Genomic DNA, 54,003 nt, shown 5'->3' on the forward strand with positions numbered 1-54,003 from the left:
GGCGCAGCAGGGTAGCTATGCATGGACGGGATAACCGCTGAAAGCATCTAAGCGGGAAGCCTCCCTCAAGATAAGATTTCATCGAGCCGTCGTAGACCACGACGTTGATAGGTCGGATGTGGAAGTGCGGTAACGCATGGAGCTAACCGATCCTAATTGCTCTGTTCGCGCTTAAACGGTTCTCACTCGAGAACCGCAGAGTCCCACCATCAACGACAGCCTTGAAAAACCTGTCGAAACATGGCGGTCGTTAAGCCAGCCAAGATATATCCAAACAGTTGTTTTGCTGACACATTTTCCAAGTAAAATGCGTCCGTAACAGTTGTTTTCCAGCGCATTTTTCAAGTAAAATGCGCATGTGCACGGACATCGATTTACCCAACAAAGCGCCAGCTCCATTGCTTGGTGACCATAGCGTCAGTGACCCACCCGATCCCATCCCGAACTCGGCCGTGAAACCTGTCTGCGCCGATGGTACTGTGGCTCAAGCCCCGGAAGAGTAGGGCGTCGCCAGGCATTGAAGCTCGCGCTCTGTTGCAAAAAAAACCCATTCGCAAACACGCTTCCATACAGAAGCGGCATATTGGCGCGGGGTGGAGCAGCCCGGTAGCTCGTCAGGCTCATAACCTGAAGGTCGTAGGTTCAAATCCTACCCCCGCAACCAACATCGATTTCAGCAATACCCGCCCTTCCAGGCGGGTTTTTTATTGCCCGCGCCATGCGCTCGCCCGCTCTCATGCCGGCAGGCCGATCATCGAGATCTGACGGCCATAGCCCGGTTCGCCCAGATGACAGGACCGGCGATAGCTGAAGAAGCGGTCTGGCTGGCCATATGTATCCTCGTCCAGCATCTCCACGCGCCCGACGCCGGCCACCGCCAAACGGGACGCGACATAACCTGCTATGTCGAACTGCAGATGGCCGGGCCGGCCTATCGAAAAGAAACGCACATTCTCCCCATCCGCTTCCTCGAAGGGGTGTGCGAAAGCTTCCGTCACCTCATAAGAAGACCGTCCGATGCATGGACCGATCGCGCAGGCCATCCGGTCGCGCCGTGCGCCCAGGCTTTCCATTGCTGTCAGCGTCGCATCGGTCACACCGCCAATCGCGCCCTTCCAGCCCGCATGAGCGGCTCCGACGACTCCGGCTTCAGCATCGGCAAACAGCACCGGCACGCAATCGGCCGTCAATATGCCAAGCAACAGGCCCGGCCGATCCGTAACCAGCGCATCCGCGTACGGTCGTTCTTCTTCGGCAAAGGCCTGCGTCACCGTCACCGCATCTGCCGAATGGATCTGCCGCACCGTTACAAGTTTGGCATCGGCCAGCACCGCATCGCGCGCCAGGTCGCGGTTGCGCAATATGGCGGCGCGATCGTCGTCCGACCCCAGCCCGACATTGAGCCCGGCGTAAAGGCCAGTCGACTCGCCGCCCTTCCGCCCGGCAAAACCGTGCGGCATAGTCCCGAGCATCCGCGCCTTGAGCAGTTCGACCACGCCGATCCTTTCCACTTTCATGTCATCGCCGCGCAACATACTTGCGCGCGCCGGATTAGGCGATAGTCTCCTCCTCCCATAAGCAAAAGGGGTGCGTCCGGTGGCGTGCCGGGCTAAGGGAATAGAGGTCTTCATGATATTCGGGCGCGTAAAGCCTCTCGACGCCATTTTGGCGACGGCGGAGAAGAAATCGCTGCATCGTTCGCTGGGGGCGTTCCAGCTGACCATGCTGGGCATCGGCGCCGTGATCGGCACCGGCATTTTCGTGCTGACGGCCGAAGCCGCGCAAAAGGCGGGACCGGGCATGATGCTGTCCTTCGTCATCGCCGGTTTCGTTTGCGCGGTCGCCGCGCTCTGCTATGCCGAAATGGCCGCCATGGTGCCCGTTTCGGGTTCCGCCTATACCTATAGCTATGCCGTGATGGGCGAACTCATCGCCTGGATGGTCGGCTGGGCACTGATCCTGGAATATGCGGTGGCCGCCGGCGCCGTGTCGGTGGGCTGGTCCGGCTATGTCGTCGGTCTCATCGAACATACGTTCCACCTTGACATACCCGATCTGCTGACGCGCGGGCCGTTCGATGGCGGCATGGTCAACCTGCCGGCGATGCTGATCGCGTCGCTCGTCACCTGGCTGCTGGTGATCGGCACCAAGGAGAGTGCCACGGTCAATGCCGTTCTGGTCGCGATCAAGGTGTCGGCGCTTACGCTCTTCATCATCCTGTCGCTGCCGGTGATGAACATGAAGGGCTTCACACCCTTCGCTCCGCTCGGCTTCTCGGGCATTTCAGCGGCCGCCGCTTCGATCTTCTTCGCCTATGTCGGCTTCGACGCGGTTTCGACCGCGGCGGAGGAAACGAAGAATCCCCAGCGCAACATGCCGATCGGCCTGATCGGCTCGCTGGGCATCTGCACCATCTTCTACATGCTGGTCGCCGCCGGCGTCATCGGCACGGTCGGCGCCCAGCCGGTCTATGGCCCGGCTGGCGAAGCGCTCGCACCCGGCTCGACCGCCCTATCGCAGCAGTGCGCCGCGCTCGCCGCTGCCGGCACCGAAGCCGTCACCTGCTCGAAGGAGGCGTTGGCCTGGACGCTGCGCGAAATCGGCTGGCCGCAGATCGGCAATCTGCTAGGCCTTGCCGCCGGCCTCGCGCTGCCGTCGGTCATCCTGATGATGATGTTCGGCCAGACCCGCATCTTCTTCGTCATGAGCCGCGACGGCCTGCTGCCCGCGATGTTCTCGAAGGTGCATCCGACCTACAGGACGCCGCACGTCATCACCATCCTGACCGGCATCTTCGTCGCTTTGTTCGCCGCCTTTTTCCCGGTCGGCATATTGGCGGACATTTCCAACTCGGGCACCCTTTTCGCCTTCGCAGCCGTGTCGATCGCGGTGATGGTGCTGCGCAGGACCGATGCGGGCCGCGCCCGTCCGTTCCGCACCCCGGCGGTGAACATCACGGCGCCGATCGCGATCGCTGGCTGCGCCTATCTCTTCTGGAGCCTGGGCGTCGAAACCAAGCTGATGTTCGTCGGTTGGGCGACTGTCGGTCTCGTTGTCTATTTCGCCTATAGCCGCAGTCGCAGCCATGTCGGCCGTGGCGTGGTGGATGTGGCGGAGGAAGCGCCGGGCATCCCGCCGCAGCCGGTGCCGCCGCTCCCCGGCGCCCACACGCCGGGCGGGCAGGACGCATGAACCACGAAGGGGGCGGGAAACCGCCCCTTTTTCATGTCCCGTTCGCTCAGTGGATCGCGTCGAAATCGGCCTCACGCAGCGCCCCATGATGGGGCCGGGTGAAGAGTTTGCCGCGCTCCGCCCAGATCAGGATCAGGAAGGCCAACGCGCCGCACACCAGAAGCCCTACTGTCAAAGGAAGCGTCGTGCCGTTAAAGGCCCGACCGACAATGCTGCCGAGCGCGCTCGACAGGGCCGTCGTCAGAAAAGCCTGGAAGGAGGAGGCGATACCCGCGCCCCTGGAAAAGGGCTCCATCGAAATGGCGCTGAAATTGGAGCCGGTGAAGGCGATGGTCAGCATCGTCATCGCCTGGAGCAGCATGAATGTGACGATCGTTTCCCGGCCCGCCAGGATCACAAGCAAATGGATCAGGGCGATAGCGATGAAGACCAGCAGCGCGCCCTGGCTTAACCGTCGCGCGCCGAAACGCGAGACGAGCCGGCTGTTGACCAGGCTGCCCACGCCCATCGATCCGGCGATCAAGGCAAAGGCGATCGGGAAAAAGGCCTGGGCCTGAAACACGTCGAAGAAGATCTGCTGGATCGACAGGATGAAGCCGATGAGACCGCCCATCACCACGCCGCTCGCCAGCATATAGCCGATCGAACTGCGCGTGCGCATGATCGTGCCGATGGTGCCGAGCAGGGCGCGCGGCGTGATTCGCATTCGGTTTTCGGGCTTCAGTGTTTCAGGCATACGCAGCGCCATCCATAGCAGGATCAGACCGGCCTGGATGGTGAGCGCCCAGAAGATCCAGCGCCACGGCGCAATCCACAATATGGCTTGGCCGAAGCTGGGCGCCATCACCGGGATCAGCATGAAGACTGCGAAGATCAGCGACATGACCCGCGCCATGGCGTCGCCTTTGAAGCGGTCGCGCACGATGCCGACGGTGACGACCCTGCTCGCCCCGGCGAAGAAACCCGCGCAGACCCGGCTGACCAGCAGCATGGCGAAGCTGGACGCCGCAGCGCAGGCGGCGGACGAGATGATGAACAGCAGCATCGAGCAGCCCAGCACCTGCTTGCGACCGAATCGGTCGGACAGCACACCGAACAGGAGCGATCCCATTCCCAGGCCGACAAAATAGAGGCTGATGATCAATTGCCGGTCGTTGGGATGCGGGATCGCAAGGTCATGGCTGATCGCCGGCAGCGCGGGCAGCATCGGATCGGTCGACAGCGCGTTCATCGCCATCAGGCAGGCGCACAGCAGCACGAACTCGCGGAAGCCGATATCCTTGGCAGGCTGATGAGTGGCAGGAGAGGTGGTTCGGGACATGCTGGGCCTATGCGGACTATGGCGTGGCGATACCAGCCCTTATCGCCTCGAAGCCAGCCATCGGGGGGGTGATGCCGTCGCGGCGGTCCGAGAAATACATCCCTACCACGATGTTAACCATTTTTTATCGCCTGCCGGGCCAAGCTGCATCCCATGAAAAACCAAAGGGTCATCCATTGAGTTAGTCGGGAACAGGGATCGATATCATGGGCAACGGCATCAAGAGCGCACAATTTCTGATGGAGGCCCGCCTGTCGCGGGCGGCGGGTGGATCGGCGGAAGACTGTTTTGACCTGGGCGTAGCCTATAGCTGCGGTATCGGCGACCTGCCGATCGACCTGGTCGAAGCGCATAAATGGTTCAATCTTGCCGCGCTGCGCGGCAGTGAGGAAGGCCAGTCCCTACGTGCCGAGATTGCCGGGGAAATGACCGCGCGCGAGATTGCCGAGGCCCAGCGCCAGGCCCGCGCCATCCTCGCCGCGACGCAGTTGCGCGCGGCCTGAGCTAACCGCCTTTCCGGAATGGCGTCCGCTCGGCCAGCCATTGCCGGTCGCGTTGCACATCGATTCGTTCGGCGGACAGAAAGTTGGCCACAGCGCGCCTGAAACCGGAATTGGGTATATAATGCGCCGACCAGGTCGGCTCGGGCGCATAGCCCCGCGCCAGCTTGTGCCCGCCCTGCGCCCCGGCCTCCACCCTGTGCAAGCCCCGCGCGATGGCGATGTCGATCGCCTGATAATAGCATAGCTCGAAATGCAAGTTGGGGACGTCTTCGGAGCATCCCCAATAGCGGCCGTAAAGCGTGTCCGCGCCGATCAGGTTGAGCGCGCCCGCGATCGGCCGTCCATCGCGCAGCGCCAGCATCAGCAGCACCCGATCCGCCATCGTCTCGCCCAGGATCGAGAAGAAGGCGCGGGTCAGATAGGGCCGTCCCCATTTGCGTGCGCCGGTGTCCTGATAGAAATCCCAGAAGATATCCCAATGCGCTTCGGTCAGGTCGCCGCCGGTAATGTGAATGATTTCCAACCCCTCCACCGCGCGCCGCCGCTCCTTGCGGATATTTTTGCGCTTCTCGCTGGAAAGGTCGGCGAGGAAATCTTCGAAACTGCCATAGGCATGGTTGGTCCAGTGGAACTGGCTGTCCTCGCGGATCAGCCAGCCCGCGGCTTCGAACAGCGGCACCTGCTTCGGATCGACAAAGGTCGCATGGGCCGAAGACAGGCCGTTGCGCTTCACCAGCGTCTCGATCCCCGCAATCAGTGCGGGTGCCGTATCGGTATCGCGCAGCAGCAACCGAGGACCGGGAACGGGAGAAAAGGGAGCGGCGATCTGGATCTTGGGATAATAGCGCCCGCCCGCCCGTTCCCAGGCGTCGGCCCAGCCATGGTCGAACACATATTCGCCCTGGCTGTGACTCTTGGCATAGAGCGGCGCGGCGGCGGCGATCCGCCCATCGGCATCGTCGATCACCAGGGGCAGGGGTTGCCAGCCGCTCGTTTCCCCCACGCTCCCCGATCGTTCCAGCGCTACCAAGAAATCCCAGCAGACGAAGGGATTGTCCGTTCCTGCGCAGGCGTTCCATTCCTCCCTGGGCAGGTCGGCCACGCCCGCCGCGATCCGCGCAACCACCTCAGTCACGCGGGCGCTCGAAGATGATCTGGTCGGCATGGCGCGCCGCGCGGGTGCGCTCTTCCGCGCTGCGCACGGTCCATGTCAGCACGGGCAGGCCCCGTCGGCGGGCATGGGTGGCAAAGGGAGATGGCAGGTCGCGAATGTCACAGGCCAGAAAATCGGGTTTTGCCAGCCAAAGTGCAAGGGCGCGCTCGATTCTCCCGCGCAACGGAGCCTTGCCCTGCTGCGTTACCACCAGTCCGCGCACCTGCCGGGGCTGATGACGCGCGAACCAGCGCATCGCGTGCGGGTTGAAGGACATGACGGCTACCGGCGCGGCCGACCGGCCAGTCAGTTCGCGGGCAACCGCGCTGCACAGGTCCGCGACATGGCGGCCGTCCGCCTTGATCTCGATGAGCAGTGGCACCGTATCGTCGCAGCGCGCCAACAATGAGGAAAGGCGAGGAATTTGGTCGCCATCCGGCAGAGCGATGCCGTCAAGCGCGACGCTTTCCAGCGCCGTGACCGCTTCGGCCCTCCCCGTCATCCGCGTCAGATCGGCGTCGTGAAAGACGAAGGCTACGCCGTCCCGGCTCGCTCGCACATCGCATTCGATCCCGAATCCGCCGGCGATGGCGGCGTCGAACGCCGCCATGCCATTTTCGCTCGCCCCCGGCCCATGCGGTCGGCCCCCGTGCAACCCACGGTGGGCGAAGGGGCAAGCCGTCAGAAAATCAGGCTTCCGGCCGGACGCGAGCAAATCGTCAGGCCTGCGGCCTGACAAGGACAACCGCGTCGATTTCGACCACCGCGCCCAGCGGCAGCGCCGGCACGCCCACGGCGCTGCGGGCATGTTTGCCGGCATCGCCGAAGACTTCGACCATCAGTTCGGATGCGCCATTGGCGACCTTGGGCTGGTCGGTGAAGGTCGGCGCGCTGGTGATGAAGGCGCCCAACTTCACGATCCGCTCGACCCGGTCGAGGCTGCCCAGCGCCGCTTTCATCTGCGCGATGAGGTTGAGGCCGCACATCCGTGCGGCGGCAATGCCATAATCCAGATCCCGGTCTTCGCCGAGGCGGCCGGTCATCAGCCCGTCGGGGGCCAGCGCGATCTGCCCGCTGATATGCAGAAGGCCGTTGGCCTCCACCGTCGGCACATAGGCGGCGACCGGCGCGGCGGCCTGAGGCAGAGTGATGCCGAGTTCGGCGAGGCGGGCGTCAATGCTCATGCTGTGGCTCCATCATGGGAAGAGTAGAGGGGGCGGGACCATCGGCCAGCCGCGCCGCGATCCAGTGCTCGGCCTGCGCCCAATCGTCGATCCGGGCATGGGCATGGGCGGCGGCGGGAACGCCGGGCGCTATTTCCGGCTCGCCGACCATGTGCAGCCGCCAGATGCCGGGCGCATGTTCCGCGGCCGACGCATGATGCTCGGCCAGATCGTCGATGAACAGGGCGACGCTCGGCTGCCGCTCGGCGAGGATGCGGGCGATCGGACGGCCCTTGCCGCCCTGATTCCATTGCACCGGGAGGTCGAGACCGTGGGCGGCCAGTTGCTCGACTCGCGCGCAATGATGCCGCTCGCCGATATTGGTCAGCACCATGACGTCGGCGATCCGCGACAGCCGCCCCAGTGCCGCCACCGCGCCGACGATCGGTGCCTGCCGGTGCATTTCCGTATCGAAAAACGCGACGAGGAGCGACCAGACCAGTTCGCGCTCCAGCACGATGCCGCTGTCCTTGTGCCGCAACGCCTCGCCGAAATGGCGGTCATACATGTCGAAATGCACGTCATGCGTCTCATCCAGCCACTGGCGGAAGGGCACGACCATGTGCAGCAGCACTTCGTCGCAGTCGGTGATGATCAAGGGGCGGGTCATCGGCTCAGGCTCTCCTGCGCCGCGATCAGCGCGGCGGGGCTGGTGTCGATCGCCGCGGCGCAGGCGATCAGGTCGGGCTCATGGTCCGCCAGAAAGCCAAGCACGGCGCCCAAAATGGCGGGATTGTCCACGCCCGCGCGCAATGCGTCCGCGTCCAGCCCGGTCAGCGCCAGCAGCCGGTCCGCCCGCGTCGCGTCGGCCAATGTCCATCCCAGCGCCAGCAATGCCAGCATGGCGGGATCTTTGCTGCTATCCGGCTTGCGATTCGGGCTGTCGGGTCGCATGATAAGCCTTTGGCGGGGAAGCGATCGGGGGCTCGCTTCACAGGTGAATTGCGGGTGACTGGTGGCAAAGCGCGTGCTCGTTGTCGAGGACAACGAACTCAATCTCAAACTTTTTTGCGATCTGCTGCGTGCCCATGGGCATGAAGTGCTCCCGTTGCGCGACGGCCGGGATGTGCTGGCCCAGGCGCGCGACTTCCTGCCCGACCTGGTCATCACCGACATTCATCTGCCCCATGTCAGTGGCTATGACCTCATTCTTTCACTGAAGGCCGACGAGCGGCTGTCATCCGTGCCGATCATGGCGGTCACCGCCTATGCCGGAAAGGGCGATGAGGAACGGATACGGGGCGCCGGCGCGGACGCCTATGTGTCGAAGCCGATCTCGGTTCTCCGCTTTATCGAACAGGTGAACGCGCTGCTGTAACAGACGCGAAAGTTTCGTCACAGGTTTGTCATTACGCTTTCATCGCAATGACTTCGTTTGGAAGGGGTGGCGTCATGTCGTTCTGCCACCCCCCTGCGCCAAGGCGCGGCGCCCTGCCGACAGCCTGATCACAGGGGTAGTAATCCATGTCTCACCTGACCGACGAGGCGCGCGCGCTCTATCGCGACGCGCAGCCCACCATCGAACTTGGCGACAATAGCCTGGAAGCGATCGTTGCCGCCAATCCCGCGCGCCGCACCGTTCTGAAAAACGGCCTGCTGGGCCTGTCGATCCTGCCCATGCTGGGTGCGCTCGCCGCCTGCGACGATGACGATGATTCGAGCAGCCCGACGCCGACCCCGACGCCGACCCCCACTCCGACGCCGACCGACAGCTATGCGGTCAACTTCGCAGCGGTCGCCGCCAACCAGAACGACACCGTCACCGTACCGACGGGCTACACCGTCGACGTGCTGCTCAAGGCGGGCGATTCGATCGAGGCTGGCACGCCCTATTCGGGCAGCTATCCGACCCCGGCGGATGCCGAAAAATGGGCCGGCGGCAATCATGACGGCATGGAATTTTTCGAACTGTCGGGCGTCGACGCCAACAGCGGCGGCCTGCTGGCGATCAATTTCGAATATCCCGACTTCAACATCCTGATGTCGGGCAGCTACAACGCTGCTACGGCGACCGCGGACCAGAAGGCGCTGGCGCTGTCGGCGGTCGGCATCGGCGTCGTCGAGATCGCTAAGGGCACCGACGGCAAATGGGCGGTCAAGGCCGGATCGCGCTTCAACAAGCGCTATACCGGCAACAGCAGCTACAAGGCGAGCGGCCCGGCGTCGGGCCTGCTGTCGGGCACGATCAAGGGTATGCTGAACAACTGCTCGTCTGGCCGTACCCCTTGGGGCACCTACCTCACCTGCGAGGAGTCGACCGACAATTATCTCGATCCGACCCAGCCGGACGAAAATTATGGCTGGGTGGTCGAAATCGACCCTTACCAGGAACTGGCCGCCCCCACCAAGCGCACCGCGCTCGGCCGCTTTGACCATGAAAACACCGCCTTTATGGCCAACAGCGACCGTCGCGTCGCCTTTTACATGGGCCATGACGGCACGCCGGGCTGCATCTACAAATTCGTGTGTGAACGGGCCTACAACGCCAGCAACCGCGCGGCGAACACCGACATGCTCGACCATGGCACGCTCTACGTCGCCCGCTTCAACGCGGACGGCACCGGCGAATGGCGGGCGATGGTGCATGGCCAGAATGGCCTGACCGTCGGCGCTTCCGATCCGGGCAATACCAGCCAGAGCACCACGCCGCTGACGCCGACCACGGTCGACTTCAACAATCAGGCCGAAGTGCTGGTGAACACCATCTCCGCCGCGCGGGTGGCCGGCGGCACGGTCATGGACCGTCCGGAATGGATCACGGTCGCGCCCGACAACAGCGCCATCTTCGTGACGCTGACCAACAACAGCGGCCGCCGCGTCACCGACGCCGCCAATCCGCGCGTCACCAACCTGCATGGTCACATCATCAAGTTCAAGGAAGACGGCAATTCGCCGCTCGCCATGAAGTTCACCTGGGAAATCTTCCTGCAGGCGGGCGATCCGAACCTCGCTCCAGGCGGCGCCAACCTGGTCGGCGATATCAAGGGCGACACCTTCTCCAGCCCTGACGGCATCCGCATCGACCCCAAGGGTCGCCTGTGGGTTCAGACCGACCATAGCGTGCCCGGCAATTCGGGCCTCTCCGGCACCACGATCGACCAGGCCTTCGGCCATAATGCGATGTTCTACATCGACCAGACCACCAAGCAGTCGAAGCGCTTCCTGGTCGGCCCGCTGGGCTGCGAGATCACCGGCCTTGCCTATACGCCGGACCTCAAGACCTTCTTCGTCAACATCCAGCATCCCACGGGCAACTGGCCGGTGTCGGGCCAGCAGCCGCGGTCCTCGACCATCGTCGTGCGCCGCACCGACGCTCAGCCGGTCGGAAACTGATGATGAAGTCCCCCCTCCCGCCTGCGGGAGGGGGGACAAGGGGCCATGCGCGCGCATGGCCTCTGCTTCGCAAAGGAAGCCGGCGACAGCAAAAGGCCCGTTCCTTGCGGGACGGGCCTTTTACTTGTTCCGAAAGCCGGATGATCAGGCGCGCGGGCGCACGGCCCGCAGCGGCTTACTTGATCTTGGCTTCCTTGAACTCGACATGCTTGCGCGCGACCGGGTCATATTTGCGGAAGCTCAGCTTCTCGGTCTTGGTGCGCGGGTTCTTCTTGGTGACGTAGAAGAAGCCAGTGTCAGCCGAGCTGACGAGGCGGATCTTGACAGTTGCCGGCTTGGCCATGGCCCTATTCCCTGGTCTTAAATAGCGTAAAAAATAAAGCGGCTCGCCATAGGTGAGTGGCGGACCGCCCGTTTCAGCGGTCGCCCATGGGCCAGATTCGGCTTCCTGTCAAGACTTGGCCCAGGCTTTACGCGCCTTTAACCCTCCTATGCCTAAGCTTCGCCTATCACGGAAAGGAGGGATTCTCCATGCGGCACGATCCGATTTCAGCCATTTTGACCGACCTTCTGCACAGGGTCGACGGGCTGGCGGGGCAGCGCGGCCATGTTTCCGTCCTGCGTCTGCATGACGAGGTCGACAAGATTCGTCATATCGCTCGCGCCTTCCATCTCGACGCCGTGGAAAATCTCGCGGGCACGCTCGAATCGGCCCTATCGCTCCATGGCCTTGGCCCAGTGGTCCTGTCCTATCTGGATTTGTTGCGGGATGCGATCGGCGCCGAAATGCCAGCCAGGGCGATTCTGCCGATGCGTCCATATACGGCGTCGGCCGCGACCGTCCCGTTCCGCGCCTGAGATCGCCCGGCGCCGATGGACGCCCTGCTGATCGCCCTGCTCGGTTGCCTGCTCGGCGAAATCGGCGACAAGAGCCAGTTGCTCGTTCTCGCGCTCGCCGCGCGTTACAATCGCGACGGCGCGGTGATCGCCGGGATCATCGTCGCCGCCATCGCCAATGCCGCCATCTCCGCCGCCGCGGGGGCATGGATCGGTCCGATGCTGGGCGCCGACGCGCGACTGCTCTTCCTGGCGCTCGCCATTCTCTTCCTCGGCGCAGGCCTGCTCTGGCGCGTCGCGCCGCCCGACCCGCTCGACGGCTGGCCGACCGGCGCCTTCCTCACCACCGCTCTTGGCCTCTTCATTCTGGGTTTCGGCGACGGCCCGCAATTTCTGATCCTGGGGATAGCCGTCCGCACCGCAGAGCCGGTGCTGGCGGGCATTGGCGGGGCGATCGGCATGATCGTCGCGCTGGTGCCTGTCGTGCTGCTCCGCGCCCGGCTGCTCGCGGTGCTGCCGCTGCGGGCGATCCGCTGGACCGGCGGCGCGCTGCTGCTCGTCACCGGCGCGATCATGGCGCTTTCCGCCACGGGCCTGCTCTGATCGAGCGCTTTCATCATCCTGATCGGGATTTCCGCCACGAAAAAATGGCACCATCTTGCCGCGCGACCATTATATGTCCGAAACCAGTTTCCCGAACAGGAGGACATTGCATGACTGCTCCCGATTTGAAGACCCCGACCGACCTCAAGAGCAACGCGACCAAGTCGGTCGCCGATGCGCTCAACGGTGCACTGGCGGACAGCTATGCCCTCTATCTCAAGACTAAGAATTTCCACTGGCATGTGTCCGGCCCGCATTTCCGCGACTATCATCTGATGTTCGACGAGCAGGCGACCGAGATTTTGGCCGTGACCGACCTGATCGCCGAGCGGGTGCGCAAGACCGGCAATGAGACGCTGCGATCGATCGGCGACATCGCCCGCCGCCAGACGGTCAAGGATAATGACGCCGATTTCGTCAACCCGGCTGACATGCTGAAGGAATTGCGCGACGATAATCTAGCGCTGGTCGAAACCTTCCGCGCGGTGAAGGCGGCGGCTACCGAAGCGGGCGACAATGCGACCGAAGGCATTGTCGACGACTGGACCGACCAGGCCGAACAGCGCGCCTGGTTCCTGTTCGAGGCGGCGCGCGGCGCCTGATTCGCGTTTTTGACCAAGGAAAAAGCCTGCCGGTGCAAACTGGTGAGCTTTTCCTTATGTCAAAACGTCCGTTCGTTTCGAGCGAAGTCGAGAAACATGAGGATTGTCCCAGCCGCTTCTCGACTAGGCTCGAAGCGAACGGGGCATGGGGCGATGAAGATCAATTCTCGCTGACGACCACAATCGCCACTATCTCCACCGCCTCGACCTTCCCGGCAAAATCGACCGTCTCGCCGACTTCCGCGTCCATCATCGCGCGGGCGAGAGGGGAGGAGAAGCTGATCCGTCCTTCATGCGGATCGGCCTCGTCATCGCCGACGATCGCGATCGTCCTTTCCTGCCTGTTCAGCCGGTAAGTCAGGCGCGTCCCGAAGGCGACCGCCTCGCCATCGGCCGCCGGTCGCAATTCCGCCGTCGCCAGCCGCGTGCGCCAGTAGCGCAGCTCGCGCTTGTGCTTCTTGGCCCTTTCCTCGTCCTGTCCGGTGGTATCGACGGATTCCAGCGCCTCGACCTTCTCGCGCGTCAGCCGCAATCCGCGCGCCGTCACCCAATTGGGACCGGGCGGGATCGGAAGCTTGAATTTCGGCTCCATATGCTCATCGTCGCTCTCGCGACGGAAGGCGACGCTCATTCGTCAAACTCGAAGGCCGGTGGCAAATCGAAGTCCGTTCCATCGAGATAGGTCAATTCGCCGCGCTTGTAGTAATCGCTCTCACGCAATTCGGTATGAACAACCTGCATGGCGAGTAAGAGTGCCTGAACCATGTCGATGCCATGAGCGTGTCTGCCCTTGGTTTTCTCCGGCCAGTCAATCTCATACCGACATTTATATTCGCCGGTTGGATTCTGAATAGGCTTGAAGAAGCGCACCATCATAGGCTGTCCAGCACATACCAATGCCCGTTCGACGAAAACCGTCGGCGCGCCGTCAGTCTTCATCGAACAGTCCGGCCAGCTGTTCCACCATCGTTCCGCCCAGTTGCTCGGCGTCCATGATGGTGACGGCGCGGCGATAATAGCGGGTGACGTCATGGCCGATGCCGATCGCCACCAGTTGCACCGGCGACCGGTTCTCGATCCAGTCGATCACCTGCCGCAAATGCCGCTCCAGATAGGTGCCGCTGTTCACCGACAGGGTGGAATCGTCCACCGGCGCGCCGTCGGAAATCACCATCAGGATGCGCCTTTCCTCCGGCCGCGCGATCAGCCGCGCGTGCGCCCAGAGCAGCGCTTCGCCATCGATATTCTCCTTGAGCAGCCCCTCGCGCATCATCAGGCCCAGATTCTTGCGCGCCCGGCGCCACGGATCGTCGGCCTTCTTGTAGACGATATGGCGCAGGTCGTTGAGCCGCCCCGGCATAGGCGGACGCCCGGCGGCGAGCCATTCCTCGCGCGCTTGCCCGCCCTTCCACGCCCGCGTGGTGAAGCCCAATATCTCGGTTTTCACCCCGCAGCGCTCCAGCGTGCGCGCCATGATGTCGGCGCTGATCGCGGCGATGCTGATCGGTCGCCCGCGCATCGATCCACTATTGTCGATCAGCAGCGTGACGACGGTATCGCGAAACTCGGTGTCCCGCTCGATCTTGTAGGACAGCGAGCGCGTCGGATCGATCACGATCCGCGCCAGCCGCGCCGCGTCGAGCAGCCCTTCCTCCTGGTCGAAGTCCCAACTGCGCGACTGCTGCGCCATCAGCCGTCGCTGCAAGCGGTTGGCGAGTTTGGTGACGGCACCCTGCAAGCTCACCAATTGCTGGTCGAGGAAGCCACGCAGCCGCACCAGCTCATCCTCGTCGCACAGCTCCTCGGGGCTGACGATCTCGTCATATTTGACGGTGTAGGGCTTGTAGTCGAAGCCGGGCGGCAGATCGGACATCGGCCGGTTGGGCCGGACCGGCATCATGCCTTCTTCGCCCATATCGCCCGCGCCTTCGTCGCTGTCGGCGTCGAACTCGTCGCTATAGTCGGTTTCGCCTTCCTCGGTCTCGCCGCCCTTGTCCTCGGCGCGCGCCTCGGCGTTCATGTCGCTGTCGCCGGCTTCGTCCTGGCCGCTGTCGCCTTCCTCCTGCTGCTCTTCCTCGTCCTCGCCCTCATCCTGCGATTCGGGTTCGTCGGTGTCGGGCGGCACATCGGCGTCGATCAGCTGGAGATGCTCCAGCATGGCGGTCGTCAGCTTCTGAAAGGCGCGCTGGTCGTCGATCGCCAGCGCCAGCGCATCCAGATCGCTCCCGGCCTTGTCCTCGATCCACTGGTCGACCATGGCGACGCCCGGCGCGGCGTCCTTGGGGATGGCCTGCCCCGTCAGCCGCTCGCGCACCTTGAGCGCCAGCGCGGTCGACAGCGGCACTTCGTCGGCGGATCGCGCCCGGCGGATCGCGTCGGACTTCAGCCGCAGGTCGAGCGCATGGTTGAGGTTGGCGCGCACCCCTTCCATCGCCCGCGCGCCGATCGCCTCGACCCGCGCCTGCTCGACCGCGTCGAACACGGCGCGCGCCACGGCTTCACCCGGCGCGGAACCGGCATGGACCTTGGCATTGTGATGGCGCAGCTTCAGTGCATAGGCGTCGGCGAAACCGCGCGCCAGCGCGACCTGATCGGCGGGCAAGGCGCGGCCGGGCGTGGGCACTTTGATCGCCTTGCCGGCGGCATGGGGCGTATCGGCGGAAAAGCCGACCTCCACTTCCGCATCTCGCGTGATCGCGCGCGCGGCGCCGGACAGCACATCCTTGAAGGCGTCGATGGGGGACCGCTCGCTCACGGCCGCTCCGGTTCGCCCACTTGGCGAACCGCGATCGTCTCGATCTGCGTCTCGACCTCGCTCATCAGCTTGTGGACCGGGCATTTGGCGGCGACAGCGATCAGCCTGTCATGCTGCTCGTCGGTCATCGGGCCGGTCAGCGCAATGCGTGTGGTCAGCCGGTAGACACCCTTGCGCTCTTCGCTGGCGTCGCGAACCACGCCGACATGGATATTCTCGACCGGGATACCGTTGCGCTGCGCATACCAGAGCATGGTCATGGCCTTGCACGCGCCCAGGGCGGAATCATACAGGTCGTGGGGGTCCGGTCCGGCATCATGGCCGTCGGGTGCCGACATATCGGCAACAATCTCATGGCCCCGGATGCTGATCCGGTGCGCGGTGCCGCCATTGGGGTCGATCCGTTCGACGACGATCATGCTTTGTCTCCCTGCCGTCGGTGCAGGGCGAACGTTCAGTTCGCCCGGCTCGCCACGCTTTCGGGAAGATCCTTCCCGAACACGCGCTGATAATATTCGGCGACCAGCGCCCGTTCCGCCTCATCGCACTTGTTGAGGAAGCTCAAACGGAAAGCGAAGCCGACATTCTTGAAGATCAGTGCATTCTGCGCCCAGCTGATCACGGTGCGGGGCGACATGACGGTCGAGATGTCGCCGTTGACGAAGCCCTGGCGGGTCAGTTCCGCCACCTTGATCATATTCTCGACTTCCTTGCGGCCGCCCTCATGGTCATATTCGCCCGACTTGGCCAGCACCACCTGCGCCTCGGTCGCGGCGGGGAGGTAGTTGAGCGCCACCACCAGGTTCCAGCGGTCCATCTGGCCCTGGTTGATCTGCTGTGTGCCATGATAAAGGCCGGTCGTGTCGCCCAGACCCACCGTGTTGGCGGTCGCGAACAGGCGGAAATGCGGGTTCGGCCGGATGACGCGATTTTGGTCGAGCAAGGTCATCTTGCCGTCCGTCTCCAGCACGCGCTGGATCACGAACATCACGTCCGGGCGGCCGGCGTCATATTCGTCGAACACCAGCGCGACTGGCCGCTGCAACGACCAGGGGAGCAGGCCTTCGCGGAATTCCGTCACCTGCTGCCCGTCCTTGAGGACGATGGCGTCGCGACCGACCAGATCGATACGGCTAATATGCGCGTCCAGGTTGATGCGGATGCACGGCCATTTCAGGCGCGCCGCCACCTGTTCGATATGGCTCGACTTGCCGGTGCCATGATAGCCCTGCACCATGACGCGGCGATTATGGGCGAAGCCCGCCAGGATCGCCAGCGTGGTGTCCGGGTCGAACACATAGGCGGGGTCGAGGTCGGGCACGCGCTCATCGGCCTGCGAAAAGGCGGGAATCCTCATGTCGACGTCGATGCCGAAGACTTCGCGTGCGTCCACCTCCCGGTCGGGCGCTTCCAGCAGCGTTTCGGATCGGGTGTCGGGCTGGACGTTCGAAATCTCGGTCATCGGGTCATCAACTTTCTGCGATTCATTCTCGCCCTAACCCAATAGCGAAGGGCGTGTCGATAGAGTGGGGCCTGTGCCTGCGACGATCAAGCCGCCCATTCCGCCAAATTGGCATCCTTGCCGATCAGCGCAAACCCACGGGCAGGCGCGCTGCTCCCATGAACGATCAACCCTTCCCGGATGCGCGCGACGTCAGGCGAAGGCCTCCGCCTTGCGCAAATGCGTATAAGCCTCGATCACGCCTTGCAACCTGCCTTCATGGCTGCGGTCGCCGCCATTATGGTCGGGGTGATAGCGGCGCAGCAATTCAGTGTAGCGGCTGCGCAAGGCCTTGCGGTCCGCATCGATCGGCAGTTCCATGATCGCCATCTGCCGGCGGTCCTCATGGGACAGGAACTTCCCGTCCTGTCGCATCTCATTGTCGGCCCGCGCCTTGGCGACCCGTTCCCTGAATTTCGCTCCGATTGCGTCAAGCGGATCGGCGAAATCGGCCCAGCGCGGTGGCGAGCTCGCAGCGTTGGAGGAGAAGGCGCGCGTCTCCCGTTCCCAGCCCGCATAGGGGCGCTGCGCGGCGGCGATTTCCTCCGGGCTCATGCCGGTGAAGAAATTATAACCCTGGTTGAAGGCGCGCACATGATCCAGGCACAGCCAGCGCCAGCGCGGGCCGTCCTGGTTCGACCGCTGGCCTTCCATCGGCGGCGCGCGGAACTCGCCCGGCTCCCGGCAGCCCGGAACAGCGCAGGGGCGGTCGCTTTCCACACGGCCATGGAAACGATTGAAACGTCGGGTCGAGAAAGGATCGCTGCTCAAGATCGTCCTGATGGAATGACTGACAAAGCAGCCTATATAGGGCGCATGACCACCGACCTCAAAGGCCCCGTTGCCATCGAAATCGAGGCGCGCCTGCGCGCCGCCCTGAACCCGGAGCATCTCGCCGTCATCGACGACAGCGAAAAGCATCGCGGCCATGCCGGCCATGACGGTTCGGGCGAGAGCCATTTCACGGTGGAGGTGGTGTCGGACCGCTTCACCGGCCAGAATCGCGTCGCGCGCCAGCGGCTGATCAACGCCGCGCTGGCCGACTTGCTGCGCGACAAGGTCCACGCCCTCGCGGTCAAGGCGCGCGCGCCCGGTGAAGCCTGATGACGCCCGACGATTTCATCATCCAGACGATCACGCCCACCACCCATGATCTGGGCGACTTCAAGGTGCATCGTTCGCTGCCGGTGAAGGGGCGCACAATGGTCGGCCCCTTCATCTTCTTCGATCAGGCCGGGCCGGCGCGGATCGCGCCGGGGCAGGGCATAGACGTGCGGCCGCACCCGCACATCAATCTCGCGACCGTCACCTATATGTATGAAGGCGCTTTCATGCACCGGGATTCGCTCGGTACCGAGCAGTTGATCGAGCCGGGCGCGGTCAATCTGATGACGGCGGGCAAGGGCATCGTCCATTCGGAGCGCTCGCCCGAGGAAGATCGCGCCAGGGCGTCCAAACTGTCCGCCATCCAGACCTGGCTGGCCTTGCCCGACCGGTTCGAGGAGATGGACCCGGCCTTCGAGCATGTCGGCGAAGGCGGCTTGCCGGTGATCGAGGACGGGGCGGCGCGCGCGCGCGTCATCATGGGATCGCTCTGGGGCGAAACCTCGCCCGTCACCACCTATGCCCAGACTATCTATGCCGATATCCAGCTGGCGCCCGGCGGCCGACTCGCCATCGATCCGTCGGCGGACGAGCGCGCGCTGTATGTTTCGGGCGGGGACGCCGCGCTCGACGGGGTGCTGCTCGCGCCGCAGACGCTCTACGTCCTGCGCCCCGGCACATCCGCCACCTTGATGAGCGTCGATGGCGGACGCATCGTGCTGTGCGGCGGGGAAGCCTTCACCTCGCCGCGCCATGTCTGGTGGAATTTCGTGTCCTCGACTCAGGATCGGTTGATGCAGGCGCGCGAGGATTGGGACGCCATGCGCTTCCCCCTCATTCCCGGCGACGATCAGGAATTTATTCCCATCCCGCAGGGGCGGCCCAAGACGGTCAGCTACCCCTGACCGATCGGGTTACTGCACGAAGGTCAGCGAAAGATTTTCGGCATTTTTCGGAATGTCGATCCGGCTTTCGTTGATCGAGGCTTCCTCGCCAGGCTTCAGCCGCGTCTTGTCGGCCTTGGTAGTCCAGCTGAACACCAGCCGGTTCTGCCGGTCGCGCAGCTGCACCAGCACGGGCGGCACGGGCAGCGCCTGGGCGCCGCTGTTCACGATCCGCGCGCCGAAGGCGAAATATTCCTCGCCCGTCGGCAGTTTGCGGCGCTCGGCCGGCTTGGACAGGTAGAAAAGCAGGTCGGGATCACCCTCTTCGGGAACGATGCCCATCGCCACCATCCAGCTCGGCGGCCCGAAATAATAGAGCGCCCCGCCCGCGGCGGCGACCATCAGGAAGAAACCGCCCGCCGCCCAGGTCCAGAGTTTGAGCATGTTGCGCCGCGGCTTGACCGGCACGGGCGCCGAAAAGGGGCTTTCCTCGGTCGGATCGGTCGGCGCGCCGGCATAGATGTCGTCGAAGCGATAATCGGGCGTCGCGATTTCCGCTTGAGGCACGGTTTCCGGCGCCACCGGTTCGGGAATCTCGCCGGATTGAACCGGGGCTTCCGGCTCCGGTTCAGGAACAGGGGCCTTGGACACCACCGGTTCCGGCGGCGGGGGAGGCGGCGGTGGTGCGGGCGCCTCGACAGGAGCGCTCACCGGTGCGGCCGCGACGGATACCTCTTCGCGTGCCGGCAGAGTGGTCGGTTCCTGGAACCAGCTATGCCTGCAGGCGGCGCAGCGGACCTGGCGGCCATTGGAGCCTACGGCGCTGTCGGGCACGACATAGCGGGTCGCGCAATTGGGGCACACCAGGATCATTTCGCTTCATAGGCATGGCAGGGACTCGCGCGCAAGCGGCAACAGCAGGGGCGCGACTCGCGTGATCGCGCGGCGCGGGCTTTACGGCGGCCCGCCGCCTGTGCCATGGCTGCGGCTTCGGGGAAGCAGGGAGCGCGCCAGCGCCACATCGCACAGATATGACGGCCATCGTCCAGTTCGAAAATGTCGGCCTGCGCTATGGTCTGGACAGCGAAACGCTGTCCGACGTCAGCTTTTCCCTTGCCGGCGGCGGCTTCTATTTCCTGACTGGCGCGTCGGGCGCGGGCAAGACGTCGCTGCTGAAACTGCTCTACCTCGCCCAGCGGCCCAGCCGCGGCGTCATCCGCCTGTTCGGGGAGGATGTCGTGACTCTGCCGCGCGACCGCCTGCCCGGTTTCCGCCGTCGCATCGGTGTCGTCTTTCAGGATTTCCGGCTGGTCCCGCATCTGTCCGCCTATGACAATATCGCCCTGCCGCTGCGCGTCGCGGGCATGGAGGAGGGCGAGATCGACGCCCCTGTCGTGGAAATGCTGAACTGGGTCGGCCTCGGCGATCGCGGTCAGGCGCGGCCCGCCACCCTGTCGGGCGGGGAACAGCAGCGCGTCGCCATCGCCCGCGCGGTGATCGGGCGGCCCGAAATATTGGTGGCGGACGAGCCGACCGGCAACGTCGATTCCGACATGGCGCGTCGCCTCATGACCCTGTTCGAGGCGCTCAACCGGCTGGGCACGACGATCGTCGTCGCCACCCACGACCTGCCGCTGATCGCGCAGGTCAAGGGCGCGCAGATGATGAAGCTGGACAAGGGGCGGCTCGCCGATCCCACCGGAACGCTCCGCTACCCGCCCAAGTCGCAGGTTCGGCCCTGATGGCGAACCGCGCCAATCGCAAGGCCGCCGCCGCGGCGCGCCATCGCCTGCTGCCCGAAGGCCGGGTGGCGGGACCGATGCCCTGGATCATCGCGATCATGATGTTCCTGACGATCCTGTCCGCCGCCGCCGGCCTCGGCCTCGGCGCGGCGGTCCGGTCGATGAGCGCCGACCTTGCCGGTCGCGCCAGCGTGCAGATCGTCGAAGCCAATATAGCGGCGCGCGATCGCCTCGCCGCCCGCACGCTGCAGGCGCTGCGCGGGGCGCAGGGCGTGCGCCGCGCCGATCCTGTCGATCCGGCCTTGCTCGCCGACCAGTTGCGTCCCTGGCTGGGCGACGCGGCCACCAGCGGCGACCTGCCCGTTCCCGCGCTGATCGACGTGATGCTGACGCCCGGCGACACGGATGCGAAGATCGGCCGGCTCCGCGCGCTGCTGGCCGGTCTGTCGCCCAAGCTGCGGATCGAACCGCACGCCGCCTTCCTGCTGCCGCTCGCGGGCCTGCTGAGCGCGCTGGGATGGCTGGCGGCCGGCGTGGTGGCGTTGATGACGCTCGCCACCGGCGCGGTCGTGGTGCTGGCGGCGCGCGGCGCGCATGACAGCCATCGCGGCACGATCGACGTGCTCCACCTGATGGGTTCGACCGATGTGCAGATCGCCCGCCTGTTCCAGCGACGCATCGGTCTCGACGCCTTCCTCGGCGCCGCGCTGGGCTTTGCCTTCGCCGTGCTCGTCATCATCCTGATCGGCCTGCGCCTGTCCGCGATGGGATCGGAATTGCTGGGCGCGGTCACGCTCGACACGCGGGGCTGGGTCATCCTCGCGGCGCTGCCGGTCCTGGGCGTGATTCTCGCCATGTTGACCGCGCGCTGGACGGTGCTGCGCACGCTGGGACGGTCGCTATGATCGTCCGTCTGTTCGCCGTCACCCTGCTCGCCTGGATGCTGGGCTTCGCCTGGTTCGCCATCTTCCTGCCGCAGCCGCTCGACGGACGGCAGACCGACGCCATCGTCGTGCTGACCGGAGGGGCGGGGCGGATCGACCGGGGCATCGCCCTGTTGCAGGAGGGCGCGGCCAAGCGGATGCTGATTTCCGGCGTCGACCGATCGGTTCGTCCGGCCGAACTGGCGGCGCAATATGACGCCCCGGAAAAGCTGTTCGCCTGCTGCATCACCCTGGGCCGGGAGGCGATCGATACCCGCTCCAATGCGATCGAGACGGCGCGCTGGCTGGAGCGGCGCGACTATAAGACGGTGCGCCTGATAACGACCGACTGGCATATGCGCCGGTCGGCGCTGGAACTGCGCCAGGCGCTCCCCGGCCGCGTCAGCCTGGTCTATGATGCGGTGCCCAGCCGTCCCAGCCTGACCGTGCTGATGCGCGAATATAATAAATATCTGCTGCGGCGTGTCGCCGCGCTGATCGGCATCTGACGGCCCATCCCCATGATCACCGCCATCCGCTCCCTCCTCTTCATGCTGGTGTTCTACAGCGGCAGCGCCCTGTTCGTGCTCTGGGCGTTGCTCATGGCATGGATGGCGCCGATATCCGTGCCAGGGGTCGCCACTGTCTGGAGCCGCTTCCATCGCGGCTGCGTCCGCTGGCTGCTGGGACAGAAGGTGGTGGTGGAGGGCGAACTGCCCCAAGGACCCTATCTCTACATCCTCAAGCATGAATCGATGTTCGAGACGATCGACCTGCTGTGCCTGTTCGACAAGCCCGCCATCGCCGCGAAACGGGAGCTGCTCGACATCCCGCTCTGGGGCGGGATCGCCCGGCGCTATGGCCTGATCCCGATCGAGCGCACGGCGGGCGCCAGCGCGCTGCGGGCGCTGCGCGCGTCGGCAAGGACGGCGGCGGCGGCGGGGCGCGCCGTCTGCCTCTTCCCCGAGGGCACGCGGGTCCCGCACGGCGAGTCCCCGCCGCTCAAGGCTGGCTTCGCCGGACTCTACAGCCTCCTCGGCCTGCCGGTGGTGCCGATCGCGGTGGACAGCGGCCGGGTTTCGCCGCGCGGCCGGTTCCTGAAGCGGGCGGGCATCATCACCTACAAGGTGGGAGAGATCGTCCCCACCGGCCTTGACCGCAAGGAGGCGGAGGCGCGGGTCCATGCCGCCATCAACGCCCTTAATCAGTGCGAGCGGCCAAAGTCGGGCTTCGCGTCGTCCTGACCCTGTTCGATGATCGACCGGCGGATCGCGCGGGTGCGGGTGAAAAGATTGAACAGCGCATCGCCGTCATTCCAGCGGATCGCCCGTTGCAGCGCGGACAGATCCTCCGAGAAGCGCTGGAGCATGTCCAGCACCGCATCCTTGTTCGCCAGGAATACGTCGCGCCACATGGTCGGGTCGGACGCGGCGATGCGGGTGAAGTCGCGGAAGCCGCCGGCCGAATATTTGATGACTTCGGACTGGGTTACATCCTCCAGATCGCTCGCCGTGCCGACGATGGTATAGGCGATCAGGTGGGGCAAATGGCTCGTCACCGCCAGCACCATGTCATGATGCGCCGGGTCCATCGTCTCGACATTGGCGCCGACGCGCCGCCACAGTTCGGCGACCCGCTCCACGGCGGCGGGATCGGCGTCGGCGGGCGGGGTGACGATCGACCAGCGGCCCCTGAACAGGGTCGCGAAGCCCGCTTCCGGGCCGCTATTCTCGGTCCCCGCCACCGGATGGGCGGGGATGATGGTCCGCCCCGGCAATGCGGCGCTAAGCTGCGCCAGCACGTCCGCCTTGCAGGAACCGACATCGCTGACGATCGCATCGGCGGGCAGATCCGCGGCGATCTCTGCCGCCGCCGCGCCCATGGCGCGCACGGGCACGCACAGCACGACCAGGTCGGCGTCGGTCACGGATGCGCCCGCCGTATCGGTGACGTCGTCGGCGAGGTCGATGCGCCGGGCGATGTCGCGCACCGCGGGATCGGCGTCATAGCCTGTGACCCGCACGGTCGGCATGTCCGCCCGGATCGCGCGGGCCAGCGAGGCGCCGATCAGCCCCAGGCCGATGATGGTGACACGGGCGAAAGGCAGCATCGGTTCAGGCCGCCTCCGCCATGGCGCGCAGCTTGGCCGCGACGGCGCGGGTCTGCGCCTCGGTGCCGATGGTGATGCGCAGCCCGTTGGGCAGGCCCTGGCCCGGTAGCCAGCGCGTGGCATAGCCTTCGTCCCACAGCCCCTTCATGGCCGCTTCGGCGGTCAGAGCGCCGTCGAACAGGATGAGCAGGAAGTTGGTCTTGCTCGGCACTGCCCGCAGGCCATGGTTGGAAAGCGACGCGACCTCGCCAGCCAGCCATTCGCGCCACTGCGCATTGTGCGCGCGACTGCGCTCGACCCAGTCCGTGTCGCCGATCGCCGCGACCGCCGCGGCCTGACCCGCCGTCGTCACATTGAACGGCGCGCGGATGCGGTGGAGGATGTCGATCACCTCGGGACTGGCATAGCCCCAGCCGATCCGTTCGGCGGCGAGGCCGTAAATCTTGGAGAAGGTGCGGGTGACGAAGATGTTGGAGGCGGTCTTCGCCAGCTCCAGCCCGCCATCATCCGCCCCCTCGTCCAGATATTCGGCATAGGCCTGGTCCAGCACGAACAGAATGTCGGGGCGCAGCCCGGCGTGCAGGCGCGCAATCTCTTCCCGGCTGGTCATGGTGCCGGTCGGGTTGTTGGGATTGGCGAGGAAGACCACCCTGGTCCGGTCCGTCACGGCCGCCAGCAGCGCGTCGACATCGGTCGCATAATCCCTGTCCGGCGCAACCACCGGGGTCGCGCCGACGCGGCGGGCGGCGATGTCGTAGACCGCGAAGCCGTAGCGGACATAGAGTATCTCGTCGCCCGGCCCGGCATAGGCGCTGGCGGCGATGTGCAGCAGCTCGTCCGACCCGGTGCCGTAGATGATCCGCGCGGGATCGAGGCCATGGGCCGCGCCGATCGCCGCGCGCAGCTTTTCCGCGCCCGGATCGGGATAGGTGGCGAGGTCGGTGGTGGCCGCGGCCAGCGCCGCGCGCGCCGCGTCCCCGGTGCCGAGCGGGTTTTCATTGGCGCTGAGCTTGATGAGCGGACGGCCGTCGTCGGTCGCCGCCTTGCCCGGCACATAAGGCGAAATGCCGAGGATCCAGTCCTTAGGCGCAGGTTTTGCAGCAATCTGTGTCATGGAGCGCGGCTTTAGCGGCTTCCGCGCCAAAGGCAAAGCGGTGGGACGTAGTCCAAGGGCTCTCCCGTTCGGCACAGGATCGCCGATCGGCAGGGTCACGGCTTCGAAGTTCACACCGTCGTCGCGTTTTCCGACGCATTTGTGCGGATTTTCGGTCATGACGCGCCATACACGCTTTCGCGACGCGCCGCTCGGGTCATGCCGACGCGCCATCCGGGTCACAGCCACGCGCCACCCACGCGCCACCCACGCGCCACCTGGGTTCCAGTGGGGTCACTGACGCAGGGCGGCGAGGGCGGCAGGGGAAGAGGCTGGCGGGGGCAAAGGGCGGGCTGGTCCATCTTGCAGGATAGAGCAGGGAAAATCCGAATAGGACAGGGGGTATGGCCCGGGTCAATCGGCATCGGGTGTTCGGTGTGTGTGTCCGGTTTCGGCCAGGAGCGGACCTTCATAGCAGGTTCAAACGAGTCACGTGCCTCGTTTGAAGGGTTGGGGTGGGGGCGTGCCTCATAAAGCAGCGCTGGTGGGATAGCCCCCACCCCCGGCTCCTCCCCTGAAGGGGAGGGGAGAATGAAAAGCCGTCAATCGCCTAACCACCCAAAACCCCACACCCCACGAAATGCGTCGGTAAAATCCACCTGCGACGGTGTGAACTTCGCCCTCGTGACCCTGTCGGCGCGCCTATTTCGCCTGCAACGCCGTCGCGCAGGCGGCCGGATCGACATCGGCGCCCGACGGCGATCGCGCGTCGACATGCGTGACCACCGGCTCCTTCCCGCGCGCCGGGGCGTAGAGATAGGCGTCGAGCACGCAGCGGCCATTGGCGAATTGCAGCTTGCGCACGGTCGTTTCGCGAATGTCGAGACGGGGCGTGCCGAACATCTGCGTCAGCTTGCGCGCGTCCGATCCCATCAGCGGTCCCTGCTTCATGAAGGCGCTGGCCGGCGGACCGGGCGGCGGCTGGATCTGCGCGCTGGGCGGCGGGACGATCGTGCCCGCGCCACAGGCGGCCAGCGGCAGGGCGAGGAGAGCGGAAACGCCCGAACGGAGGGTCTTCATGGCTTCGTCTTTCGTCCGAGCAGCATATGGACCGCCATAGCCGCGCTGAAGATCGGTGCAAGCAGGTTGGCGACCGGCACCAGGAAGATCAGCGCCGAAACGAGGCCCATAAGCCATCGGCTGCCCCGCGTGATCGGGGGCAGGGCGGGGTGACGCGGCTCCACCATATCGGCCATGTCGCGGCCGAGCAGATAGGCGTTCAAGGCCAGGAACAGGCCGATCGTCCCCACCCCCGTCACCAGCAGCAGCCCATAAGCGGGCAGCGCGACGAGGTTCCAGCCGATCGTCCGCACCAGCGAGGCGAGCGCAAAGCGCAGGCTGCGCGCCCAGCCCACCGGCCGGGCCGCGACCTGCGGATAATCGTCGCGCTCCACCGCCTCGATAATGTCATCGGCGAACAGGCCCATCACCGCCATCGCCGTCGCCCGGAACAGCAGCCATCCCGCCGCGATCATGATCAGCGCGGTGGCGGTCGCTTCGCCCAGCCCGCCTCCGCCCCAGCCCCAATGCAGGCGCAGCGCGTGAAATCCCGTCCAGAGCGCGGCGGCCAGCCCGGCGAACAGCAGCAATGTCAGGAGGAGCGTCTTGACCATCAGGCGCAGCGCCGCGCCATGGAAGATGGACGGAAAGGCGCGCATGGCAGCGGTCAGGATCATCATGCCGCTATCCTCTTGCGCAGGCGGAAGGTCAATCAGCGCCGTTGCATGGGGCCGCCCGGCCCGGTAAAGGCCGTGAAATTTTATGTCCACCACAAGACAAGGATATTGCGTGACCGCCACTGCAAATGTTCAGCCCCCGGCGCTTGATGTCGTCGCGATCGGCAACGCCATCGTCGACGTCCTCGCCCGCAGCGACGATGGCTTTCTGGCCGAACATGCGCTGACCAAGGGCGGGATGCAGCTGATCGACGCCGAAATGGCCGAGACGCTCTATGCCGACATGCCCCAGGCCAAGGAAATCAGCGGCGGATCGGCCGCCAACACGCTGGCGGGCCTCGCCGCGCTGGGCAAGAAGTGCGGCTTCATCGGCCAGGTCAATGACGACCAGCTGGGCGCGGTGTTCGCGCATGACGTGCGGGCGCTGGGCATCCGCTTCGACACGCCGGTCATGCATGGCGAAGTGCCGACCGCGCGCTGCCTGATCCTGGTGACGCCCGACGCGCAGCGGACGATGAACACCTTCCTGGGCGCGTCGCAGTTCCTGCCGGCGGAAGCGCTGGACCTCGACATGATCCGCTCGGCCGGCATCCTTTATCTCGAAGGCTATCTGTGGGACCCCGAGCAGCCGCGCGCGGCGATGCGGGCGGCGATCGACGCGGCACGCGGCGCGGGCCGCAAGGTCGCCTTCACCCTGTCGGACAATTTCGTGATCGACCGGCATCGCGCCGACTTCATCGACCTGATCGACAATGGCCAGATTGACATCCTCTTCTCCAACGAGGGGGAAATCCAGTCGCTGGCGCAGGTCGACGATTTCGAGAAGGCGCTGGCCCGCTTCGCCGACAAGGTGCCGGTGCTGGTGTCGACCCGCAGCGAAAAGGGCGCGGTGGCGATCGTCGACGGCGTGCGCCATGAAGCGCCCGCCGCGCCGGTGTCGCAGATCATCGACACGACCGGCGCGGGGGACCTGTTCGCCTCGGGCTTCCTCGCCGCCCATATCGACGGCCGCAGCGTCGAGGACGCGCTGGCGCTGGGCGCGGCGGCGGCGGCGGAAGTGATCTCGCACTGGGGCGCGCGGCCGGAGGAAGATCTGGGCCAGATCCGCGACAGGCTGTTCGCGTAAGGAAAGAAAAAAGGCCCGCCTCCCCGATGTGGGGCGGGCCTTTTTCTATGCCGGCTTCTGCTTGCGGAACAGGGCGCGGTCGTCGGACCCGAAGCCCCAGCGCCAGATGACCAGGCCATAGGCGCCCAATATCGCCCAGACCCCGACCGCCAGCTCGACCCATTCGAAACGCGGCGGCAGGGCGACGAACGCGGCGCCGACGATGCAGGCCACGCCCGCCGCGCTCAGCAGCGGCCAGCGCCAGGCGTTGACCGGCGCGCCCAGCAGCCGCGAAAGCAGCCGCGCCTTGACGAAGGCCCCTACGCCCAGCGCGAGGCAGAGCGCCAGCGCGGGCGCGGCGGCGATCCACATCACCGGCAGGTCCATGGCCCGCGCGGCGAGAATCAGGGCGAAGCTGAAAACCGCCTGCAACCCGATCATGATGAGCGAGATCATCAGATTGCGATGGCGGGCGATATAGACCAGCGCCGATTCGCTGACCACCGCCGTGGCCGCCACGACTTCGGCCAGCAGCAGGAAGGCGAGCGCGCCGGTCCCGCCGACGAAATGCGGCCCGACCAGCCCCATCACCGCTTCGCCGGGAATGCCGAGCGCCAGCGCGATGCCCGCCTGCGCGGCGATGATCCAGAAGCCGACCTGGCTGACCTGCGTCGCGATGGCGGCGAGATTATTTTCGGCAAGGTTGCGGGTGATGACCGGGCCGAGGATGGGGTCGAAGCTGGTCTTCAATTTCTGCGGCAGGGACGCGACCTGCTGCGCCACATAGTAAATGCCGATCACCGCCGGGCTGACGAACAGGCCCAATATCGCCATGTCGAGCCGGCGCGATCCCCATTCGACGCCATCGGCGGCGGCGAGCGGCAGGTTGCGGCGAGCGAGGCGCCAGAGCCGCCCGGCATCGGGCCGCCAGCCGCTGGGCAGGCCGTAATGGCGCAGCACCGGGATGATCGACGCGACCAGCGCGGCGATCATCGACACGGCATAGGACAAGATCAGGCCGTCGCGGGTCGAATAGAAGGCGAAGGCGAAGGCGCCGATGCTGATCGCCCATGGCTCGATGATCGATCGCGCCCGCACCGTCGCACCGACATCGAAGCGATAGGCGCAGGCGGCGAGCGCCACGTCCGATCCCGCCACCGCGATCACCACCAGCGCCAGCAGCCGGTCCAGCCCGTTGACGCCGCTGTTGGGAAACATGGCATGGGGAAAGGCGACGAGGATCGCCGATCCGGCCAGCGCGGCGAGCAATGTCACGACCATGGCGTCGGTGACGACATGATTGTGCGGCCGCTCGGTCTGGCTGAGCGCGCCGGCGAGGCCGCGCTTAAGGCCCAGCGTCGCGATCTGGGCGACGAATTCCACCACCAGCACGGCATAGGCGAAGCGCCCCAGCGCATCGGCGCCATACCAGCGGCCGGCGATGAACAGGAAGGGCAGGCGCGCGGCGAGGCGGAGCAGGAAGCCGAAAATATTGGTCCGCCCGCCCTTGGCGAGGGCGGCGATGTCATCCCGGTCCTGGGGCGGGGATGCGTCCGTCGCCAAAATCGCCTGATCTCCCTGCGTCATTCGTTGGTGTCGATTCTAGATGTTATGCGTCGCCGGCGCGACGGCTTATTCGGGGCGCAACGGGCGGGCGAGCAGCGCGTCGATGACCTGGCCGAGCGGCGCTGCATCGGTCAGCAGCGCGCAGACGGCTTCGACCACCGGCATTTCCACCCCCGCCGCCCGCGCGGCATCGCGCAGCACCGGCGCGGTATGCGCGCCTTCGGCCACGGTGCGGCGGTTGGACAGAAGGTCGGCGGCGCTCGCCCCTTCGCCCAGCCCCTTGCCCAGCGAGAAGTTGCGCGAATTGGTCGACGAGCAGGTGAGCACCAGGTCGCCCAGCCCCGACAGGCCGCCCAAAGTTTCCGCCCGCGCGCCGCGCGCCAGGCCGAAGCGGGTCATTTCGGCAAAGCCCCGGCTGATCAGCGCAGCGCGGGCGTTGAGGCCAAGCCCCGCCCCTTCCGCGACACCGCAGGCGATCGCCAGCACATTCTTGACCGCGCCGCCAATCTCCGCGCCAATCACGTCGTCGGACAGATAGGGGCGGAAGGACGGGCGCGCGATGCGGGCGGCGAGGCGCTGGCCCAGTTCCTTGTCCTCGCAGGCGAGGGTGATGGCGGTCGGCAGTCCCTTCGCCACCTCATGCGCGAAGGTCGGGCCGGACAGGACGGCGACGGGCGATGTCGGCTGCGCCTGCTGCGCCACTTGCGACATCAGCAGGCTGGTGCCCGCCTCGATCCCCTTGGAACAGAGCAGCAGCGGCACGCCGGCGGGCGCCTGCGCCACGACGCGGCGCAGATGCTGGGCGGGGCTGACCACCAGCAGCATATCGCATGTCCCCAGGTCCGCCATCGCGCCGGTCGCCCGGATCGACGGCGAAAGCGGGATGTTGGCGAGATAGAGCGGATTTTCATGGGCGTCGTTGATCGCATCCACCACCTCCGGCTCCAGCGCCCACAGCGCCACGTCCTGACCATCGCCGGCCAGCAATTGCGCCAGCGCCGTGCCCCAGGCACCCGCGCCGATGACTCCCGCCTTCATGCCTTCACGCCCTTCATGCCTTGACTCCGGCGCCGCGCGCCTTTTCCGCCGCCGGATCGAGCGGCCAGCGCGGCCGGGCGGGGACAGTGAGATCGTCGACCAGCCCCGCAGCATGGCGCTCCGCGCCCGCCCAGGCGATCATCGCCGCATTGTCGGTGCACAGCCACAGCGGCGGCGCGACGAAGGGCAGGTCATGGGCGGCGGCCAGCGATTCGAGCGCGGCCCGAATCGGCTGGTTCGCGGCGACGCCGCCCGCCACGACCAGCGCAGTGACGCCCGCGCTGTCGCCGAGCGCGCGGCGGGTGCGGTCGATCAGGCAGTCGATCACCGCCTGCTGGAAACTCGCAGCAATATCCTCGGTCGCATATTGTCCCGACTGGACGGCGCGCATCACCGCGCTCTTGAGGCCGGCGAAGGAGAAATGCGGCTCCGCCGTCCCGACCAGCGGACGCGGCAGCGGCACCGCCTTCGCGTTGCCCCGCGCCGCCGCTTTCTCCACCTGCGGACCGCCGGGATAGCCCAGGCCCAGCAGCTTCGCCGTCTTGTCAAAGGCTTCGCCCGCCGCATCGTCGATGGTGGTGGCGAGGCGGGCATAATCGCCCGGCCCCTTCACATGCAGCAGCTGGCAATGGCCGCCCGACACCAGCAGCAGCAGATAGGGGAATTGCAGGCTCCGGTCGGCCAGCCGCGGCGAAAGCGCATGGCCCTCCAGATGGTTGACCGCCACCAGCGGCTTGCCCGCCGCATGGGCAAGCGCCTTGCCGGTGACGAGGCCCACCATGACGCCGCCGATCAGGCCTGGCCCGGCGGTCGCGGCGATCACGTCGACATCGGCCAGCGTCATCTCCGCATCGGCCAGCGCCGCCTCGATCAGCGGGCTGAGCGCCTCCACATGGGCGCGGGCGGCGATTTCGGGCACGACCCCGCCATAGGGGCGGTGCGCCTCCTCCTGCGTCGCGAGGCGATGCGCCAAAATGCGGCCATCGGCCGTCACCAGCGCCGCCGCGGTTTCGTCGCAGCTCGATTCAAGGCCGAGAATGATGGTCATTGCCGCTTCCATCTAATGCCGCTGGTCATTAGAGCAAGCCGGATATGCTTTTCACCGACCGACCGTTGCGCCTGGGCACCAGGGGATCGCCGCTCGCGCTGGCGCAGGCGCGCATGACCGCGCAGGCGCTGATCGCCGCCCATGGCTGGGCCGAGGACGCGATCACGATCGTCCCCGTGCAGACCAGCGGCGACCGAATCCAGGACCGTGCGCTGGCCGATATCGGCGGCAAGGCGCTATGGACCAAGGAACTGGACCGGGCACTGGTCGCGGGCGAGATCGACTTTTCGGTCCATAGTATGAAGGATGTGGAGACGCTGCGGCCCGACGCCCTCCGCATCGTCGCCATGCTCCCGCGCGCCGACGTGCGCGACAGGCTGGTGGGGGCGAAAAGCTTCGACGCGCTACCGGCCGATCCGCTGGTGGGGACGAGTTCGCCGCGTCGGGGCGCGCAGGTGAAGCGGCTGCGCCCCGACGCGACCATCATCCTGTTCCGCGGCAATGTCGCGACGCGCCTCGCCAAGCTGGCGGCGGGCGAGGTTCATGCCACCTTGCTGGCGGCGGCGGGGCTGGACCGGCTGGACCAGGGCGATGTCGGGACGCCGGTCCCGATCGAGACGATGCTGCCCGCGCCGTCGCAGGGCGCGATCGGGATCGAGACGCTGGCCGGCAATGCGCCGGTGCTGAACGCGCTGAAAGCCATCAACGACCTGGACACTTATGACGCCGTCATGGCCGAGCGCGCGGTGCTGCGCGGGCTGGGCGGCACATGCCATTCGCCGATCGCGGCGCTGGCGCTGGTCGAGGGCGACAGCCTGTTCTTGCGCGCAGAGATCATCAGCCCCGACGGGACCGAGACGGTACGCGAGGAGGCGCGGCTGCCGCGCGGCGACGAAGCGGCGGCCGAGGCGGTCGGACGCACCCTGCTGCGCCGCGCCAGCCCCGCGCTGCGCGCCCTTTTCGAACCATGAGCCGCGTCCTCATCCTGCGGCCCGAGCCGGCGGCGGGCAGGACCGCCGCCGGGGCGCGGGATCTGGGGATGGACGCGCGGGTGCATCCGCTGTTCGCGCCGCAACCGATCGACTGGACGCCCCCTGCGCCCGAGAATTTCGATGCGCTGCTGCTGACCAGCGCCAATGGCGTGCATCTCGCCGGACCCGCGCTGCTCCATTATCGCGATCTGCCCGCTTATGCGGTGGGCGCGACGACCGCGCGGGCGCTGAAGGAGGCGGGCTTTCCCGACGTCGTGGCGGGATCGAGCGACGGCAGCGCGATTGCCGCCCGGATCGCGGCGGACGGACATGCCCACATCCTGCATCTGGCCGGCACGACGATCGCGCCGATGGAGACGGGGTCGCTCGATGTGACGCGCGTCACTGTCTACGGCATGACCGGGCTGCCGGCCGATCCCGCGCTGATCGCCGACGCCGTGCCGGGATCGATCCTGCTGGTTCATTCGCCCCGCGCCGGGGAAAGGCTGGCGGCGCAAATGCCCGAGGAACGGCGCGCCGGCCTGCATCTGGTCGCGATCAGTGTAGCGGCGCTGGCGGCGTGCGGCGCCGGCTGGGCCAGCGCACAGGCCCCCGCTTTGCCGCAGGATGACGAGATGCTGGCCCTCGCCCTGCGTTTGTGCGAAGGACAGGCGCAATGACAGACGAACGGGTCAGCATGAACGACGGTGGCGAGGGAACGAGCGCGATCGTGACGCCGCAGCCCGCGCGCCGGCGTGGCATCCTGCCGCTGCTGATCCTGGCATTGCTGGCCTTCGCCCTGGGGGTCGCGCTGACCGCCTGGGCCTGGCCGAAAATCCAGCGCCGATGGGGCGATCCGCAGGCCCAGCCCGCCGCGGTCCAGCCGCTGGCCGTCGGCGCCCTGCCCAGTGTCCCGACCCGTCCGCTGACCGCCGATGCGGCGCGGATGATCGACGGGCGCGTGGTGCAGCTGGAGGAGCGGCTGACCCGCATCACGGTCGAGGCGCAGGCGGCATCCGCCAATGCGGCGCGCGCCGAAGGGCTGCTGGTCGCCTTCGCCGCCCGCCGCGCGCTCGATAATGGCGCGCCGCTCGGCTATATCGAGGGGCAGTTGCGGCTGCGCTTCGGCCAGGCCCAGCCGCGCGCCGTCGCCACCATCATCAACGCCGCGCGCGAGCCGGTGACGCTGGCCGATCTGCGCGCGGGCCTCGCCGATATCGGCGATCAGGTGACGACGCCGCCGGGCGACGCCAGTTGGTGGGAGGCGCTGCGCCATGAAGCGCGCGAGGTGATCACCATCCGCAAGGCGTCCACCCCTTCGCCCCGGCCGCAAGCCGCCTATGAGCGCGCGCTCCGCTATCTGGACGGCGGCCGGGTGAGCGCATCGCTGGCCGAAGTGGAACATATGCCGGGCCGGTCCGTTGCCGAACGCTGGGTCCAGATGGCCCGCCGCTATATGGAGGCGCGCCGCGCGCTCGACCTGATCGAAACGGCGGCGATCCTGGAGCCGCGCACGCTGCGCAGCACCGAGGGCGAACCGGTCGCCCAGACGTCTCCGCTCGCGCCCTGAGCCCCAGGAAGCGGCTGTCACAAACGACGAACCGTTGGCCGCACAGGTCGAAACCGATGGACGTGCTGGGCGTTTGTCACGATAATGTCATCTTTTCCGCTCGGAAAACTCCAGGGCGGGTTCAAGGATCATCATCGTCGTGCCACCTTACGCCCAAGCCGTCAGCACATTCTGGAAGGACCGCCTCGCGCCCGGACCGCGCGCGCCCGTGCTTCCGCCGGTGCAGCAATTGCTGGGCAATTTGTCGGTGCCGTTCGATCTGGTGCGGACGAAGGCGCAGGCCGCCATGCTCGCCGCCCGGATTCGCGGCGACGGGCGGACGGTGCTGCTGATTCCCGGCCTGATGGCGTCGGAACAGCGCATGGGCTGGCTGCGCCGCATCCTGGCCGAGGCGGGCTATGACGCGCATGACTGGGGCATGGGGCGCAATTTCGGGCCGAAGCCCGACAGCCTGGAAAAGATCGACCGGCGCGTCGATGCGCTGCGGCGGCGGGGCGCTGGTCCCGTTACCCTGGTGGGCTGGAGCCTTGGCGGGCTTTACGCGCGCGAATATGCCAAGTTCGCAAAGGACAAAGTCGCCGGCGTCGTGACGATGGGCACGCCCTTCTCCGGCGATCCGCGCGCCAACCATGCCTGGCGGCTCTATCAGCTGGTGTCGGGCTTCCCCGTCGACCGACCGCCCTTCCCCTGCACCCGCGAGGAAAAGCCGCCGGTGCCGACGGTGGCGCTCTGGTCGCGGCGCGACGGCGTGATCCTGCCCGAATGCGCCAGGGGCCGCGCCGGCGAGCGCGACCGGGCGATCGAGGTCGACTGCACCCATATGGGCTTCGCCGCCTCGCCCGAAGGCATTGCGGCGGTGGGCAAGGCGCTGGAGGCGCTCCGCAACTGAGAAGGCCGGCTTCGATTGGTCTATGGCGGGGTTGGGGTGGAAAACGGACATTCCCCTCCCGCTTGCGGGAGGGGCAGCGAGACTTGGGCTGCGTAGCAGGCCATAGTCGCAGCGGGGTGGGCTATTGCCGCGTTGCGCTACGCCCACCCCCTAACCCCCTCCCGCCAGCGGGAGGGGGAACATGTCCGCTCCTGGCCGCTACCAGCCCTCAATATTGAAGCCGCGCCAGCGCCTGGTCCTTGCCGATCAACGGCAGCAGCAATCCCATGTCCGGGCCATGATCCAGACCTGTGAGCGCACGACGCAAAGGCTGGAACAATGTCTTGCCCTTGCGCCCCGTCTCTTCCTTCAATGCGCCGGTCAGCGTGCGCCAGATATCGGCATCGAACGCGGCGTCCGACAGGATGCGATGCGCGGCGGCCAGGAAATCGCGATCCTCTTCCAAGACCGCCGGCGCGTCGATCGGCCCGGTGACGATGCGCCACCAGTCGGCCGCCCCCGCCACCGTCTCCAGATTGGGGCGAAGGGTGAGCCAGGCGGCTTCGTCCATGCCTTGCGGCAGGCGGCCGGCGACCGCCGCATAGGGCAGAAGATGGACGATCTTCTGGTTGAGCGTCGCCAGTTCGCCTTCATCGAAGCGGGCGGGCGCGCGGCCGAAATGGGCGAAGTCGAAGCTGTCGATCAGGGGCTGCATGTCCACGAACGGCTCGATGGGCTGCGAACTGCCGAGGCGGGCGAGCAGCGCGGCGACGCTCATGGCTTCGAGGCCGATCTCGCGGAAATGGGCGACGCCCAGCGACCCCAGACGCTTGGACAGCTTGCCCTCGCTGCCGGTGAGCAGCGCTTCATGCGCGAATTGCGGTAGCGGCGCGCCCAATGCGGCGAACATCTGGATCTGGGTCGCGGTGTTGGACACATGATCCTCGCCGCGCAGGACATGGGTGACGCCCATGTCGATATCGTCGATCACCGAGGGGAGCATGTAGAGCCACGAACCGTCGGCGCGGCGGATCACCGGGTCGGACAGCAATTTCGGGTCGAAACGCTGCTCGCCCCGGATGAGGTCGGTCCACATGATCGGCTGGTCATGGTCGAGCCGGAAGCGCCAGTGCGGCGTGCGGCCTTCGGCTTCATAAGCGGCGATCTGGTCCGGGGTCAGCGCCAGCGCCGCGCGGTCATAGACCGGCGGCAGGCCGCGCCCCAGCAATATCTTGCGGCGCAGGTCCAGTTCCTGGCTGGTTTCATAGGCGGGATAGACATGGCCGGAAGCCTTCAGCGCCTCGAACCGCGCCTCATAGAGGGCGAAGCGGTCCGACTGCTTCGCCTCGCCGTCCCAGTGGAGGCCGAGCCATTGCAGGTCCGCCCTGATCGAGTCCGCATATTCGGGGCGCGATCGCTCCAGGTCGGTATCGTCCAGGCGCAGCAGGAACTGGCCGCCTGACTTGCGCGCCCACAGCCAGTTGTGGAGCGCGGCGCGGATATTGCCGACATGAAGATGGCCGGTCGGCGACGGGGCGAAGCGGGTGATGACGATCATAATACTCTTTTTCCGCCCCGGAACGGGGTGACATATGCCGCAATAAAGCGATGTAAGGCCATCGGACTTTATATCGTCCGAAAACCGTTGGTGATCGGATAGCGGCGGTCGCGGCCGAAATTGCGGATGCCCAGCTTAACGCCGGGCGGCGACTGGCGCCGCTTATATTCCGCGATGTAGAGCAGTCGCTCGATGCGGGCGACCGTCTCCTTCTCGAAGCCGCGCTCCACCAGCTTGTCGACCGATAATTCCTCCTCGACCAGCCCGTAGAGGATCGGGTCCAGCACTTCATAGGGCGGCAGGCTGTCGTCGTCGCGCTGATTGTCGCGCAGTTCCGCGCTGGGCGGCTTGGTGATGACCCGCTCGGGCATGACCGGACCTTCCGGACCGATCCCCGCCCCCAGCGACGGGACATGCGCGTTGCGCCAGCGGCACAGGTCGAAGACGGTGGTCTTATAGGCGTCCTTCAGCACCGAATAGCCGCCCGCCATGTCGCCATAGATGGTGGCGTAGCCGACCGACATCTCGCTCTTGTTGCCGGTGGTCAGCAGCATATGGCCGAACTTGTTGGACAGGGCCATCAGCGTGACGCCGCGGATGCGGGACTGGATATTCTCCTCGGTCAAATCGCGCTGGCGGCCTTCGAAAACGGGACCTAGCATCGTATCGAAGGCGGCGACGGCGGGTTCGATCGGGATGGTGTCGTAGCGGACGCCGAGCAGGCGCGCGCAGGCGACCGCATCGTCCAGGCTGTCCTGGCTGGTGAAGCGCGACGGCATCATCACGCACCACACCCGGTCCGGCCCCAGCGCATCGACGGCGACGGCGGCGGACAAGGCGGAATCGATGCCGCCCGACAGGCCCAGCACCACGCCGGGGAAGCGGTTGCGGTTCACATAGTCGCGCAGGCCCAGCACCATCGCATTGTAGATGTCGGCCGGGCGCGGATCGAGGTCATGGCGCTCGCCGGGCAGGCAAACCCACTGGCCGTCCCATTTCTCCCATGTGGTGAGCGTCAGCGCCTCTTCCCAGTCGGGCATCTGATGCGCGATGCCAAGATCGCCGTTCATCACGAAGGACGCGCCGTCGAACACCAGCTCGTCCTGCCCACCGACGCGGTTCAGGTAGATCAGCGGCAGGCCGGTCTCGCGCACGCGCGTCCCCGCGACGGCGTTGAGACGGCGGTCGTCCTTGTCGACCTCATAGGGGCTGCCATTGGGGCTGATCAGGATTTCCGCGCCCTCGGCTTTCAGATGCGCGGTGACGAAGGGGAACCAGATATCCTCGCAGATCGGCACGCCGATCTTCACGCCGCGAAATTCGATCGGCGCGGGCAGCGGGCCGGGGGCGAACAGCCGCTTTTCATCGAACGTGCCGTAATTGGGCAGCTCGCGCTTCTGCCGGATCGCGGTGACGGCGCCATTTTCCAGCAGGGCGACGACATTGAACAGCACGCCTTGCGATGCGACCACCGTGCCCACCAGCATCGCCGGGCCGCCACCGGCGGTTTCCTGCGCCAGCCGGTCGAGCTGGTAATTGGCCTGATCGACCAGCGCGGGTTTCAGCACGAGATCCTCGGGCGGATAGCCGATCAACTGCAATTCGGGATAGACGATCAGGTCCGCCCCCTTGGCCCGCGCGCGCCACTCCAGCATGGCGTCGGCATTGGCCTTCAGGTCGCCCACGGATTGGGTCATCTGCGCAAGCGCAATCACGAGTTTGTCGGTCATGTCCCGCGCCCTAGAGCATTTTCGCTGTTTGCGAAAATGCTCTGTTTTTCGATGCCGCATTTTCGAACCGAACGCGCGCTTCGAGAGCGTTCTGAAAATGCTTGGTCCATTTTAGCGGCGGGCGCAAAAGCGCCTTTCCACATCGGACATGCGCCGCTAAAGGGGCCGCGTCTCGCGCATCGTCATCAATTCGTCACGCCATCTAGTATCGGGGGTTTTGGCCATGAAGCTCATGACCGGCAATTCCAACAAGCCGCTCGCGGCCGCCATCGCCGACTATATCGAAATCCCCCTGACCGACGCCAGCGTCCGCCGTTTCGCGGACGAGGAAGTTTTCGTGGAAATTCATGAGAATGTCCGCGGCGAAGACGTGTTCGTGATCCAGTCGACGGCCTATCCGACCAACGACAATCTGATGGAATTGCTGATCATGATCGATGCGTTGAAGCGCGCGTCGGCCAAGCGAATCACCGCCGTCGTCCCCTATTTCGGCTATGCCCGTCAGGACCGGAAGCCCGGCCCGCGCACCCCTATTTCGGCCAAGCTGGTCGCCAACCTGATCACCACGGCGGGCGCCGACCGGGTGCTGTCGGTCGACCTGCACGCCGGGCAGATCCAGGGCTTCTTCGACATCCCGACCGATAATCTGTTCGGCGCGCCGGTGATGTCGGCCGATATCCAGGCCCGCTTCGGCGACAAGAATATCATGGTCGTATCGCCCGACGTCGGCGGCGTGGTGCGCGCCCGCGCGCTTGCCAAGCGGCTCGACAACGCCCCGCTCGCCATCGTCGACAAGCGCCGCGAGCGCGCCGGCGAATCGGAAGTGATGAACATCATCGGCGACGTGAAGGGCCGTTTCTGCATCCTGATCGACGATATCGTCGATTCGGCGGGCACGCTCTGCAACGCCGCCGCGGCGCTGAAGGCCGCGGGGGCCGAGGATGTGATCGCCTATGTCAGCCATGGCGTGCTGTCGGGCGGCGCGGTCGCGCGGGTCGAGGCGTCGGAACTGCTGGAGCTGGTCATCACCGATTCGATCCAGGGCACCGACGCGGTGAACGGCGCCCAGCGCATCCGCCACCTGCCGATCGCCCCCCTGCTGGGCGAGGCGATCAAGCGCATCGCCGACGAAAGCTCGGTGTCCAGCCTGTTCGACTGATCCGAATATGCTGGCGCGCCCGGCGCTCTGACGCCTCAATGCGCCGGGAATAGGATCAGCGGCAGGGCGAAGCCCAGCGCCAGGCCGGCGACGATGCGCTGGCCGCGCGATATGCCCAGCGGCAGGTCGCGCCAGATCATCGGACAGGCGAGCAGCGCGAAGACGATCAGGATGTTGGAGATCGTCACCGATCCGCCGATCGGCAGATCCTGCCGCAGCGCAAGGCCCGCAAGCAGGCAGATGAAGCTCAATATCCAGCCGACCAGCGCCATGACCGTTCCTTTCCAATCGGAGGCTAGAACGGCTGGGTTTCTAAAGGTTTAACTTATGGGAACCCACGGATCATAGCTGCCGAAGCTCCACACATTGCCCTCGGGATCGAGCGCGGTGTAGCCGCGCCCCGGATAGCCGTCATTATCCTTGGGCTCCTGCACCACCACCGCGCCTTCGTTGCGGGCGTGGAGGCAATGCGCGTCGGGATCGGGCACGACGATATAGACGCAGGCCGTGACGCCGCCCAGGTCGCGCGCGGTCGACCAGGTGTAGAGCGATTCGCCCTCCATATCCTTGACGCTGCCCAGCATGACCATGCCGCGGCCCTCTCCCGGCCCCAGCACCAGCTGCGCATGATGGATGATGCCGGGGTCCTGCTCATCGGGATAGACGGCATGGCGGGCAAAGCCGAAGGCGTCGCACAGAAAGTCGATGGCGGCGGGCGCATTGGCGTAGCGCAGGCACGGGATGATGGGAGAACCGGGCATCTTCCTCTCCTCTGGTCGGATTCGAGCTGCGACCAGTCTAGCGCAGTCGGTCCCCAACCGCTAGGCGGAGGGGCATGACGACCCGCGACGATCTGGCCCTTGCCAACCGCCTAGCCGATGCCGCTGGCGCGGCCATCCGCCCCTTTTTCCGCGCGCGCTACGATCTGGAGATCAAGGCGGACAAGTCGCCGGTGACGGAGGCCGACCGCGCCGCCGAGGCCGCGATCCGCGCGATCCTGGAAAAGGAATGTCCCGACGACGGCATCATCGGCGAGGAATATGGGTCGGTGCGGGAGGATGCCGAGCGGGTGTGGATATTGGACCCGATCGACGGGACGCGCAGCTTCATCGCCGGACGGCCGATCTTCGGCACGCTGATCGCGCTGACGCAAGGCGGCTGGCCGACCATCGGCATCATCGACCAGCCGATCGCGCTGGAACGCTGGGCCGGCATGGCGGGCCAGCCCACGACCTTCAACGGCCAGCCGGTGCGCACCCGCGCCTGCTTGAGCCTGGAGGGCGCGGGGATCGCCACCACCAGCCCGCATCTCTTCGCCGATGGCGACGTGCCGCATTATATGGCGCTGGTGGCGGCCGTGTCGGGCGGATCGCCGCGCCAGGGACCGGTCTATGGCGGGGACTGCTATAATTATGGCCTGCTGGCCTCCGGCTTCCTCGACATCGTCATCGAATCGGGGCTGCAAAGCTACGACTTCGCCGCCCTGGTGCCGGTGGTCGAGGGCGCGGGTGGGCTGATGTGCGACTGGAATGGCGAGCCGCTGACGGCACAGAGCGAAGGCCATGTGCTGGCGCTGGGCGATCCGGCGCGGCTGGAGGATGTGCTGGAGGCGATTCATGCCGCCGGGCATGATCACGACCATGGGCATGATCACGATCATTGATCGTCCAGGATCACGTCCCTGACAGCCGCCTCGAACAACATTGTCGCCGGATCGTCGAAGCAGACGAAGCGGATCAGGTCGAAGGCGTCCGGATCGCGCGCCAGCGCCGAGGCTACCGCCGCCGCGGCTATGCGCGCCGCCTGATCCTTCGGGAAACCATAGACGCCGGTCGAGATGGCCGGGAAGGCGATGCTGCGCAGGGCGTGGTGCCGCGCCAGATTCAGACAATGGGTGTAGCAGCCCGCGAGCAGGTCGCGCTCGCCCCGGCCACCATCCTTCCAGACCGGCCCCACCGTGTGGATGACATAGCGGGCGGGCAGGTCATAGCCGCGCGTGATCCGCGCCTCGCCGGTCGGGCAGCCGCCGATGGTGCGGCATTCGGCCAGCAGTTCCGGCCCGGCGGCGCGGTGGATCGCGCCGTCGACGCCGCCGCCGCCCAACAGGCTGTTGTTGGCGGCATTGACGATCGCATCGGTCGCGCAGCGGGTGATGTCGCCGGTCACGACCTCCCACCGCGTCGCGCCGACGATCATGGCGTCATCCTTTTAGCGGGCCGCCGATCGACCAGACATGGCCGAAGGGATCGACCAGCTGGCCGTAGCGCGCGCCCCAGAACTGGTTGTCAATCGGGAAGCGGATGCTGGCGCCCGCCTCCAGCGCCCGGTTCCACCATGTGTCGGCATCGTTGACCTCCAGATGGAGCGTCACGCAGGCCGGCGGTGCCACCGGCTCTCCCCCTGCCATTTCGTGGAAATGGTCGTTCAGCATCAACGGCCCGTCATTGATGATGAGGTGCGCGTGCATGATGCGTTCGCCGTCATCGGCGATATGCCGGGTCTGCTCGACCGCGCCGAACGCGGCCTTGTAGAAGTCGATCGCATCGGCCGCCTTGCCGTCACCGATGGTGAGATGCGCGGTGACGCCGGGCATGGTGAAAGGTGTCTCGCTCATGGCCCACTCTCCTTTCGAGTCGTAGTGCGCCCAGGATAAACCCCGCCGATGACGATCAGAAGATACTGGCAGAAGATATTGGCAGGAGATGCTGGTGGCATTTCCTGACCCGGCTCTCCTTCCCGCACGCGTTGGTTCCGAATCGCTTGCTTTTGCGGGCGCGCCCGACTATGGGCCGCCCTTCGCGATATTCGGAAGGACCGCCCGGCTAACTAGGGCTGCCGTGGCTGTCCGTAATCGTCGCGCTGCAAAAGGAGACGAAAATGCCCAAGATGAAGACCAAGAGCGGTGTGAAGAAGCGCTTCAAATTCACCGCCACCGGCAAGGTCAAGCACGGCGTCGCTGGCAAGCGTCACCGCCTGATCAGCCACAACGCCAAATATATTCGCCAGAACCGCGGCACCAGCGTGCTGTCGGATGCGGATGCCGGTCATGTGCGCCTGTGGGCGCCCTACGGCCTGAAGTAAGGGAGGTCTGACAAATGGCACGTGTCAAGCGTGGTACGACCACCAAGGCGAAGCATAAGCGGATTCTGGAACAGGCGAAGGGCTATTATGGCCGTCGCAAGAATACGATCCGTATCGCCCGTCAGGCTGTCGAAAAGGCCGGCCAGTACGCGTATCGCGACCGCAAGGTCAAGAAGCGCACCTTCCGTGGCCTGTGGATCCAGCGCATCAACGCCGGCGTCCGCGCCGAGGGCCTGACCTATTCGCAGTTCATGCACGGCCTGAAGCTGGCCGGCGTGGAGCTGGACCGCAAGGTTCTGGCCGACATTGCGATGCACGAAGGCGAGGCGTTTAGCGCCATCATCGCCCAGGCGAAGGCTGCGCTGCCCGCAGCCTGAGCGGACCGATCGTAGGATCGTCAAAGGGGCGCCGGGGCAGATGCTTCCGGCGCCCTTTTTGTTTTCCAACGCCCGTTCGTTTCGAGCCCTTCGACTGCCTGCTTGCAGCAGGCGCTCAGGATAAACTTCATCCGCTTTGCGGATGAAGTCGAGAAATGAGAAGGCTGCACTATCCGCTTCTCGACTTCGCTCGAAGCGAACGGAGGAAGGAAGCCCGACCAAAAGGCGCACACCATGTCGCTGCATCTCTGGTGGTTATATGTCACGGCGGTTTTCCTGATCTCGGCCACGCCGGGGCCGAACATGCTGCATGTGATGACGCAGAGCATCGCCCATGGCCCGCGCAAGGCGCTGGCGACGATGGCGGGCCTGATGAGCGCGGTGCTGCTCTGCCTGATCGCCTCCGCGCTCGGCCTCGGCGCGCTGCTGAAAGCCTCGCCGCGCCTGTTCGACGTGCTGCGCTATGCCGGCGTCGCCTATCTCGTCTGGCTGGGGATCAAGGCGTGGCGCGCGCCCGTGGGCGGCGGCGCGGCGCAGGCGACGGGCGGCCGCTCGACCCGCGCTCTTTATGGCGCCGGCCTGCTGACCGGCCTCGCCAATCCCAAGCTGATCATCTTCGCCGCGGCGCTTTTCCCCCAGTTCATCGACCTGGAGCGCCCCTTCTGGTTGCAGCTTGCGATCCTGATCGTCAGCTTCGTGGCGATCGAGAGCTTCTGGTATGGCGTCTACGCGCTGGGCGGCCTGCGCCTCGCCCGCTGGCTGGCGCCCGCTAACCGGCGGAAGCTGTTCAATCGCGGCACCGGCCTGCTGTTCATCGGCTTCGGCGGGGCGTTGCTGGGCGCGCGGGCGTAATTGCATCTTCGTCATTCCCGCGAAGGCGGGAATCCATCTCCGGACCTCCTCATGCAACGCGACTTCGATCCGACAGTCTACATGCTGGCCAGTCACAGGAACGGCACGCTCTACATCGGCGTCACATCAAACCTCGTCCAGCGCCTTTATCAGCACCGTTCGGACTTGATCGAAGGCTTCACCAGCGACTACGGGGTCAAGCGACTGGTCTGGTTCGAAAGTGGCGGCTCCATGGAGGAGGCAATCCAGCGTGAGAAGCAGATCAAGAAGTGGAACAGGCAATGGAAGATCAACCTGATCGAGCGGACCAATCCGGATTGGCACGATCTGGCGATCGATTTCGGGTTTGAGCCATTGGAGAGTCGGCGCATCGACTGAGCGTCAGGATGATTGGATAGCGCGGGAGATGGATTCCCGCCTTCGCGGGAATGACAGTGGATGACCGAAATTAGCGCATTGAAAGCCGGCCTGATCGCCGACATCGCCGCCGCCGACACGCTCGACGCGCTGGAAGGCCTGCGCGTGGGGGCGCTGGGCAAGAACGGGGTCGTGACCGGCCTCCTCAAGACCCTTGGCCCCATGTCGCCTGAGGATCGGCTGGAGAAAGGCCCGCCGATCCAGGATCTGCGTGAGAGCGTGACCGCCGCGCTGGCCGACAAGAAGGCCGCGCTGGATCAGGCCGCGCTCGACGCCCGGCTCGCCTCGGAAAGGGTCGACATGACCCTGCCCGCCGATCTGGGGCCGCAGGGCAGCGTCCATCCCGTGTCCCAGGTGATGGACGAACTCGCCGAAATCTTCGCGGACCTCGGCTTCTCGGTCGCCACCGGGCCGGAGATCGAAGACGACTGGCATAATTTCACCGCGCTCAACATTCCCGAGACGCACCCGGCGCGCGCGATGCACGACACCTTCTATTTCCCCGATGAAGAGGGGCAGAAGAAGATGCTGCTGCGCACCCATACCTCGCCAGTGCAAATCCGCACGATGATGAATCAGGCGCCGCCGATCCGCATCATCGCGCCCGGCCGCGTCTATCGCAGCGACAGCGACGCGACTCACACGCCGATGTTCCACCAGATCGAAGGGCTGGTGATCGACAAGGGCATCACCCTTGGCCATTTGAAGTGGACGCTCGAAACCTTCCTCAAGGCCTTTTTCGAGCGCGAGGATATCGTCCTGCGCCTGCGCCCCAGCTATTTCCCCTTCACTGAACCCTCGGTCGAGGTCGATGTCGGCTACACCCTCACCAATGGCCAGCGCGTCATCGGCGGCGACGGCGACGCGCCCGGCGGCGGCTGGCTGGAAGTGCTGGGCAGCGGCATGGTCAACCGCCGCGTGATCGAGGCGTGCGGCCTCGACCCCGACGAATGGCAGGGCTTCGCCTTCGGCACCGGAGTCGATCGCCTCGCCATGCTCAAATATGGGATGAACGATTTGCGCGCTTTCTTCGACGGCGACCTGCGCTGGCTCAGACATTATGGCTTCTCGGCGCTCGACGTGCCCACGCTGAGCGGAGGAGTCGGCGCATGAAGTTCACCCTGAGCTGGCTCAAGACGCATCTCGACACCGATGCCGACCTTGCGACGATCCTCAAGACGCTGAACGCCATCGGGCTGGAGGTCGAAGGCGTCGAGAACCCGGCCGAAAAGCTGGGCGCGTTCAGAATCGCGAAGGTGTTGACGGCGGAGCGCCATCCCCAGGCCGACAAGTTGCAGGTGCTGACCGTCGACCATGGCGACGGAAACCCGTTGCAGGTCGTCTGCGGCGCGCCCAATGCGCGCGCGGGCCTGGTGGGCGTGTTCGGCGTCGAGGGCGCGGTCGTGCCGGTCAATGGCATGGTCCTGAAAAAGACCGCGATCCGCGGCGTCGAATCCAACGGCATGATGTGCAGCTTCCGCGAACTGGAACTGGGCGAGGATCATGACGGCATCATCGACCTTCCCGAAGATGCGCCGGTGGGGCAGGTCTATGCCGATTATGCCGGCCTCAACGATCCCGTCATCGACGTATCGATCACCCCCAACCGGCAGGACTGCATGGGTGTGCGCGGCATCGCGCGCGATCTGACGGCGGCGGGCCTGGGCAGGCTCAACGCGATCATCGTGCCGACCATCGAGGGCGTCGGCCCAGGCCCGGACGTGCGCACGGACGACGCCGATGGTTGTCCGGCCTTCTTCGCCCGCACCGTGCGCGGCGTGACCAATGGCGCGTCGCCCGAATGGATGGCCCGCCGCCTGAAGGCGATCGGCCAGAAGCCGATCAGCGCGCTGGTCGACATCACCAATTACATCATGATCGATCTCGGCCGGCCGCTCCACGTCTATGACATGGCGACCCTCAAGGGCGGCCTCGTCGCGCGGAAGGGCAAGCCCGGCGAGCAGGTGCTGGCGCTCAACGGCAAGAGCTACACCGTCGATCCGACGATGACCGTCATCGCCGACGATGAGGCAGTGCACGATATCGGCGGCATCATGGGCGGCGAGCATTCGGGCGCGCAGGACGGCACCACCGACGTGCTGATCGAATGCGCCTATTTCACGCCGGAACGGATCGCGGTGACGGGGCAGAAGCTGGCGCTGACCAGCGACGCGCGCGGCCGGTTCGAACGCGGGGTCGACCCCGCCTTCCTCGACGACGGCCTGTCGATCGCGACCGATCTGGTGGTAAAGCTGTGCGGCGGAACGCCCAGCGCGGCGACCCGCGCCGGCACACCGCCCGTCACGCCGAAGACGGTTGCCTATGCGCCCGACCAGTGCCTGGCGCTGGCCGGCGTGGACGTGCCCGCCGACGAGCAGAAGCGCATCCTTGAAAGCCTGGGCTTCGCCGTCAGCGGGGAAGCGGCCGGCGTCGAATATCAGGATGGTATGCCCGTCACCACGCCCGCCAGCTGGACCGTCACCGTCCCGTCCTGGCGTCGCGACGTCGATAGCTGGCCCGACATCGTCGAGGAAGTGGTGCGCATCGTCGGCCTCGACCATGTGCCCTCCACCCCGCTGCCGCGCGTACCGGGCGTCGCCCGCCCGACCGCCACGACCGAGCAGCTGGTCGAGCGCCGCGTGCGCCGCACCGCCGCCGCGCGCGGCCTTGCCGAAGCGATCAACTGGTCCTTCCTTTCGGAGAAGGAAGCCGCCGCCGTCGGCGGTGGCGAATGGACGCTCGCTAATCCGATCTCCGAGGATCTGAAGGTCATGCGCCCCTCGCTGCTGCCCGGCCTGTTGTCGGCGACCAAGCGCAATGTCGATCGCAGCGCCACGACGGTCCGGCTGTTCGAGCTGGGCCGCCGCTATTTCAGGCAGGGCGAGCGGGCGACCGTCGGCTTCGTGCTCGCGGGCGAGAAGACCGCGCGCGGCTGGCAGACGGGCAAGGCGCAGGCCTTCGACGCCTTCGACGCCAAGGCCGAGCTGATCGCGCTGCTCGCCGCCGCCGGCGCGCCGGTCGGCAATCTCCAGAGCTTCGGTGAGGCATCGGCCGCCTATCATCCCGGCCAGTCGGGCACGCTGCGGCTGGGTCCGAAAGTGGTGCTGGCCGAATATGGCGTGCTGCACCCGTCGCTGGCGAAGCAGTTCGGCCTCATGGGCACGGTGGTCGCGGGCGAGATTTTCCTCGATGCGATTCCGGGCAAGCGCAAGAGCGGCTTCATGCGCGCGCCCTATGCGCCGCCGGCCTTGCAGGCGGTGAAGCGCGACTTCGCCTTCGTGGTGCCGGAAACGGTCGAGGCCGATGCGCTGGTCCGTGCGGTCAGGGGTGCGGACAAGAAGGCCATCGTCGACGCCCGCCTGTTCGACCTGTTCGTCGGGCCGGGCGTGGAGGACGGCATGAAGTCGCTCGCGATCGAAGTGACCTTGCAGCCGGGCGAGAAGAGTTTCAGCCAGGAAGAACTGGAGGCGATCAGCGCCGCGGTGGTCAAGGCCGCGCAGAAGCTGGGCGGTGCCTTGCGGGGGTAGGCCCTGACGCCATCATGCCGATCTACCTCGTCATTGCGAGCGTAGCGAAGCAATCCATCCGCGCATCCATGGATTGCTTCGCTGCGCTCGCAATGACGGAATGGTGCGCCTCCTATCATTCCGTTTCAAGCGGGAAGGCAGAGGGACGCAAACGGCATCCGTTCCCTTATTTCTTCTCCCCGTCCTTCTCCGCCTCCGCCGGCTTTGGCGGCGCGGGGGGCGGAGCGATCGGCGCGATCTTGCAGCCCTTGGCGCTCGCCAGCCCGCGCAGATAGCCGCGCCGCGCTATCCCCGCCGTCACCGCCGCCTGCAACCGGCGCTCGGCCGGGGCCGCGCCGCTGATCTCGCGCACCAGGCCGCGGAACGGGATCAGCGAATTAACGATGGTTTTGCCCACGGCCTCGGCGATCTTGCCGGTGCGATTCTCATTGGCTTGCCTGCCGACGGTGAAATCCTCCCCCAGCACGGCGTTGAGTTCGCCCAGCCCGGCATTCAGCCCCTTGCACGTCCGGCTGGCGGGCGCGGCATAGGGATTTTCCACGGCTTTGGTCAGCACGGCCGGAATCTCGTCCTTGTCCAGACCCACGTCGCGACCCGGCTGGGTCGCGATCCGCCCGGCCTTATCCAGCGTGTCGTCCTTCTTTTCCTGTTCCTGCGCGATGGCCGTGCCAGACAACAGCAGCGACAGGGTAATAGCGGTGATGATCGGTTTCATTCGGGTCCTCCCTTCCCCCAAACCAGCGGAGCGGCCCGCCGGTTCCCCACCCGAAACGATGCTGACGCAAGACTCCGCCGCGCCACGCCGCTATGGGGTGTCTCTACCCGCAGGAGGCCCGCTTGTCCGACACCCGTATCGCCATCGCTTCGTCCGCTCTGTCCGCCGAAATCGAGCCGCTGGGGGCCGAACTCTGGTCGCTGAAGGATGCGCAGGGCCACGAACTGATGACCGATGCCGATCCGCGCTGGTGGACCGGCCATGCGCCCCTGCTGTTCCCCTTCGTCGGCCGGTCTCGGGGCGACGTCTATCGCTACGACGCGGGGGACTATCCGATGGCGCAACATGGCTTCGCGCGTCGCAGCGGGTTTGCACTGGTCGAGCGCGGCAACGACAGGGCGCTGTTCCGGCTGGAGGCGGACACCGAAACGCGCGCCGCCTATCCGTTCGACTTCCGGCTCGACATGGGCTTTGCACTCGACGGGGCGACGCTGCGCATGACCGCCACCGTGACCAACCGGGGGGAGGCGGACATGCCCTTTTCCTTCGGCTATCACCCCGCCTTCGCCTGGCCCCTGCCCTATGGCGGCGCGGTCGAGGATCATCGCATCATCTTCGAGCAGCCCGAACCCGCGCCGATCCGCAAGGTCGGCAGCGAACCGGGCCTCATCGCCCGCGAAACCTTCCCTTCCCCGGTCGAGGGCGACACGCTCGCACCGACCCATGCGATGTTCGAAGGGGACGCGCTGATCTGGGATGATCTCGCCAGCCGCTCGCTGACCTGGGGCGTGCCCGGTCGGCCGCATCTGAAAATCGCCTTTCCCGACACGCCCTGGCTCGGCCTCTGGCAGAAACCGGGCGCCCGCTATCTGTGCGTCGAACCCTGGGCGGGCATGGCCGATCCCGTCGGGTTCGAAGGCGATGTCTGGGACAAGCCGGGCATCATGGCGCTGCTGCCGGGGGACTCGCGCAGCTTCCGCATGGACGTGACGCTGGTGGACGTGTAACGGGCGCGGTTAAAGGATTCCGTTCGGGCTGAGCCTGTCGAAGCCCTGTTCTTTTCTTTTTCAAGAATAGTGCAGCCCTTCGACAAGCTCAGGGCGAACGGCTGTTTTCAAGAGCCACCAGACATGACCATCCCATCCCGCCGCACCTTCGCGATCATTTCCCACCCCGACGCCGGCAAGACGACCCTTACCGAAAAGCTGCTTCTGGAAGGCGGCGCGATCCATCTGGCCGGCGAGGTCAAGGCGCGCGGCGCCAACCGGCGCGCCCGCTCCGACTGGATGAAGATCGAGCAGCAGCGCGGCATCTCCGTCACCTCCTCGGTCATGACCTTCGAGCGGACCCGCGATGGCGAGACGATCACCTTCAACCTGCTCGACACGCCGGGGCACGAGGATTTCTCGGAAGACACCTATCGCACCCTGACCGCCGTCGACAGTGCCGTCATGGTGATCGACGCGGCCAAGGGCATCGAGCCGCAGACCCGCAAGCTGTTCGAGGTCTGTCGCCTGCGCAACGTCCCCATCATCACCTTCGTCAACAAGGTGGACCGGGAAGGCCGCGAGACGTTCGGCCTGCTGGACGAGGTCGCCGACCAGCTCCAGCTCGACGTCTGCCCGATGAGCTGGCCGGTCGGCATGGGCGGCGAGTTCGAGGGCATCTACGACTTCGCTTGCCACAGGCTGATGCAGCCGACCGGGCCGAGCCGCGAGTTCGACGGCACCCGGCACCAGTTCAGCGGCCTCGACGATCCGAAGCTGGCCGATTACCTCACCCCCCGCGCGCTGGACAAGCTGCGCGAGGAGGCGGAACTGGCGCAGGGCGGCTATGCCGAATTCGACCTTGCCCGCTATCGCCATGGCGATCTGACCCCGGTCTATTTCGGGTCGGCATTGAAGCTGTTCGGCGTCACCGAACTGATCGACGCGCTGGCCGCCCACGCCCCGCCGCCGCGTGCCCAGCCCGCCGAACCGGCCGCCGTGGAGCCGGAACAGAGCGAAGTCACCGGCTTCATCTTCAAGGTGCAGGCGAACATGGACCCGATGCATCGCGACCGCATCGCCTTCATGCGCCTCGTCTCGGGCAAGTTCCGCCGCGGCATGAAGCTGACGCCGAGCGGATCGGGCAAGCCGCTCGCGGTCCATTCGCCGATCCTCTTCTTCGCGCAGGATCGCGAACTGGCGGACGAGGCGTTCCCCGGCGACATCATCGGCATCCCCAACCATGGCGCGCTGCGCGTGGGCGACACGCTATCGGAAAAGCCGGGCCTGCGCTTCACCGGCCTGCCCAATTTCGCGCCCGAAATCCTGCGCCGCGTCGCGCTCAAGGACCCGACCAAGACCAAGCAGCTACGCAAGGCGCTGGACGATCTGTCCGAAGAGGGCGTGATCCAGGTCTTCTATCCCGAAATCGGCAGCAACTGGATCGTCGGCGTCGTCGGCCAGCTCCAGCTTGAAGTGCTGATTTCGCGGCTGGAGGCCGAATATAAGGTGGCGGCGGGGCTGGAGCCTTCCCCCTTCGACACCGCGCGCTGGATCGGCGGGGACGAGGCGGCGGTCAAGGAACTGGCATCCTATAACGGCGCCAACATGGCCCGCGACCGCGACGGCAACCTCGTCTTCATGGCCCGCAGCGCATGGGACATCGGCTATCAGCAGGAACGCCACCCCCAGGTCAAGTTCAGCGCGACCAGGGAGCGTTGAGGTCTACCCGTGATCAAAAATCATGAATAGGCAGCATTGCTTCTGCCTATTCATGAAACGCCCATAGCGCTTTGATTGTCCATTTCGCTGTCAGGCAACGACCCAATCCTTGCGCAGCGCCTTGCCCGCCAGCGCCATGAACAGCCCCGCGAGCAGGTAGAAACCCAGCGCCGCGACAATGGCGTAGCGCAAGGCTTCGTTGCCATAAGTCGGCGTCAGGGCATCGGACAGGCTGCCGACCGCCCAGCTCCCCAGCCCCAGCCCGACCAGATTGTTGATCAGCAGGAAGGTCGCCGACGCGCTGGCCCGCATATGCGGCGGCACCAGATGCTGCACCGCGGTCAGCACCGGGCCGAGCCAGACATAGACCAAGGCCTGCGGGATCAGGAACAGGGCGAAGGCGAAGGGGACGCTGTTCGACAGCACGCCGATGACGAACAGCGGCATCCCGATCACATAGCTGATCGCCGGCACCCAGGCGTAGAAAGCCTTGTCCCTGCCGCCCATCGCATCGCCCAGCCAGCCCCCCAGCAGCACGCCCGCCACCCCGCCGATCAGCAGCAGCGCGCCGAGGAACTGCCCCGCGCCGATCAGGTCCAGCCCGAAGCTGCGCATCAGCAGACTGGGCAGCCAGAAGGCGACGCCATAGCCGCACATCGAACTTGACGCCGCGCCCAGCGCCAGCATCCAGAAGCTGCGCTTGGCGGCAAGAATGCCGAACACCGCCGACACCGGCACCGCGCCCGCCGCCTGCACCGGCCGCGCCGGCTCGCGCACGACCAGCCGGAAGAGGGGCGCGATCAGCAGGCCCAGCACGCCGACCATGATGAAGGCCGTGCGCCATTCCACCGCCTGCGCGATATAGCCGCCCAGCAGCACGCCCCCGGCGGACCCCAGCGGGATACCGAGCGAATAGATGGACAGCGCCCGCGCCCGCTGGTTCGCCGGGAAATAGTCGGAAATGACGGCGTAGGAAGGCGCGACGCCGCCGGCCTCTCCCACGCCCACGCCGATGCGGAACAGGAACATCTGCATGAAGCTGCCCGCCACACCGCACAGCGCGGTGAAGCCGCTCCACACGGCAAGGCTGACGGTGATGACCCAGGTGCGGCTGGTCCGGTCGGCCAGCAGCGCCAGCGGGATCGCCAGCGTCGAATAAAGCAGCGCGAAGGCGATCCCGCCCAGCGCGCCGAGCTGCGTGTCGCTTAGCCCCAGCTCCGCCTTGATCGGCCCGGCGAGGATGCCCAATATCTGCCGGTCGAGGAAGTTGAACGTATAGACCAGCAGCAGCATCGCCAGAACGACACCACGATAGGCGGGGGAGGTGGTTCGGTCGGTCATGAGGCTTTCACCCATCTCCGTTCAGTTCGAGCTTGTCGAGAACCGTTGCGCGAGGGTTCTCGACAAGCTCGAACCGAACGGAGGGGGTGAGCCAGATCAGAATTTCACCGTCCCCGTCACGAACACCTGCCGGGGATTGCCGTAAAAGGCGGTCAGCGTGCCTTCGCGGCCCAGCGAGGGCGCCGGATAGCCCGCGCTGTTGTTGATGATCGCCCCTGTCACCGGATCGGCCGAGACGAAGGTGTAGCCGGAGGTCTTATATTCCTTGTCGAGGAGATTCTTGCCATGGACGCCCAGCGTCCAGCGGTCGTCCGGCGCGGTATAGACGATGCTGGCGTCCCACAGCGCATAGCCCTTCTGGTCGATATAGGGGTTGGGAATCTCGAACTGATAGGTTTTGGACCGCCAGGACAGGGTGCTGCCCAGATAGAGGCTGCCGTCGCCCACCGGCGTAGTGTAGCTCAGCGTCCCGCTCGCCGTCCATTTGGGCGTGTTCTGCACCCGCCGATATTGCGCCACGTCGGTCGGCACGCCGCCTATATTGGTGACATATTCCCGATATTCCGCGTCGATATAGCCGATCGCGGTCGACAGGTTCAGACGGTCGCCGCTCGACAGCAGGTCGCGGCCCAGCCGCGCGTTGCTCTCGAACTCCAGTCCCTTGAACCGCGCCTTGCCCGCATTGGACACGACCCCGCAGAAGGAGGGCGTCGGCACGCCGCCGACATTGACGGTGCAGGCGACCGAGCCGGGAATCTGCACATCCTTGTAATCGGCATAGAAGCCGGCGACCGCCACATAGAGCGCGCCGTCCATGAAATTGCCCTTATAGCCGACCTCATAGCTGTCGACCTGCTCCGGGCGGAAGCTGAGGAAGGAGGCGATCTCGCTCTCCTGCCTTATGCCGTCGCCGTTCAGGTCGGGCGCGTTGGTGCCCACGCCGCGCGGGTCGAAGCCGCCGCCCTTGAAGCCCTTGGAATAGCTGGCGTAGATATTGTGATCGGGTGTCGGCTTGTAGCTGACTGAGAAGCGGGGCGTGAATTTCTTATATTTGGCCGATCCGCGGAAATCGGTGCTGGGCGCGCCGAACGGCACACCCGCCCCGCCGAAGACCGGCGATCCGCCGCCCAGATAGCTTTGCCGCACTATGTCCGCGCGCCGCTCGTCCCAGGTATAGCGGCCGCCCGCCGACACGCTGAACTGCGGGCTGAAATCATAGGTGAAGTCGCCGAAGATCGCATAGGTTTCGGTGTCGACATTGGCCTGGGTGAAGGCGGTCAGGCCCGGCACCGTGGTGAAGATGCGGGTGTCGAACTGGGTGTCGGCGCTGGCGTCCAGATAATAGAAGCCGACCATGCCCTTCAAAGAACCCGCATCGACCTGCAACTGCACTTCCTGGCTCAGCTGCTCGTTGCGATAGAAGGCCGGCACGTCGACGTCGACGGCGGGGAGCGCGTCGAAATCGATCGGCGACGCGCTGTCATCCTTGCGCCAGGCGCTGATCGATTTCAGCGTGAAGACGTCGTTCAGTTCCGCCGTGATGTTCATCGAAAGGCCGTAGGACTCCACATATTGCTTGGGGTCGATCAGGCCGCCGCGCGTGTCGAACACATCGTCCAGTACCGGCGCGCCCGACGCCTGCCCCGGGATCAGGCGATGGCCGCCGCGCGGATTGCTGTTGTCCTTGCTATAGTCGCCGGTGATGCGCACCAGCACCGGCTGGCCATAGCCGCCCATTTCGAAGGTGGCGCGGCCGG

59 protein-coding genes, 1 tRNA gene and 2 rRNA genes (1 of these 62 only partly in view) are annotated in these 54,003 nt (G+C 66.0%); 31 read left to right on the forward strand and 31 right to left on the reverse strand.

From position 1 onward, the window contains the following. From AC58EF_RS00005 to AC58EF_RS00015, 3 genes are all read left to right on the forward strand, one after another. Positions 1 to 175, forward strand: a 23S ribosomal RNA gene (locus AC58EF_RS00005); the annotation flags it as partial. Positions 176 to 401: 226 nt separating this feature from the next. Then, positions 402 to 516 (forward strand): 5S ribosomal RNA (gene rrf / locus AC58EF_RS00010). A gap of 71 nt (positions 517 to 587) precedes the next feature. Next, positions 588 to 664 (forward strand) — tRNA-Met (locus AC58EF_RS00015). A gap of 70 nt (positions 665 to 734) precedes the next feature. On the opposite strand, the gene pgeF is transcribed toward AC58EF_RS00015, so the two are convergent. Next, entirely contained in the window at positions 735 to 1,496 is a 762-nt protein-coding gene (gene pgeF / locus AC58EF_RS00020) for a peptidoglycan editing factor PgeF (RefSeq protein WP_497274149.1), read from the reverse strand. 133 nt (positions 1,497 to 1,629) lie between these two features. Here pgeF and AC58EF_RS00025 point away from each other — a divergent pair, with 133 nt between their 5' ends. After that, positions 1,630 to 3,192 (forward strand): amino acid permease, encoded by a 1,563-nt coding sequence (locus AC58EF_RS00025; RefSeq protein WP_497273615.1) that lies wholly within the window; start codon positions 1,630 to 1,632, stop codon positions 3,190 to 3,192. A 46-nt stretch (positions 3,193 to 3,238) separates the two neighbouring features. Here AC58EF_RS00025 and AC58EF_RS00030 read toward each other — a convergent pair whose 3' ends face one another. Beyond that, positions 3,239 to 4,513 (reverse strand): multidrug effflux MFS transporter, encoded by a 1,275-nt coding sequence (locus AC58EF_RS00030; RefSeq protein WP_497273616.1) that lies wholly within the window; start codon positions 4,511 to 4,513, stop codon positions 3,239 to 3,241. 206 nt (positions 4,514 to 4,719) lie between these two features. On the opposite strand from AC58EF_RS00030, the gene AC58EF_RS00035 reads away from it, so the two are divergent. Continuing rightward, positions 4,720 to 5,016: a hypothetical protein gene (locus AC58EF_RS00035; RefSeq protein ID WP_497273617.1), complete on the forward strand. Its 297-nt coding sequence runs from the start codon at positions 4,720 to 4,722 to the stop codon at positions 5,014 to 5,016. A gap of 1 nt (position 5,017) precedes the next feature. Here AC58EF_RS00035 and AC58EF_RS00040 read toward each other — a convergent pair whose 3' ends face one another. The 5 genes from AC58EF_RS00040 to AC58EF_RS00060 form a co-directional block, all read right to left on the reverse strand. Further along, positions 5,018 to 6,151, reverse strand: coding sequence for a GNAT family N-acetyltransferase (locus tag AC58EF_RS00040; protein ID WP_497273618.1), 1,134 nt, complete (start codon positions 6,149 to 6,151; stop codon positions 5,018 to 5,020). Next, positions 6,144 to 6,779, reverse strand: a complete 636-nt coding sequence (locus AC58EF_RS00045) for a glycerophosphodiester phosphodiesterase family protein (protein WP_497273619.1) — start codon at positions 6,777 to 6,779, stop codon at positions 6,144 to 6,146. Before AC58EF_RS00045 ends, AC58EF_RS00040 begins: the two co-directional genes overlap by 8 nt. Before the next feature lie 109 nt (positions 6,780 to 6,888). Beyond that, positions 6,889 to 7,353 carry a RidA family protein gene (locus AC58EF_RS00050; protein ID WP_497273620.1) on the reverse strand — a complete coding sequence of 155 codons (465 nt, stop codon included), beginning with the start codon at positions 7,351 to 7,353 and terminating at the stop codon, positions 6,889 to 6,891. Then, complete coding sequence (locus tag AC58EF_RS00055; RefSeq protein ID WP_497273621.1) at positions 7,343 to 8,002, reverse strand: HAD family hydrolase; 660 nt, start codon at positions 8,000 to 8,002, stop codon at positions 7,343 to 7,345. Before AC58EF_RS00055 ends, AC58EF_RS00050 begins: the two co-directional genes overlap by 11 nt. Further along, positions 7,999 to 8,286: a DUF3572 family protein gene (locus AC58EF_RS00060; RefSeq protein ID WP_497273622.1), complete on the reverse strand. Its 288-nt coding sequence runs from the start codon at positions 8,284 to 8,286 to the stop codon at positions 7,999 to 8,001. The genes AC58EF_RS00055 and AC58EF_RS00060 overlap by 4 nt, the downstream gene beginning before the upstream one ends. Before the next feature lie 61 nt (positions 8,287 to 8,347). Between AC58EF_RS00060 and AC58EF_RS00065 the strand changes: the two genes are divergently transcribed. Both AC58EF_RS00065 and AC58EF_RS00070 read left to right on the forward strand, forming a co-directional pair. Further along, positions 8,348 to 8,710, forward strand: coding sequence for a response regulator (locus tag AC58EF_RS00065; RefSeq protein WP_497273623.1), 363 nt, complete (start codon positions 8,348 to 8,350; stop codon positions 8,708 to 8,710). A gap of 146 nt (positions 8,711 to 8,856) precedes the next feature. Next, positions 8,857 to 10,725: a PhoX family protein gene (locus AC58EF_RS00070; protein WP_497273624.1), complete on the forward strand. Its 1,869-nt coding sequence runs from the start codon at positions 8,857 to 8,859 to the stop codon at positions 10,723 to 10,725. A 175-nt stretch (positions 10,726 to 10,900) separates the two neighbouring features. On the opposite strand, the gene rpmG is transcribed toward AC58EF_RS00070, so the two are convergent. Continuing rightward, positions 10,901 to 11,068, reverse strand: coding sequence for a 50S ribosomal protein L33 (gene rpmG / locus AC58EF_RS00075; RefSeq protein ID WP_021226203.1), 168 nt, complete (start codon positions 11,066 to 11,068; stop codon positions 10,901 to 10,903). A 188-nt stretch (positions 11,069 to 11,256) separates the two neighbouring features. Between rpmG and AC58EF_RS00080 the strand changes: the two genes are divergently transcribed. The 3 genes from AC58EF_RS00080 to AC58EF_RS00090 all read left to right on the forward strand — a co-directional run bounded on the left by AC58EF_RS00080 (position 11,257) and on the right by AC58EF_RS00090 (position 12,767). Continuing rightward, the gene (locus AC58EF_RS00080; RefSeq protein WP_497273625.1) at positions 11,257 to 11,583 is read left to right on the forward strand and encodes a hypothetical protein; all 327 of its coding nucleotides are present in this window, start codon (positions 11,257 to 11,259) and stop codon (positions 11,581 to 11,583) included. A 15-nt stretch (positions 11,584 to 11,598) separates the two neighbouring features. Continuing rightward, positions 11,599 to 12,165, forward strand: coding sequence for a TMEM165/GDT1 family protein (locus tag AC58EF_RS00085; protein ID WP_497273626.1), 567 nt, complete (start codon positions 11,599 to 11,601; stop codon positions 12,163 to 12,165). Positions 12,166 to 12,275: 110 nt separating this feature from the next. After that, positions 12,276 to 12,767, forward strand: coding sequence for a Dps family protein (locus AC58EF_RS00090; RefSeq protein ID WP_497273627.1), 492 nt, complete (start codon positions 12,276 to 12,278; stop codon positions 12,765 to 12,767). A 160-nt stretch (positions 12,768 to 12,927) separates the two neighbouring features. On the opposite strand, the gene AC58EF_RS00095 is transcribed toward AC58EF_RS00090, so the two are convergent. The 6 genes from AC58EF_RS00095 to AC58EF_RS00120 all read right to left on the reverse strand — a co-directional run bounded on the left by AC58EF_RS00095 (position 12,928) and on the right by AC58EF_RS00120 (position 17,794). Further along, a complete protein-coding gene (locus tag AC58EF_RS00095; protein WP_497273628.1) occupies positions 12,928 to 13,398 on the reverse strand; it encodes a GreA/GreB family elongation factor in 471 nt (156 codons plus the stop codon). After that, a complete protein-coding gene (locus AC58EF_RS00100) occupies positions 13,395 to 13,706 on the reverse strand; it encodes a DUF6968 family protein (protein ID WP_497273629.1) in 312 nt (103 codons plus the stop codon). Before AC58EF_RS00100 ends, AC58EF_RS00095 begins: the two co-directional genes overlap by 4 nt. After that, the gene (gene cobT, locus AC58EF_RS00105) at positions 13,696 to 15,522 is read right to left on the reverse strand and encodes a cobaltochelatase subunit CobT (RefSeq protein WP_497273630.1); all 1,827 of its coding nucleotides are present in this window, start codon (positions 15,520 to 15,522) and stop codon (positions 13,696 to 13,698) included. The genes AC58EF_RS00100 and cobT overlap by 11 nt, the downstream gene beginning before the upstream one ends. Next, positions 15,519 to 15,941, reverse strand: a complete 423-nt coding sequence (locus AC58EF_RS00110; protein ID WP_497273631.1) for an OsmC family protein — start codon at positions 15,939 to 15,941, stop codon at positions 15,519 to 15,521. The genes cobT and AC58EF_RS00110 overlap by 4 nt, the downstream gene beginning before the upstream one ends. Before the next feature lie 35 nt (positions 15,942 to 15,976). After that, the gene (gene cobS, locus AC58EF_RS00115; RefSeq protein WP_497273632.1) at positions 15,977 to 16,984 is read right to left on the reverse strand and encodes a cobaltochelatase subunit CobS; all 1,008 of its coding nucleotides are present in this window, start codon (positions 16,982 to 16,984) and stop codon (positions 15,977 to 15,979) included. A gap of 192 nt (positions 16,985 to 17,176) precedes the next feature. Next, positions 17,177 to 17,794, reverse strand: coding sequence for a J domain-containing protein (locus AC58EF_RS00120; protein WP_497273633.1), 618 nt, complete (start codon positions 17,792 to 17,794; stop codon positions 17,177 to 17,179). A gap of 45 nt (positions 17,795 to 17,839) precedes the next feature. Here AC58EF_RS00120 and AC58EF_RS00125 point away from each other — a divergent pair, with 45 nt between their 5' ends. Then, a complete protein-coding gene (locus tag AC58EF_RS00125) occupies positions 17,840 to 18,127 on the forward strand; it encodes a BolA family protein (RefSeq protein ID WP_497274151.1) in 288 nt (95 codons plus the stop codon). Then, complete coding sequence (locus AC58EF_RS00130; protein ID WP_497273634.1) at positions 18,127 to 19,032, forward strand: pirin family protein; 906 nt, start codon at positions 18,127 to 18,129, stop codon at positions 19,030 to 19,032. Before AC58EF_RS00125 ends, AC58EF_RS00130 begins: the two co-directional genes overlap by 1 nt. A 9-nt stretch (positions 19,033 to 19,041) precedes the next feature. Here the strand turns inward: AC58EF_RS00130 and AC58EF_RS00135 are convergent, their stop codons facing one another. After that, positions 19,042 to 19,884: a zinc-ribbon domain-containing protein gene (locus AC58EF_RS00135; RefSeq protein WP_497273635.1), complete on the reverse strand. Its 843-nt coding sequence runs from the start codon at positions 19,882 to 19,884 to the stop codon at positions 19,042 to 19,044. 158 nt (positions 19,885 to 20,042) lie between these two features. Here AC58EF_RS00135 and ftsE point away from each other — a divergent pair, with 158 nt between their 5' ends. Genes ftsE through AC58EF_RS00155 form a run of 4 tightly spaced genes read left to right on the forward strand, consistent with a single transcriptional unit; the run spans position 20,043 to position 22,920 of the window. Then, a complete protein-coding gene (gene ftsE / locus AC58EF_RS00140) occupies positions 20,043 to 20,753 on the forward strand; it encodes a cell division ATP-binding protein FtsE (RefSeq protein ID WP_497273636.1) in 711 nt (236 codons plus the stop codon). Next, on the forward strand, positions 20,753 to 21,658 hold the full coding sequence (locus tag AC58EF_RS00145) for a cell division protein FtsX (RefSeq protein WP_497273637.1): 906 nt from the start codon (positions 20,753 to 20,755) through the stop codon (positions 21,656 to 21,658). Before ftsE ends, AC58EF_RS00145 begins: the two co-directional genes overlap by 1 nt. Next, complete coding sequence (locus AC58EF_RS00150; RefSeq protein WP_497273638.1) at positions 21,655 to 22,185, forward strand: YdcF family protein; 531 nt, start codon at positions 21,655 to 21,657, stop codon at positions 22,183 to 22,185. The genes AC58EF_RS00145 and AC58EF_RS00150 overlap by 4 nt, the downstream gene beginning before the upstream one ends. A 12-nt stretch (positions 22,186 to 22,197) precedes the next feature. Then, complete coding sequence (locus tag AC58EF_RS00155; RefSeq protein ID WP_497273639.1) at positions 22,198 to 22,920, forward strand: lysophospholipid acyltransferase family protein; 723 nt, start codon at positions 22,198 to 22,200, stop codon at positions 22,918 to 22,920. Here the strand turns inward: AC58EF_RS00155 and AC58EF_RS00160 are convergent. The 4 genes from AC58EF_RS00160 to AC58EF_RS00175 form a co-directional block, all read right to left on the reverse strand. Continuing rightward, positions 22,881 to 23,786 carry a prephenate/arogenate dehydrogenase family protein gene (locus tag AC58EF_RS00160; protein WP_497273640.1) on the reverse strand — a complete coding sequence of 302 codons (906 nt, stop codon included), beginning with the start codon at positions 23,784 to 23,786 and terminating at the stop codon, positions 22,881 to 22,883. The two genes, AC58EF_RS00155 and AC58EF_RS00160, sit on opposite strands and share 40 nt — an antisense overlap. A 4-nt stretch (positions 23,787 to 23,790) precedes the next feature. Beyond that, positions 23,791 to 24,900, reverse strand: a complete 1,110-nt coding sequence (gene hisC, locus AC58EF_RS00165) for a histidinol-phosphate transaminase (protein ID WP_497273641.1) — start codon at positions 24,898 to 24,900, stop codon at positions 23,791 to 23,793. A 681-nt stretch (positions 24,901 to 25,581) separates the two neighbouring features. Next, positions 25,582 to 25,959, reverse strand: a complete 378-nt coding sequence (locus AC58EF_RS00170; RefSeq protein WP_497273642.1) for a hypothetical protein — start codon at positions 25,957 to 25,959, stop codon at positions 25,582 to 25,584. Beyond that, complete coding sequence (locus tag AC58EF_RS00175; protein ID WP_497274153.1) at positions 25,956 to 26,615, reverse strand: EI24 domain-containing protein; 660 nt, start codon at positions 26,613 to 26,615, stop codon at positions 25,956 to 25,958. Before AC58EF_RS00175 ends, AC58EF_RS00170 begins: the two co-directional genes overlap by 4 nt. 85 nt (positions 26,616 to 26,700) lie before the next feature. Between AC58EF_RS00175 and AC58EF_RS00180 the strand changes: the two genes are divergently transcribed. Beyond that, positions 26,701 to 27,741, forward strand: coding sequence for an adenosine kinase (locus AC58EF_RS00180; protein WP_497273643.1), 1,041 nt, complete (start codon positions 26,701 to 26,703; stop codon positions 27,739 to 27,741). A gap of 45 nt (positions 27,742 to 27,786) precedes the next feature. Here AC58EF_RS00180 and AC58EF_RS00185 read toward each other — a convergent pair whose 3' ends face one another. Genes AC58EF_RS00185 through tsaD form a run of 3 tightly spaced genes read right to left on the reverse strand, consistent with a single transcriptional unit; the run spans position 27,787 to position 31,372 of the window. Then, complete coding sequence (locus tag AC58EF_RS00185; protein WP_497273644.1) at positions 27,787 to 29,307, reverse strand: lipopolysaccharide biosynthesis protein; 1,521 nt, start codon at positions 29,305 to 29,307, stop codon at positions 27,787 to 27,789. Positions 29,308 to 29,352: 45 nt separating this feature from the next. Beyond that, positions 29,353 to 30,324 carry an NAD(P)H-dependent glycerol-3-phosphate dehydrogenase gene (locus AC58EF_RS00190; RefSeq protein ID WP_497273645.1) on the reverse strand — a complete coding sequence of 324 codons (972 nt, stop codon included), beginning with the start codon at positions 30,322 to 30,324 and terminating at the stop codon, positions 29,353 to 29,355. A 13-nt stretch (positions 30,325 to 30,337) separates the two neighbouring features. Continuing rightward, positions 30,338 to 31,372, reverse strand: coding sequence for a tRNA (adenosine(37)-N6)-threonylcarbamoyltransferase complex transferase subunit TsaD (gene tsaD, locus AC58EF_RS00195; RefSeq protein WP_497273646.1), 1,035 nt, complete (start codon positions 31,370 to 31,372; stop codon positions 30,338 to 30,340). Between the two features lie 44 nt (positions 31,373 to 31,416). Between tsaD and hemC the strand changes: the two genes are divergently transcribed. The 4 genes from hemC to AC58EF_RS00215 all read left to right on the forward strand — a co-directional run bounded on the left by hemC (position 31,417) and on the right by AC58EF_RS00215 (position 34,802). Continuing rightward, positions 31,417 to 32,343 carry a hydroxymethylbilane synthase gene (hemC, locus tag AC58EF_RS00200; RefSeq protein ID WP_497273647.1) on the forward strand — a complete coding sequence of 309 codons (927 nt, stop codon included), beginning with the start codon at positions 31,417 to 31,419 and terminating at the stop codon, positions 32,341 to 32,343. Beyond that, a complete protein-coding gene (locus tag AC58EF_RS00205) occupies positions 32,340 to 33,023 on the forward strand; it encodes a uroporphyrinogen-III synthase (RefSeq protein WP_497273648.1) in 684 nt (227 codons plus the stop codon). Before hemC ends, AC58EF_RS00205 begins: the two co-directional genes overlap by 4 nt. Then, positions 33,020 to 33,913 (forward strand): hypothetical protein, encoded by an 894-nt coding sequence (locus tag AC58EF_RS00210; RefSeq protein ID WP_497273649.1) that lies wholly within the window; start codon positions 33,020 to 33,022, stop codon positions 33,911 to 33,913. Before AC58EF_RS00205 ends, AC58EF_RS00210 begins: the two co-directional genes overlap by 4 nt. 139 nt (positions 33,914 to 34,052) lie before the next feature. Beyond that, the gene (locus AC58EF_RS00215; protein ID WP_497273650.1) at positions 34,053 to 34,802 is read left to right on the forward strand and encodes an esterase/lipase family protein; all 750 of its coding nucleotides are present in this window, start codon (positions 34,053 to 34,055) and stop codon (positions 34,800 to 34,802) included. Positions 34,803 to 35,010: 208 nt separating this feature from the next. On the opposite strand, the gene gltX is transcribed toward AC58EF_RS00215, so the two are convergent. Continuing rightward, complete coding sequence (gltX, locus tag AC58EF_RS00220; RefSeq protein ID WP_497273651.1) at positions 35,011 to 36,339, reverse strand: glutamate--tRNA ligase; 1,329 nt, start codon at positions 36,337 to 36,339, stop codon at positions 35,011 to 35,013. Between the two features lie 68 nt (positions 36,340 to 36,407). Then, on the reverse strand, positions 36,408 to 38,069 hold the full coding sequence (locus tag AC58EF_RS00225; protein WP_497273652.1) for an NAD+ synthase: 1,662 nt from the start codon (positions 38,067 to 38,069) through the stop codon (positions 36,408 to 36,410). A 223-nt stretch (positions 38,070 to 38,292) separates the two neighbouring features. Between AC58EF_RS00225 and AC58EF_RS00230 the strand changes: the two genes are divergently transcribed. Beyond that, the gene (locus tag AC58EF_RS00230; protein ID WP_179042063.1) at positions 38,293 to 39,228 is read left to right on the forward strand and encodes a ribose-phosphate pyrophosphokinase; all 936 of its coding nucleotides are present in this window, start codon (positions 38,293 to 38,295) and stop codon (positions 39,226 to 39,228) included. A gap of 35 nt (positions 39,229 to 39,263) precedes the next feature. On the opposite strand, the gene AC58EF_RS00235 is transcribed toward AC58EF_RS00230, so the two are convergent. Beyond that, a complete protein-coding gene (locus tag AC58EF_RS00235) occupies positions 39,264 to 39,500 on the reverse strand; it encodes a hypothetical protein (RefSeq protein WP_497273653.1) in 237 nt (78 codons plus the stop codon). A 48-nt stretch (positions 39,501 to 39,548) separates the two neighbouring features. Continuing rightward, the gene (locus AC58EF_RS00240) at positions 39,549 to 39,989 is read right to left on the reverse strand and encodes a VOC family protein (protein WP_497273654.1); all 441 of its coding nucleotides are present in this window, start codon (positions 39,987 to 39,989) and stop codon (positions 39,549 to 39,551) included. 74 nt (positions 39,990 to 40,063) lie between these two features. Between AC58EF_RS00240 and AC58EF_RS00245 the strand changes: the two genes are divergently transcribed. After that, complete coding sequence (locus AC58EF_RS00245) at positions 40,064 to 40,891, forward strand: inositol monophosphatase family protein (protein ID WP_497273655.1); 828 nt, start codon at positions 40,064 to 40,066, stop codon at positions 40,889 to 40,891. Here AC58EF_RS00245 and AC58EF_RS00250 read toward each other — a convergent pair. After that, complete coding sequence (locus AC58EF_RS00250) at positions 40,885 to 41,424, reverse strand: O-acetyl-ADP-ribose deacetylase (protein ID WP_497273656.1); 540 nt, start codon at positions 41,422 to 41,424, stop codon at positions 40,885 to 40,887. The two genes, AC58EF_RS00245 and AC58EF_RS00250, sit on opposite strands and share 7 nt — an antisense overlap. A gap of 4 nt (positions 41,425 to 41,428) precedes the next feature. Next, positions 41,429 to 41,842 (reverse strand): VOC family protein, encoded by a 414-nt coding sequence (locus AC58EF_RS00255; protein ID WP_497273657.1) that lies wholly within the window; start codon positions 41,840 to 41,842, stop codon positions 41,429 to 41,431. A gap of 263 nt (positions 41,843 to 42,105) precedes the next feature. On the opposite strand from AC58EF_RS00255, the gene rpmI reads away from it, so the two are divergent. From rpmI to pheT, 6 genes are all read left to right on the forward strand, one after another. Beyond that, entirely contained in the window at positions 42,106 to 42,309 is a 204-nt protein-coding gene (gene rpmI, locus AC58EF_RS00260; RefSeq protein ID WP_066699836.1) for a 50S ribosomal protein L35, read from the forward strand. 14 nt (positions 42,310 to 42,323) lie between these two features. Continuing rightward, positions 42,324 to 42,686, forward strand: coding sequence for a 50S ribosomal protein L20 (rplT, locus tag AC58EF_RS00265; RefSeq protein ID WP_267250152.1), 363 nt, complete (start codon positions 42,324 to 42,326; stop codon positions 42,684 to 42,686). Between the two features lie 234 nt (positions 42,687 to 42,920). Then, on the forward strand, positions 42,921 to 43,538 hold the full coding sequence (locus tag AC58EF_RS00270) for a LysE family translocator (protein ID WP_497273658.1): 618 nt from the start codon (positions 42,921 to 42,923) through the stop codon (positions 43,536 to 43,538). 51 nt (positions 43,539 to 43,589) lie between these two features. Next, entirely contained in the window at positions 43,590 to 43,916 is a 327-nt protein-coding gene (locus AC58EF_RS00275) for a GIY-YIG nuclease family protein (RefSeq protein WP_497273659.1), read from the forward strand. A gap of 60 nt (positions 43,917 to 43,976) precedes the next feature. Further along, positions 43,977 to 45,068, forward strand: a complete 1,092-nt coding sequence (gene pheS, locus AC58EF_RS00280; protein ID WP_497273660.1) for a phenylalanine--tRNA ligase subunit alpha — start codon at positions 43,977 to 43,979, stop codon at positions 45,066 to 45,068. Next, positions 45,065 to 47,482, forward strand: a complete 2,418-nt coding sequence (gene pheT / locus AC58EF_RS00285; RefSeq protein WP_497273661.1) for a phenylalanine--tRNA ligase subunit beta — start codon at positions 45,065 to 45,067, stop codon at positions 47,480 to 47,482. The genes pheS and pheT overlap by 4 nt, the downstream gene beginning before the upstream one ends. A 166-nt stretch (positions 47,483 to 47,648) precedes the next feature. Here pheT and AC58EF_RS00290 read toward each other — a convergent pair whose 3' ends face one another. After that, a complete protein-coding gene (locus AC58EF_RS00290; protein WP_497273662.1) occupies positions 47,649 to 48,197 on the reverse strand; it encodes a hypothetical protein in 549 nt (182 codons plus the stop codon). A 122-nt stretch (positions 48,198 to 48,319) separates the two neighbouring features. On the opposite strand from AC58EF_RS00290, the gene AC58EF_RS00295 reads away from it, so the two are divergent. Together AC58EF_RS00295 and AC58EF_RS00300 are read left to right on the forward strand one after the other, a co-directional pair. Continuing rightward, positions 48,320 to 49,204: an aldose 1-epimerase family protein gene (locus tag AC58EF_RS00295; protein WP_497273663.1), complete on the forward strand. Its 885-nt coding sequence runs from the start codon at positions 48,320 to 48,322 to the stop codon at positions 49,202 to 49,204. A gap of 123 nt (positions 49,205 to 49,327) precedes the next feature. Beyond that, a complete protein-coding gene (locus tag AC58EF_RS00300; RefSeq protein ID WP_497273664.1) occupies positions 49,328 to 50,905 on the forward strand; it encodes a peptide chain release factor 3 in 1,578 nt (525 codons plus the stop codon). Between the two features lie 90 nt (positions 50,906 to 50,995). On the opposite strand, the gene AC58EF_RS00305 is transcribed toward AC58EF_RS00300, so the two are convergent. Continuing rightward, positions 50,996 to 52,246, reverse strand: a complete 1,251-nt coding sequence (locus tag AC58EF_RS00305; protein ID WP_497273665.1) for a spinster family MFS transporter — start codon at positions 52,244 to 52,246, stop codon at positions 50,996 to 50,998. Between the two features lie 96 nt (positions 52,247 to 52,342). Beyond that, a protein-coding gene (locus tag AC58EF_RS00310) for a TonB-dependent receptor (protein ID WP_497273666.1) crosses the window boundary here: on the reverse strand, positions 52,343 to 54,003 show its 3' portion. The gene runs 700 nt beyond the window's last position; only the last 1,661 of its 2,361 coding nucleotides appear in the window; its start codon lies off the right edge, out of view — the gene reads right to left on this strand; it ends in the stop codon at positions 52,343 to 52,345.

The organism is Sphingobium sp. WR1 (genome assembly GCF_059693745.1).

Excerpts from the sequence above, each read along its gene's own strand:
- AC58EF_RS00025 (WP_497273615.1), top strand. The coding sequence starts at position 1,630 with ATGATATTCGGGCGCGTAAAGCCTCTCGACGCCATTTTGGCGACGGCG.
- AC58EF_RS00030 (WP_497273616.1), bottom strand. The coding sequence starts at position 4,513 with ATGTCCCGAACCACCTCTCCTGCCACTCATCAGCCTGCCAAGGATATC.
- AC58EF_RS00035 (WP_497273617.1), top strand. The coding sequence starts at position 4,720 with ATGGGCAACGGCATCAAGAGCGCACAATTTCTGATGGAGGCCCGCCTG.
- AC58EF_RS00045 (WP_497273619.1), bottom strand. The coding sequence starts at position 6,779 with ATGGCGGCGTTCGACGCCGCCATCGCCGGCGGATTCGGGATCGAATGC.
- AC58EF_RS00050 (WP_497273620.1), bottom strand. The coding sequence starts at position 7,353 with ATGAGCATTGACGCCCGCCTCGCCGAACTCGGCATCACTCTGCCTCAG.
- AC58EF_RS00055 (WP_497273621.1), bottom strand. The coding sequence starts at position 8,002 with ATGACCCGCCCCTTGATCATCACCGACTGCGACGAAGTGCTGCTGCAC.
- AC58EF_RS00060 (WP_497273622.1), bottom strand. The coding sequence starts at position 8,286 with ATGCGACCCGACAGCCCGAATCGCAAGCCGGATAGCAGCAAAGATCCC.
- AC58EF_RS00070 (WP_497273624.1), top strand. The coding sequence starts at position 8,857 with ATGTCTCACCTGACCGACGAGGCGCGCGCGCTCTATCGCGACGCGCAG.
- rpmG (WP_021226203.1), bottom strand. The coding sequence starts at position 11,068 with ATGGCCAAGCCGGCAACTGTCAAGATCCGCCTCGTCAGCTCGGCTGAC.
- AC58EF_RS00080 (WP_497273625.1), top strand. The coding sequence starts at position 11,257 with ATGCGGCACGATCCGATTTCAGCCATTTTGACCGACCTTCTGCACAGG.
- AC58EF_RS00085 (WP_497273626.1), top strand. The coding sequence starts at position 11,599 with ATGGACGCCCTGCTGATCGCCCTGCTCGGTTGCCTGCTCGGCGAAATC.
- AC58EF_RS00090 (WP_497273627.1), top strand. The coding sequence starts at position 12,276 with ATGACTGCTCCCGATTTGAAGACCCCGACCGACCTCAAGAGCAACGCG.
- AC58EF_RS00095 (WP_497273628.1), bottom strand. The coding sequence starts at position 13,398 with ATGAGCGTCGCCTTCCGTCGCGAGAGCGACGATGAGCATATGGAGCCG.
- AC58EF_RS00100 (WP_497273629.1), bottom strand. The coding sequence starts at position 13,706 with ATGAAGACTGACGGCGCGCCGACGGTTTTCGTCGAACGGGCATTGGTA.
- AC58EF_RS00110 (WP_497273631.1), bottom strand. The coding sequence starts at position 15,941 with ATGATCGTCGTCGAACGGATCGACCCCAATGGCGGCACCGCGCACCGG.
- cobS (WP_497273632.1), bottom strand. The coding sequence starts at position 16,984 with ATGACCGAGATTTCGAACGTCCAGCCCGACACCCGATCCGAAACGCTG.
- AC58EF_RS00125 (WP_497274151.1), top strand. The coding sequence starts at position 17,840 with ATGACCACCGACCTCAAAGGCCCCGTTGCCATCGAAATCGAGGCGCGC.
- AC58EF_RS00130 (WP_497273634.1), top strand. The coding sequence starts at position 18,127 with ATGACGCCCGACGATTTCATCATCCAGACGATCACGCCCACCACCCAT.
- AC58EF_RS00135 (WP_497273635.1), bottom strand. The coding sequence starts at position 19,884 with ATGATCCTGGTGTGCCCCAATTGCGCGACCCGCTATGTCGTGCCCGAC.
- ftsE (WP_497273636.1), top strand. The coding sequence starts at position 20,043 with ATGACGGCCATCGTCCAGTTCGAAAATGTCGGCCTGCGCTATGGTCTG.
- AC58EF_RS00145 (WP_497273637.1), top strand. The coding sequence starts at position 20,753 with ATGGCGAACCGCGCCAATCGCAAGGCCGCCGCCGCGGCGCGCCATCGC.
- AC58EF_RS00150 (WP_497273638.1), top strand. The coding sequence starts at position 21,655 with ATGATCGTCCGTCTGTTCGCCGTCACCCTGCTCGCCTGGATGCTGGGC.
- AC58EF_RS00155 (WP_497273639.1), top strand. The coding sequence starts at position 22,198 with ATGATCACCGCCATCCGCTCCCTCCTCTTCATGCTGGTGTTCTACAGC.
- AC58EF_RS00160 (WP_497273640.1), bottom strand. The coding sequence starts at position 23,786 with ATGCTGCCTTTCGCCCGTGTCACCATCATCGGCCTGGGGCTGATCGGC.
- hisC (WP_497273641.1), bottom strand. The coding sequence starts at position 24,900 with ATGACACAGATTGCTGCAAAACCTGCGCCTAAGGACTGGATCCTCGGC.
- AC58EF_RS00170 (WP_497273642.1), bottom strand. The coding sequence starts at position 25,959 with ATGAAGACCCTCCGTTCGGGCGTTTCCGCTCTCCTCGCCCTGCCGCTG.
- AC58EF_RS00175 (WP_497274153.1), bottom strand. The coding sequence starts at position 26,615 with ATGATCCTGACCGCTGCCATGCGCGCCTTTCCGTCCATCTTCCATGGC.
- AC58EF_RS00180 (WP_497273643.1), top strand. The coding sequence starts at position 26,701 with ATGTCCACCACAAGACAAGGATATTGCGTGACCGCCACTGCAAATGTT.
- AC58EF_RS00185 (WP_497273644.1), bottom strand. The coding sequence starts at position 29,307 with ATGACGCAGGGAGATCAGGCGATTTTGGCGACGGACGCATCCCCGCCC.
- AC58EF_RS00190 (WP_497273645.1), bottom strand. The coding sequence starts at position 30,324 with ATGAAGGCGGGAGTCATCGGCGCGGGTGCCTGGGGCACGGCGCTGGCG.
- tsaD (WP_497273646.1), bottom strand. The coding sequence starts at position 31,372 with ATGACCATCATTCTCGGCCTTGAATCGAGCTGCGACGAAACCGCGGCG.
- hemC (WP_497273647.1), top strand. The coding sequence starts at position 31,417 with ATGCTTTTCACCGACCGACCGTTGCGCCTGGGCACCAGGGGATCGCCG.
- AC58EF_RS00205 (WP_497273648.1), top strand. The coding sequence starts at position 32,340 with ATGAGCCGCGTCCTCATCCTGCGGCCCGAGCCGGCGGCGGGCAGGACC.
- AC58EF_RS00210 (WP_497273649.1), top strand. The coding sequence starts at position 33,020 with ATGACAGACGAACGGGTCAGCATGAACGACGGTGGCGAGGGAACGAGC.
- gltX (WP_497273651.1), bottom strand. The coding sequence starts at position 36,339 with ATGATCGTCATCACCCGCTTCGCCCCGTCGCCGACCGGCCATCTTCAT.
- AC58EF_RS00225 (WP_497273652.1), bottom strand. The coding sequence starts at position 38,069 with ATGACCGACAAACTCGTGATTGCGCTTGCGCAGATGACCCAATCCGTG.
- AC58EF_RS00230 (WP_179042063.1), top strand. The coding sequence starts at position 38,293 with ATGAAGCTCATGACCGGCAATTCCAACAAGCCGCTCGCGGCCGCCATC.
- AC58EF_RS00235 (WP_497273653.1), bottom strand. The coding sequence starts at position 39,500 with ATGGCGCTGGTCGGCTGGATATTGAGCTTCATCTGCCTGCTTGCGGGC.
- AC58EF_RS00240 (WP_497273654.1), bottom strand. The coding sequence starts at position 39,989 with ATGCCCGGTTCTCCCATCATCCCGTGCCTGCGCTACGCCAATGCGCCC.
- AC58EF_RS00245 (WP_497273655.1), top strand. The coding sequence starts at position 40,064 with ATGACGACCCGCGACGATCTGGCCCTTGCCAACCGCCTAGCCGATGCC.
- AC58EF_RS00250 (WP_497273656.1), bottom strand. The coding sequence starts at position 41,424 with ATGATCGTCGGCGCGACGCGGTGGGAGGTCGTGACCGGCGACATCACC.
- AC58EF_RS00255 (WP_497273657.1), bottom strand. The coding sequence starts at position 41,842 with ATGAGCGAGACACCTTTCACCATGCCCGGCGTCACCGCGCATCTCACC.
- rpmI (WP_066699836.1), top strand. The coding sequence starts at position 42,106 with ATGCCCAAGATGAAGACCAAGAGCGGTGTGAAGAAGCGCTTCAAATTC.
- rplT (WP_267250152.1), top strand. The coding sequence starts at position 42,324 with ATGGCACGTGTCAAGCGTGGTACGACCACCAAGGCGAAGCATAAGCGG.
- AC58EF_RS00270 (WP_497273658.1), top strand. The coding sequence starts at position 42,921 with ATGTCGCTGCATCTCTGGTGGTTATATGTCACGGCGGTTTTCCTGATC.
- AC58EF_RS00275 (WP_497273659.1), top strand. The coding sequence starts at position 43,590 with ATGCAACGCGACTTCGATCCGACAGTCTACATGCTGGCCAGTCACAGG.
- pheS (WP_497273660.1), top strand. The coding sequence starts at position 43,977 with ATGACCGAAATTAGCGCATTGAAAGCCGGCCTGATCGCCGACATCGCC.
- pheT (WP_497273661.1), top strand. The coding sequence starts at position 45,065 with ATGAAGTTCACCCTGAGCTGGCTCAAGACGCATCTCGACACCGATGCC.
- AC58EF_RS00290 (WP_497273662.1), bottom strand. The coding sequence starts at position 48,197 with ATGAAACCGATCATCACCGCTATTACCCTGTCGCTGCTGTTGTCTGGC.
- AC58EF_RS00300 (WP_497273664.1), top strand. The coding sequence starts at position 49,328 with ATGACCATCCCATCCCGCCGCACCTTCGCGATCATTTCCCACCCCGAC.
- AC58EF_RS00305 (WP_497273665.1), bottom strand. The coding sequence starts at position 52,246 with ATGACCGACCGAACCACCTCCCCCGCCTATCGTGGTGTCGTTCTGGCG.